We start from the raw sequence: 56,812 nt of genomic DNA, 5'->3' as shown, positions 1-56,812 counted from the left end.
TTTAGCGCGTGTACCTGGGCGATTTTAGGGTTTATCAACAGTGTCTCGGCAGACCGCTCCGGGAACATCCCCAAGTACCTGGCCGAGCTTCATGCCTCAGCCCCGCACTATGTCCTGCCTCATCGGCGAGAGGAGCGTATTTATCCTCGCGCCATCCGGCTCAAATCACCGAAGTATCCGATCAGAAATAAAAATGCCAGTCAGCTTAACTGACTGGCATTAGCCCGAAGGCCGTTTTTTTGTTTACCGCAATGGCTTAACCGCCGAGGTACGCTTCGCGCACTTTCGGGTCGGTCAGCAGGGCTTCACCGGTGCCTTGCATCACCACCCGGCCGTTCTCCAGAACGTAGGCACGGTCAGCGATCTTCAGCGCCTGGTTGGCGTTCTGCTCGACCAGGAACACGGTCACGCCGTCCTTGCGTAGCTGTTCGATGATGTCGAAGATCTGCTGGATGATGATCGGTGCCAGGCCCAGGGACGGCTCGTCGAGCAGCAACAGCTTGGGCTTGCTCATCAGCGCACGGCCGATGGCGAGCATTTGCTGTTCGCCGCCGGACATGGTGCCGCCGCGCTGGGCGAAGCGCTCTTTCAGGCGTGGGAAAAGTCCGAGGACCTTGTCCATCTGTTCCTGATAATCGCCCTTGTCGGTGAAGAAACCACCCATGGAGAGGTTTTCTTCCACGGTCAGGCGGGAAAACACCCGACGACCTTCCGGCACCACGGCAATGCTCTTGCGCATGATCTGCGAGGAGTCCTGGCCGACCAGTTCCTCACCCATGTAGCGGATGCTGCCGCTGTGGGCCTGCGGCGAACCGCAGAGCGTCATCAGCAGGGTCGACTTGCCGGCACCGTTGGCGCCGATCAGGGTCACGATCTCGCCCTGACGGACTTCGACGTTGACGCTGTGCAGGGCCTGGATCTTGCCGTAGAAGGTGGAAACGTTTTCGAACTGCAGCATTTACGCTTCCCCCAGGTAGGCTTTGATCACTTCAGGATTGTCGCGGATCTGTTCCGGCGTGCCGTTGGCCAGGGGCGTGCCCTGGTTGATCACGACGATGTGGTCGGAAATGCTCATGACCAGTTTCATGTCGTGTTCGATCAGCAGCACGGTGACGTTGTGCTCTTCACGCAGCATGCTGATCAGCGCCTTGAGGTCATCGGTTTCCTTCGGGTTCAGGCCGGCGGCCGGTTCGTCGAGCATGAGGATCCGAGGGCGGGTCATCATGCAGCGGGCGATTTCCAGGCGACGTTGCTGACCGTAGGCCAGGGTGCCGGCCGGACGGTTGGCGAACTCCTTGAGGTGAACCTTTTCCAGCCAATACTCGGCGTACTCCATGGCCTCGCGTTCGCTTTTGCGGAACGCCGGGGTCTTGAACAGGCCGGACAGGAAGTTGGTGTTCAAGTGACGGTGCTGGGCGATCAAGAGGTTCTCGACCGCGGTCATGTCCTTGAACAGCCGCACGTTCTGGAAAGTACGCACCACGCCTTTGAGGGCGATCTTGTGGCCGGGCAGGCCCTCGATGGCCTCGCCGTCCAGCAGGATGCTGCCGCCGCTCGGCTTGTAGAAGCCGGTCAGGCAGTTGAACACGGTGGTCTTGCCGGCGCCGTTGGGCCCGATCAGTGCCACGACCTGCTTTTCCTTCACGCTCAGGGCTACGCCGTTGACCGCCAGCAATCCGCCGAAGCGCATGCTCAGATTTTCTACTTTAAGGATCTCGCGGCTCATTTACGCAGCTCCATGTGAGGACGCTGCATGGGCAGCAGACCTTGAGGACGCCAGATCATCATCAGCACCATCAAGGCACCGAACATCAACATGCGGTATTCGCTGAAGTCACGCATCAGCTCGGGCAACAGAATCATTACGACGGCCGCGAGGACCACGCCTAATTGCGAGCCCATGCCGCCCAGCACCACGATGGCGAGGATGGTGGCCGATTCGATGAAGGTGAATGACTCCGGCGTCACCAGACCCTGACGTGCGGCGAAGAAGCTACCGGCAAATCCGGCGAAGCAGGCGCCCAGGGTGAAGGCCGACAGCTTGATCACGGTCGGGTTCAGGCCTAAGGCACGGCAGGCGATTTCGTCCTCACGCAAGGCTTCCCAGGCACGGCCGATCGGCATGCGCAGCAGGCGGTTGATCACGAACAGCGCGAACAGCGCCAGCAACAGAGCCACCAGGTAGAGGAATACCACCTTGCTGACGGGGTTGTAGGTCAGGCCGAAGTACTCGTGGAAGGTCTGCATGCCTTCGGCGGCCGTTCTATCGAAGCTCAGGCCGAACAGCGACGGTTTGGGGATGTTGCTGATGCCGTTCGGTCCGCCCGTGAGGTCCGTCAGGTTACGCAGGAACAGACGGATGATTTCACCGAAGCCCAGGGTCACGATCGCCAGATAGTCACCGCGCAGACGCAGTACCGGAAAGCCCAGCAGGAAGCCGAACGTCGCAGACATCAGTCCGGCGATGGGCAGGCAGATCCAGAAGCTCAGGCCGTAGTAGTGCGACAGCAGCGCATAGCTGTAGGCGCCCACCGCGTAGAAACCGACGTAGCCCAGGTCGAGCAACCCCGCCAGACCGACCACGATGTTCAGGCCCAGACCGAGCAGTACATAGATCAGAATCAGCGTGGCGATATCCACCGCACCGCGCGAGCCGAAGAACGGCCACACCAGAGCGACCACGATCAACCCCATGATGACCCAGCGTTGGGTGCTGGGCAGGGTCATGAAGTGGCTGACCTTCGGCGAAACCAGCGAGCCTTTCGGCGCTGACTTCATCATGGTGCTCCACTGCTTGTCGAACAGCACCCGCAGGAACATCAGCATCGAACTGGCGGTGATGATGAACAGCGTGGAGGTACTGGCACCCAGTACTTCGAGGTTGATGCCGGCGATGGACAGTTTCAGACCGAGTACCGGATAGGCCACGGCCCAGACCAGCAGGGCGCTGAACAGCGCTTGTTTAAGATTCCTAGTCATACTTTCTCAATCTCCGGACGCCCCAACAGGCCGGTTGGCCGGAATAACAACACCAGAACCAGAAGGCCGAAAGCCACCACGTCCTTGTACTGGTCACCGAATATATCGGCACCGAATGCTTCCGCCACCCCCAGCACCAGACCACCGAGCATGGCGCCCGGAATGCTGCCGATGCCACCCAGTACCGCCGCGGTAAAGGCCTTGAGGCCCACCAGGAACCCGGCGTTCGGGTTGATCACGCCATACTGCATGCTGAGCAATACAGCCGCCACGGCCGCCAGGGCGGCACCGATAACGAAGGTCAGGGCGATGATGTTGTTGGTGTTGATGCCCAACAGGTTGGCCATCTTGATGTCTTCGGCACAGGCCCGGCAGGCACGTCCCAAGCGTGAACGCGAGATGAACTGGGTGAGGCAGAGCATCACCACCAGGGTCACCACGAACACCAGGATCTGCATGTAGGAAATCAGCACTTCCTGTGCTCCGCCCGGACCGAAACTGAAGCTGCCCGGAATCAGGTTGGGGATCGATTTGTCCTTGGAGTCCTGCGAGAGCAGTACGGAGTTTTGCAGGAAGATCGACATGCCGATGGCCGAGATCAGCGGGATCAGGCGGTTACTGCCCCGCAGAGGGCGGTAGGCGATCCGTTCGATGCTGTAGCCGTAGGCACTGGTTACAACGATGGTCGCCAGGAATGCGGCGGTCATCAAAAGTGGCAGAGAATGGATACCCAGCATGGCCAGTCCGGCAAGGACGATGAAGGCCACGTAGGAGCCGATCATGTAGACCTCGCCATGGGCGAAGTTGATCATTCCAATAATGCCGTAAACCATTGTGTAGCCAATGGCAATCAGGGCATAGGTGCTGCCAATGGTCAGACCATTAACCAGCTGTTGGAAGAAGTGATAGATCTCAGGCATTACAACGCTCCTAAAAACCTGATACGCATTTCACTGGTGGAGTCATGTTCCGGCCCGGGCTGTGTGGTCTGTAGCCACCTTCGCACGAGCGTTTGCCAGCGAACCGCTGGTGACGGTTTTAAGATTTTCAGGTAAGTCAGCTCCCGGATCGCGGGACTCTGACCCATTAACCTCGTAAAACAAAGCCCACGGCTTGCGCAGTGGGCTCTATTACTCATGGAGCCAGTTTACTGAGGCGAAACTTCGGTCTTTGGTTTACCGAAATGCCACTGATAAACCACGAACTTGAAGTCCTTCAGGTCGCCCTTTTCGTCGAACGACAGGTCGCCGGTCGGAGTCTTGAAGGTGCCTTTGTGAATGGCTTCAGCCACCTTGGCAGTGTCTTCGCTCTTGGCGGTCTTGATGCCTTCGGCGATCACTTCGACGGCCGAGTAGGCCGGGAACACGAACGGGCCGGTCGGGTCCTGTTTCTTGGCGGCGAACGCCTCAACCAGCGCCTTGTTGGACGGGTCCTGGTCGAAAGACTTCGGCAGGGTCACCAACAGGCCTTCGGAAGCGTCCTGGGCGATTTGCGAGATGGAGTCGTTGCCCACACCTTCAGGCCCCATGAACTTGGCGTTCAGGCCCTTTTCCTTGGATTGACGCAGGATCAGGCCCAGTTCCGGGTGGTAGCCGCCGTAGTAGACGAAGTCGACGTTGGCTTGCTTGAGCTTCTGGATGATCGAGGAGAAGTCCTTGTCACCCGCGTTGAGACCTTCGAATACGGCAACCTTGACGCCTTTGCCTTCGAGGGTTTTCTTCACGGAAGTGGCGATGCCTTCACCGTATTGCTGTTTGTCGTGCAGTACAGCAACGATTTTCGGTTTTACGTGGTTGGCGATGTAGTTACCGGCGGCAGGGCCCTGGGCGCTGTCCAGGCCGATGGTGCGGAACACCATTTTGTAACCACGTGCGGTGATGTCCGGGCTGGTGGCAGCCGGGGTGATCATGATCACGCCTTCGTCTTCGTAGATGTCCGAAGCCGGTTGGGTGGAGCTGGAGCACAGGTGACCGACAACGAATTTCACACCATCGTTGACCACTTTGTTGGCGACGGCCACGGCTTGTTTAGGGTCGCACGCGTCGTCGTATTCCTTGGCTTCGAGCATCTTGCCGTCGACACCGCCCTTGGCGTTGATCTGCTCGATGGCCATCTTGGCGCCGATGAACTGCATGTCGCCGTATTGAGTGACCGGGCCGGTTTTAGGGCCGGCGATGCCGATCTTGATGGTGTCAGCTGCGAACGAATGGCTGGCAACCCCGGCCAGAACCATAGCGGCAAACAGTTTGGAAATCTGCTTAGTAGCCTTAGTCATAGTGCTCCACTCTTACTGTTGTAGTTTTTATAGTCCTGGCGCCGAAAGCAGCAGAACCGGGTCAGATATCTGCGACATTCCCCGGAAAAGTCCCTCGGCAACTGTACCGGTACAGTGTAGAGCGCCGATTGTCAGCCTGGGAAGGCGGCGCCGGGGGACAAAACCTGCAAGTGTCGCTTTATTGAAAGTAAAAGACAGAATTGCGGCGGGGTGTTGAGGGGCTTATAGCCGTATTCAGTGCATTCCCTGGCTTTCCTGCGCTTTTCATTTCGGTCACTCAATTGCATCCGGGTTTTTCTGCCAGACCACCGACGTTATCATCTACGTCGATTTCTTTTCCGGACAGTCCCATGAATCAAGAACCTAGCACCCTCTATGCCAAGCTGCTTGGTGAAACCGCATCTATTACCTGGAAAGAGCTGGAGCCGTTCTTCGCCAAGGGTGCCCTATTGTGGGTCGATCCTGGCCTGGATCTGATCGCCGCCGCCGAGGCCGTGGCCCAGGATGAAGGGGAGAAAGTGGCTGCCTGGCTGGCCGCCGACAAGCTCGCCAAGCTGTCTGAAACGCGGGCGCTGGATCTTTTTGAGCGTGATCCGCAGCTGTGGGCCGTGGTTGTTTCGCCGTGGATTCTGGTCCAGGAAAGGGCGCAGGCTTAAAGGTTGCACTTGATTGGTGCGTTCCTTTCAGGGGGAAAAGTGTGTAGCCGAGTAGCGTGATGGCATGTTGCCGTAGAGAAAGGCCACAGCCTCACGGTGACGTAAACGTAACGGGAACAGTTGAGAGGGCAACTGAACGCCTGCTCAATTGTGTCTGGATGTTGATTTGCAGTGAATTCAAGGCCGCCATCGCGAGCAAGCTCGCTTCCACAGTTGACCGCGTTCTCTCTGAAAGAATGCGATCCCTGTGGGAGCGAGCTTGCTCGCGATCGGGGCGACGAGTTTTCCCGTCTTGTTAAGCCGTCTTGCCCGTATGGTTATTCAACGAAATAACCTTGGTCTTGCCGATGCGGTGACGGTAGATCTCGCGCAGGTACTTGATCGATTTTTTCACGCAATCCCGGGACAGGCGGATGTCGTTGATCGAGACAAATTTTTCCTTGTCGTTGATCAGTTCACGGTACTTTTTCTCGTACATCGGCTTGATCGCGTACCAGTTGGTATCGAGGATCTTCGCCGGGTTCTCGAATTCGTTGAGCAACTCGTCGATCCGGTCTTCATCGAAATGTTCGTTGATGATGAAGTCGAGGATCGAGTTGTCCAGGGTCTCGTCGAAGCGGTACGGGTTTTTCGCGAAGCAGCGTTTGATGAAGGCCACGATCAGCGTCAGGAAATCATCCGACAGGCACGGGCTCTTGGCGATCAGGGTGGTCAGCGACAGGTTGGCCGAAGCACCGATCACCAGCGCGTAGCGCTTGAGTGTGGTGTTGGGGAACAGGCTGTTGAGATGAGTCTTCAACCGGTTCAAATCCATGTAGGACAGCTTGTAGTCCTTGGGCAGGGAAACGATCGACACCACCGACGAGCAATTCTTGAAGAAGTGCAGGTCATGCAGGGCCGCCGCGTCGTAGCCCGAGTTCTTGTACTGCTCCAGCGACGCGCGATAGCGCTTGGACTCGATCGGCAACAGGCTGATGCCTTCGATGGCCTGGGTGACCTTGTTGAAGTGCGGCAGGTCGATCGAACGGAAGAACAGATCGTCGATGTTCAGGCGCTGCGGCTCTTTCTCGAACACCTTGAATTTGTCGCTGCTCGGCGGCGGGGTTTCCGGCACCACGGACTCGGCGTAGGCAATCGCCACCGGGCCGGCCAGGCTCATGAACAGGTCGTTGGCGTCCAGGCGGATGGTTTCGCCGATGTCGATGCCGGCGCGACGGAAATAGTTCTGGTCGTAGTCAGTCGTAACCGCCTGCGCCGTCAGAATGTTGAAGATCTGCTGCGAGATGTACTGGTTGGCATGCTTCTCCATGGCATTGACATCAATGTTCTGGATATTGCCGTCATCGTTCTCTTCGGCGTAACGCATGATGTCGTTGGAGATCAGCATCATCGCGTTCCATGGGCGGATGCGGCCCATGACGCTGGCTTCGCTGCTGTCTTCATTGGCGAAGTTGTAGGAAAAGTCCCACTCTTCCGACAGGTATTTGCACAACAGGCGGCCGGCGTTGATGTGCAGCGCCTCGGACATTTCACTGCGGTGATCGGAAATGTTCGGCAGTACGCAGATGCCACTGGTGAAGATCGGTTCGAAGACGAAGGAGTGGCCGCTCTTGCTGTCGTGCTCGTCCATCGGTTTGGTGTCGAACGTCTTGTTCATGTACGAGTGCTGCTGAGCCAGGCCGAACTCCGAGGCCATGCCCGAACCGGTGCCGCCGCCAGCACTGAAGATCGAGAAATACAGGCGCGACTGGTTGGCCTTGATGCCGCAGCTGTCGATCAGGTACGAGTGAATCATTTTCCAGTCGGGGCTGGAGAAACGCTGGGTGTCCTTGTTCAGGATGATCTTGGCCAGGTACTGGCCGAGGATCGGCGCGTTACCGGCGCCACCAGCGTGGACTTCCGACAAGTCCATGATTTTCATCTTGCTGTAATCACGCAGGAAGCCGCTTTTTTCGCCCTTGCGCGAGAAGCGGATGCGGCCGGCGATGTCCTTGTCCAGGTCGCCGAGCATCACCAGCGGCTCGACCAGAAACACCGGCTTGGTGTTTTTGTTGTGGCCCAGGCGCAGGTTGTTGCGGATCCACTGGGCCGGGCTGTAGCCCTTTTCGGCAAAACGCTTGTCAGGCGACAGGCGATCTTCGTTGTTGAATTCGTTGAGGTAGAACTTGCGAGCGTTGTACACCAGCTCCGCCACGTCCAGCGCAATGTTCGAGCCGCAGCGGCCCAGGCCGATCAGGCACACCGACGGGAATTCCTGATCGCTGTGCTGTTCGCTGTCGCCTTCCAGGTGCGGTGCGCGCGGGAACACCATGTCGCGCAGGCCGTCGAGGTTGTCGAGGATGCGGTCGGTGTTGGTTTCTGTGAAGTAGAGGTATTGCTGGGTCGCCAACGGGCGCGATTGAGTCAATGGCTTCGGTGATGACGGGCTGTTGGCCGCGGGGCTCAACGTCAGATCGGTTACCGCAGTGGCCGGGTTGTTTTTAGAAGTCATTGTTCGCCATCTACCTGGGCTGATTGGTTGGCCGACTCGATGTCGTCGAACCGTCACGGAATACAATCGCGTCTTTTTTCAGCGCGTACTTGGACCATGCCTTGGTCGTTAGCCTGAGCATTGCTCGGGGTGAATCCTTTCCTAAGTCATGATGAATCGGCCAATATTCGGTGATCTTTAATCGAGAAGAGGCAAAATGATGTCAACGCTACCTTCGCTAGGGTTTGCCGGGATCGGCCTGATGGGGCTGCCGATGTGCCGGCGCCTGCTGGCCGCGGGTTATCCGCTGGCGGTATGGAATCGCAATCCGGGGAAGTGCAAGCCGCTGGTGGAGGCAGGCGCACGCCAGGTCGCCAGCCCGGCCGAACTGTGCCAACACGCTGACGTGGTAATGCTGTGCCTGGCGGATACGTCGGTCGTACGCGAGGTGGTGTTTGGTCCGGCAGGCGTTGTGGAGGGCGCAAAAAAAGGCCAGCTGCTGGTGGATTTCTCCAGCCTGGAGCCCAACGCCACGCGGGAAATGGCCGCAGAACTCGCCGGCAAAACCGGTATGGACTGGCTCGACACGCCGGTGTCCGGTGGCGTGGTCGGTGCCGAGGCTGGAAGCCTGGCGATCATGGTCGGCGGTGAAGTACAGGATCTGGAGCGGGTCCGGCCTGTCCTGTTGAGCCTGGGGCAGCGTGTGACGCACATGGGCGGCGTCGGGGCAGGGCAGGTGACCAAGGCCTGCAATCAGATGATCGTCGCCTGCAATGCATTGGTGATTGCCGAAGTGGTCGCGTTGGCGGAGCGTTCCGGGGTTGATGCCAGCCTGATCGCCGAAGCGCTGGCCGGCGGCTTTGCCGATTCGAAACCCTTGCAGATCCTGGCCCCGCAGATGGCGGAAAACCGATTCGAACCGGTCAAATGGCACGTGCGCACGTTGCTCAAGGATCTGGATACAGCGGTGAAGTTTTCCCGTGAACAAGGCTCGGCGACACCGATCAGCGGTCTGGCCGCGCAGTTGATGCGCCTGCATGGGAGTCAGGGTTTCCTTGAAAAGGACCCGTCTACATTAGTGCAGATGTACCGTGAGCCAGGCTCAGCGTCGTGACGGTGTAGGTGTCCTTGCGCTGGTTGATTTCGTTCAGCACCGGAAGCAACTCGGTCAGCGGCACCGGCCGGCTCAGCAGATAGCCCTGAACGAAGTCACAGCCGTGGTTTTCCAGGAATTGGTATTGCTCGAAGGTTTCGACCCCTTCGGTGACTACTTGCAGGTGCAGGGTATGGGCCATGACGATGATCGCCTGGACAATTTCCATGTCCTGGGTCGCCTTGGGAATGTCCTGGATGAACGAACGGTCGATTTTCAGCGTGTTGAGCGGCAAGCGCTTGAGGTAGGCCAGGGATGAATAGCCGGTGCCGAAGTCATCGATCGACAGCGAAACGCCGAGGGCGCGTATCTGCCGCAGCAACACCAGGGTGTTGGCGATATTGCCCATCAAGGCGTTTTCGGTGACCTCCAGTTCCAGCCGGTGGGGCTCCACACCGGAGACCCGCAATGCGTATTCGATTTCATCGGCCAGTTCTTCGCGCGCAAGGTTCAGGGGGGAGCAGTTCACGGCGATCTTCAGGTCTTCACAGCCCTGGCGCGACAACTCGCCCAGATCCTCGCAGGCCTTGCGCAGCACCCAGTTGTCCAGCTCGGCGATCAGGCCATTGGCCTCGGCGATGGCGATGAAACGATCCGGTACGAGGATACCGTGGACCGGGTGTTGCCAGCGGATCAAGGCTTCGAGCTTGCTGACCTGACCGGTCTTGAGGTCATAGATCGGCTGGTAATAGAGCATCAAACCGGTGTCTTCACGCAGGGCGTGGCGCAACTCTTCTTCCAGTTGCAGCTCGAGTGTGGCGCGGGTTTTCAGGTTGGCACTGAAAAAATTCAGCCCGTTGCGACCGCTGCCCTTGGACTGATACAGCGCCAGGTCGGCGTTCTTCAACAATTCCTCACAGGTCTTGCCGTCTTCCGGAAACAGGCTGATGCCGATGCTGGTGGTCATGACCATGCGCCTGCCGGCCAGCTCGATGGGCTCCTTCATCTTCAGCATGATTCGTTGGGCCATATGCCGTGCTTCTTCACGATCATGCAGGTCGATGAGCAGGCAGAACTCGTCTCCACCGAAGCGCGCGACCACGTCCTTGTGACTGCGAATCGAGCTCTTGATGTGCCCGGCAAGCACTTTGAGCAATTCGTCACCGGCATCGTGACCAAGGCTGTCGTTGATCCGCTTGAAATGGTCGATGTCCAGGAACAGGACCGCCAGCATCCCGCCTTCGTTGGTTTTCTCGATGAGTTTTTCAGCGAAGATCTGGTTGAACCCGCGGCGGTTGATCAGATTGGTCAGCGCGTCGTAGTGCGCCACCTGTTGCAGCGACATGCGCGCCTGGTCCAGTTGGCTGAGCAGGGAGTTGACCCGTTGCAGGTCGTGGTCCTTGTGTTGCAGCTTTTTGTCCGCCAGTGCCGCGCTGATGCTGCTGCCGATGATCAGCAGGGCCATGACGGTCACGGTCAGTGCCAATTGCAGGTGGCTGTGTTCGCCGGATTGCACCGGCAGGCTGTCGCTGGGCAGCACCAGGTTGAAGGCGGCCATGGCCGTGAGGTGCATACAGAGGATGCCCGCCCCGAGCAACAGGCTGGCGCAGTATTTGAAAAGCTGATGCAGCATGCCGGTGCCGTCGCGCAGATACCATGCCAGCAACAAGGCGGCCAGCGCGGCCCCGATCGCGATCGCGATGGACAAGGCGAACAGGCCCGGATGGTAATAGACCGAGGCATTGGAGTGCATGGCCGTCATGCCCACGTAGTGCATGGTCGTGATGCCCAGGCCGACTCCGATCGATGCCTTGAGGCACCGCTGCAAGCTCAAATCCGGGAGGCTGAGGGTATGCATTGCCAGCCACGCGGCGAGCAGCGCGATGGTCAGCGAGAACAGCGTGACAGGCAGTTGGTAGTGAAGGTCGATGGGCGCCTGGAAGGCCAGCATCCCGACGAAGTGCATGGCCCAGATACCGCCGGCCAGGCATCCGCTGCCCACCCAGCGCCAGAGCGCCTGGGACGCGGATTTCTCAGCGTGAGCAACCCGTTCGGCCATGTCCAGTGTCGCGAAACAGCCGACACAGGCGACCAGATAAGCCAGCAGCACCAGAAAAGGGTCATGTGTGCAATTAAGTATGACCTGCCCGCTCTCTGGTAGCTCGGTAATGAAATGCAAACCAAGCCACTCCATAGCATGCCCCATCGTTATCCCTCAGGCCGGCGCAAGCAGCGACGGCGAATGCCTTGGAGTATAGAGGGCGTAGATGGAGCGCAAGCGGTAGTGGCACATTGGTGCCAATGATTTTGACATTAGACTAATAGCGATTAGTGCTAGTAGTCAGGCGATTTGCTTCTGAGGCGTCTCGAACGCGGGTTGCAGGGCCGGCAAACCGAAAGCGGCGCGGGCCGCATCGCAATCGGGATTGGCCAGGCCATCGACCCAGGAAGCGTCGAACTCCCGACAGGTGCTGGAGCGTTTTTCGTAAATCGAGCACTGCACCGTACTGCCCACGTCTCCGACCAGACTGGTGCAGCGCACGGGTTTGCAGCCGGTGCCGAGCATCGCGACCCGACTGGGGCTGATCTGTTCGACAAGCTCATCGGGTACCGTCCCCCCGGATGAGGCGCATTCACCCCAGAAAAATGACACGCGAAAATGAGAACAGCAGGCACCGCAATTCAGACACGGACTGGCTTCGGACATGGGCGATTATCTAAGGAGGAGTGGAGACACAGGGGGGGAAACAAGGCCGCTATTCTAGGCTTCGCCAACGGCTTGGGAAGGGGGGCTCAAAGGTATTTTTCATCGACCGGACGGGCTGCGAAATACCCGCTCCGCGAAAGCTCCTACAAGTTGCGTCCCATGGGTTGGTATCAGCCTGGCGAATAATGAAAGACAGTCGTGGCCGGCCTGTCTAGATTGCAAAGTCCGGGGGCAGTGACGCCCCAAAAACAATAAAAGAGACGGACCCATGCAGAACTCGACCCAAGCGGCCAATGCCTGGCGCATTCTGTTCCTGTTGTTCCTGGCCAACCTGTTCAATTTTTTCGACCGCACCATCCCGGCCATCATCATCGAGCCCATTCGCATGGAATGGCACCTCAGTGACTTTCAGTTGGGGATCATCGGTACGGCATTCACCATCGTCTACGCCATTGCCGGCTTGCCGCTGGGGCGCATGGCCGATACCGGCTCGCGCAGCAAGCTGATGGGCTGGGGGCTGGCGGTGTGGAGCGGGTTGACGGCCGTCAACGGCATGGTGGGCAGTTTCTGGAGCTTCCTGATCGTGCGCATGGGCATTGGCATCGGCGAGGCCAGTTATGCGCCGGCCGCCAATTCGCTGATCGGCGACTTGTTTCCGGCTCACCGCCGGGCGCGGGCCATGGGGGTCTTCATGCTGGGGCTGCCATTGGGGCTGTTGCTGGCGTTCTTCACCATCGGCGCGATGGTCAAGGCCTTCGATAGCTGGCGTGCGCCATTCTTTATCGCGGCGGTGCCCGGGCTGATCCTGGCGATCTTCATGTTTTTCATCAAGGAACCGAAACGCGGCGCTGCCGAGAGCGTTCAGGTTTCGCAGGAAAAAATCGATCGGCCGATCCGGCGGGTACTGGCTGTGCCAACCTTCCTGTGGCTGGTGATGGCCGGTCTGTGTTTCAACTTCGCCACCTATGCCTGTAACTCCTTTCTGGTGCCAATGCTGCAACGCTATTTCCTCATGCCGTTGCAGGAAGCCGCGGTCGCCACCGGGGTTATTGTCGGCGTGACCGGTTTGGTCGGCCTGACCCTCGGTGGCTGGATCGCCGACAAGATTCACCAGCGTGTCGCCAACGGACGGCTGTTGTTTGCGGCCTTCAGCCTGGTGATTTCGACGGTTTGCACCGCGTGGGCGCTGCATTCCGGGCGAATCGAGATCGGCGTGTTTGTTGCCGTGTTCAGTCTCGGTTGGCTGTTCGCCTACAACTTCTATACCTGCGTGTACACGGCGATTCAGGATGTGGTCGAGCCGCGATTGCGGGCAACGGCGATGGCGCTGTTTTTTGCCGGGCTGTACCTGTTGGGCGGTGGCCTGGGGCCGGTGGTGGTCGGGGCCTTGTCGGATCACTTCGCCCACACGGCGATGCTCGCGGCGGGCGCGGAGCAGATGAGTGAGGCGTTTAAGGCGGTCGGCCTGCATGACGCGATGTACCTGATTCCGGTGGCGCTGTTGTTCACCGTGGTGTTCTTGTTCCTGGCTTCGCGGTGTTTCGTGCGCGATGCCAAGCGGATGAAGGAAGGGCTGGTGGCGGTGGTTGAGCCTGAAGGTTCTGCGGTGACTGCTTAACCGCTATCGCGAGCAGCAGCACTACTGAAATTGAAGTAAATAAAAAGGCCCGCATCACTGCGGGCCTTCTTTTTAAGCAGGGTGGAGCAGGGGATTAACCCGCCACCAACACCCGAATCGCTTCCAGTCGCAGCGCAGCCTTGTCGAGCATGGCCAGGCCTTGCTCGCGTTGTTTGCGCAGGGCCACCAGTTCGCTGTCGCGCACGGTCGGGTTGACCGCTTGCAACGCGGTCAAGCGCGCCAGTTCTTCCTCGGTATCGGCGGCCAGTCGACGCTGCGCCTCGGCGACACGTTCAGTGTGGCGCGGCAGGATCTTCGCTTCACCGGCGTTGATCCGTGGCGTCAGTTGGTCACGCTGGGCCTGGATGAACTTGTTGGCGCTGGCACGCGGCACGCTTTCGAGCTGGTCGTTCAAGGTTTCGAACGACACGCGGGCCGACAGGTCGTTGCCGTTGGTGTCGAGCAGGCAGCGCAGGGCGGCCGGCGGCAGGTAGCGGCCCAGTTGTAGTGAGCGAGGGGCAACCACTTCGCTGACATACAGCAGTTCCAGCAACACGGTGCCCGGCTTGAGTGCCTTGTTCTTGATCAGCGCCACGGCGGTGTTACCCATGGAGCCGGATAGCACCAGATCCATGCCGCCCTGAACCATCGGGTGCTCCCAGGTGATGAACTGCATGTCTTCGCGAGACAGCGCCTGGTTACGGTCGTAAGTGATGGTCACGCCTTCGTCGTCGCCCAGCGGGAAGCTGGCGTCGAGCATTTTTTCGCTCGGCTTGAGGATCAGCGCGTTTTCCGAATGGTCTTCGCTGTCGATGCCGAAGGCGTCGAACAGGGTTTCCATGTAGATCGGCAGCGCGAACTGATCGTCTTGCTCAAGGATATCTTCTACCAGCGCATCGCCTTCGCCCGCGCCACCGGAGTTCAGCTCCAGCAAACGGTCGCGACCAGTGTGCAGCTCGACTTCAAGACGCTCACGTTCGGTGCGGGCTTCGTCGATCAACGCTTGCCACTCGCCATCGTCGGCTTCTTCGAGCAGCGGCAGCAGGCGTGGGCCGAACTGGTGCTGCAAGGCGTTGCCGGTCGGGCAGGTGTTGAGGAATGCGTTCAGCGCTTCGTGGTACCACTGGAACAGACGCTCTTGCGGGCTGGTTTCCAGGTACGGCACGTGCAGTTCGATGATGTGCTTCTGGCCGATCCGGTCCAGACGACCGATGCGCTGTTCCAGCAGGTCCGGGTGGGACGGCAGGTCGAACAGCACCAAGTGATGGGAGAACTGGAAGTTGCGACCCTCACTGCCGATTTCCGAGCAGATCAGCACTTGTGCGCCAAACTCTTCGTCGGCGAAGTAGGCGGCGGCGCGGTCACGCTCGAGGATGTTCATGCCCTCGTGGAACACCGTGGCCGGGATGCCGGAACGCACGCGCAGGGCGTCTTCCAGGTCCATGGCGGTTTCGGCGTGGGCGCAGATCACCAGTACTTTGGTGCGCTTGAGCATCTTCAGTTGATCGATCAGCCACTCGACGCGCGGGTCGAACTTCCACCAGCGTTCTTCTTCGCTGGCGTCCGGTTGGGCCTGGAAGCTGACTTCCGGGTACAACTCGGCGTGATCGCCCAACGGCAGTTCGAGGTATTCGTCCGGGCACGGCAGCGGGTACGGGTGCAGCTTGCGCTCCGGGAAACCCTGAACGGCGGCGCGGGTGTTACGGAACAGCACGCGGCCGGTGCCGTGGCGGTCGAGCAACTCACGCACGAGGCGCGCGCTGGCTTCGGTGTCGCCATCGTTGACGGCAGCCAGCAGGGCTTCGCCTTCGTTGCCGAGGAAACCGTGGATGGTCTTGTGGGCTTGCGGCGACAGGCGCCCCTTGTCCAGCAACTCCTGAACGGCTTCAGCCACCGGGCGATAGTTTTCGCTCTCGGCGCGAAAGGCTTGCAGGTCGTGGAAACGGTTCGGGTCGAGCAGGCGCAGACGAGCGAAGTGGCTGTCCTGGCCCAGTTGTTCCGGGGTGGCGGTCAACAGCAGCACGCCGGGAATGGTCTCGGCAAGTTGCTCGACCAGGGAATACTCAGGGCTGACCTGATCTTCGTGCCACACCAGGTGGTGAGCCTCGTCGACCACCAGCAAGTCCCAGCCCGCCGCGAACAGCGCGTCCTGGGCTTTCTCGTCGTCCACCAGCCACTCAAGCGCGACCAGCGCGAGCTGGGTGTCTTCGAAGGGGTTGCTGGCATCGCTTTCGATGAAGCGTTCTTCGTCGAACAGCGCGACTTGCAGGTTGAAGCGGCGGCGCATCTCGACCAGCCACTGGTGCTGCAGGTTCTCCGGAACCAGGATCAGCACGCGGTTGGCGCGGCCCGAGAGCAATTGGCGATGGATCACCAGACCAGCTTCGATGGTTTTACCCAGGCCCACTTCGTCGGCCAGCAGAACCCGTGGCGCGATACGGTCGGCGACTTCGCGGGCAATGTGCAACTGGTGCGCGATCGGTTGCGCACGCACGCCGCCCAGGCCCCAAAGGGACGACTGCAATTGGCGGCTGGTGTGTTCCAGGGTGTGGTAACGCAGGGAGAACCAGGCCAGCGGGTCGATCTGGCCGGCGAACAGACGGTCGCTGGCCAGGCGGAACTGGATGAAGTTCGACAGTTGGGTTTCCGGCAGGGTGACCACTTCGTTCTGCCCGTTGAGGCCGTGGTAAACCAGCAGGCCATCGACGTCGTCGACTTCGCGAACGGTCAGCTTCCAGCCTTCGAAGTGAGTGATGGAATCACCGGGCGAAAACCGCACACGGGTGAGGGGCGCATTCCTTAGCGCGTACTGGCGAGTGTCGCCAGTGGCCGGATAGAGCACGGTCAACAAGCGGCCGTCCTGTGCCAGAACGGTGCCTAAACCCAGCTCGGCTTCGCTGTCACTGATCCAGCGTTGCCCCGGTTGATACTGCTGCGCCATGCTGCCTGACTCCCACCTGAAAAAGCGGGCTATCTTAACGGAATGAGGGCTTCAGGGCCAAAGGACTCTCAGAAAAACTCACAGTCATACGTTAGCCCACCTGTGCATGACGCGCCGCTCATCGCACTAATGAGTGCCAAATGAGTCACAGTTTGCGACCGATGGCTCAAGTCGCCATCCCCGCAGCCGACAGCCTGCTGACAGGAGACTGAAAACCATGCTGCCACCGATGCTCCCCTTGAGTGCCGTGCCGATCACTTCACAGACCGACCCGATCCGTCAGCGTCCGGATATTCCTCCGGTGGTGCCGGTGCAGGAAAGCTCCAGTGAAAGCACCATCGACCTGCAAAAGCGCAATCCTGAAGAGGACGGGCTGGTGCTGCGCGAGGAGCAGCGCCGCAGGCAGGAGCAGGAGCGGCGGCGTCGCGAGGCTGACGATGACCCCGAGGCTCACCTGGCGATTCCCGGTGATGAACTCAATGCCGACAACACCGTGCCGGTGGCGCCACTGATGGAAGATCAGCCGCGGCAGGGGCTGTGGGTCGATATCGAGATTTGAGCGCAGGCTGGTCAGCACGGCCGTCAGGCCGCATTATTGGCGCAGGGTTGCCGAACGCTACGGCGGCTTAAACTCATTTCAAGCGATGCACTGACCGCCATGAGCCAAGACGACAAACTGATTGACCTCAATGCTGAACGCGCCAAGCGTGTTCATGACCTCAATGACAAGCGGCTCAATGAAGTTCGCCAGGCGTTCGAGCAGGCCATGCCGTTGGGCAAGGCCAAAAAAAAGCCGAAGAACAAACCGAAAAAGCGCTGAAATCCCTCGCACTCATTGATGCGGGTCAAACTTCTCCCTTCCTCTTGCCCAGTCTCGGGCGACATTGATCCCGGTCAATATTCTCTCCTGCCCGTTTGGTTAACTTAGCTCTATCGCAACAGGGCAGGTACAGGAGACGCGTCATGTTTTTCGACAACGTGGTGATCGCCGGAGTGCTGACTGTCAGCCTCATGTTTGTATTTTTCGCAGGGTTCGGACTTTTTATCTGGAAGGATTCGCACAAGCGGAAATAACCGTAGTTCTTTCTGGATGCAATGAGCACGCAAGGCATTTTGGGCAACTTCGGTTGCCCTTTTTTTTGCCTGTAAAACTCTATCGATACACGCAAACCCTGTGGGAGCTAGCTTGCTCCGGGCGGCGTTCCGACGATGAGGCCATAACATTCAGCATCTATATTGGCTGTAAGGCCGCTATCGCGAGCAAGCTCGCCCACATTTGATTTGTTGTGTTTGGAAGTAGCTGGATCGAGTAGGAGGCGGGGTTGCCCCCGCCGTCCTCTCACACCACCGTACGTACGGTTCCGTATACGGCGGTTCCTGCCTACTGACAAACAACGTCAGCGAGCTTGGTTCCGTTGATGTGTCGCCTGCGGTATCTAAGCGCCCAGACCGGCCCTCGGAGCTTCCGGCTCCTACCTCCTAATGGTCTTGACCTCCGCTACGCGGAGTTTCTGCTTTACGCTCCAACAGAGATCACACCCGACTATCCACTCATGGCAGGTTCAGCCCTTCATTACTCCGGTTTCGAGCAACTACTACGGCCTCTGCTGACTTCTGTCACCCATCCCGTCATCTCGCGACGCCGGTAGCACATGGCAGGCTAAACAGATCTCCCAGGGTAATTCGCGCGACCTTCCTGCTTATGCCTGTCGGATCTACGTCGCAGCGTTCCGTGCAAGTATCGGGCTTTGAAGATATTGGCCTTCTTACCCCGCTGCGCCGCCTCTATCCGCTTCCTGTTCGTCAGGCCAGCATTTTGCCTCGGGCTTCCTTCGGATTCGCAGTCACCCGCGACACCCTTGCCTCTGGCTAACACTTCCCCTTGCCGGGTGTGTAGAGGACTTTCACCTCCAAGTCACCAGCGTGGCCACCACAGCCAAGCTGGTTGCGCTTACGCGCAACGCGCCATGCCTGGCGCACCAATAAAAAAGGCGCGTTCCTTGCGGAGCGCGCCTTTTCTTGTTTGGCGGTGTATCAGCTGCCAAGGGCCTTCGAGGCCAGCCAGAACAACCCGGCCGACAGGGCCACGGTGGCTGGCAGGGTCAATACCCAGGCCAGCAGGATGGTTCTGACGGTGCCGCTTTGCAGGCCGCTCTTGTTGGCGACCATGGTGCCCGCCACACCCGAGGACAGCACGTGGGTGGTGGAAACCGGCAGGCTGAAGATGTTCGCCATGCCGATCAGGCTGGCGGTGGTGATCTGCGCGGACATGCCTTGGGAGTAGGTCATGCCTTGCTTGCCGATCTTCTCGCCAATGGTCAGTACCACGCGTTTCCAGCCGACCATGGTGCCCAGGCCCAGGGCCAGTGCAACCGCCAGGATCACCCAGAACGGAGCGTATTCGGTGGTGGTGGTCAGGTCCTTGCGCAGCTTGTCCAGGTCAGCCTTTTCACGGGCCCCGAGAGTCGGCAACTTGCTGACTTTCTTCGCCGTGTCGTCCAGGCAGAGCAGGTAACGACGTACTTCGATGCGGCTTTCCGACGGCAGCGAGTGGTAGTCGGCTACACCCTTGAGGGTGCCGAGCAGGGCGGTGATGGTCGGTTCGGTCTGTTGCGGGTTGCAACGGAACTTCTCCGGCAGATCGCCTTCCACGCTCTTGCCCAGGGCCAGGAACTCGCCCAGGGTTTCAGCATTACGCTGGTAGAACTGGCTCAGGTGCAGCGTGGCGTCGCGAGTCCGCTCGATCTGATAGGTCGTGCTGTTCAGGTCGAGGACGAACTGCGCTGGCACGATACCGATCAGGACCAGCATGATCAGGCCGATACCTTTCTGGCCATCGTTGGAACCGTGCACGAAACTCACGGCCATGGCCGAGATCACCAGTACCAGGCGATTCCAGAACGGCGGGTGTTTCTTGTCGTCGATCTTGCGGCGCTGTTCCGGCGTCTTGTGCATCTTCGACAGCGGACGCCACCATTTAAGACCGATCAGGATCAGCGCTGCGATCAGGAAACCGGCCATTGGCGAGAACACCAGCGAGGCGCCGATATCGATCGCTTTCTGCCAGTTCACACCGTCAGCCAGCGGAATATCGTTGATCAGGGCGTTGGCCAGGCCGACACCGAGGATCGAACCGATCAACGTGTGGGAACTGGACGCGGGAATACCGAAGTACCAGGTGCCCAGGTTCCAGGTAATGGCGGCGGCGAGCAACGAGAACACCATGGCCAGTCCGTGACCGGTGTTCACATTGATCAGCAGTTCTACCGGCAGCAGGTGGACGATGGCATACGCCACGCCGACCCCGCCCAGCAGCACGCCGAGGAAGTTGAACACACCGGAGAAGAACACCGCCAGATGAGGCGGCATGGCTTTGGTGTAGATAACGGTCGCCACCGCGTTAGCGGTGTCATGAAAGCCATTGATGAACTCGAAGGCGAGGACAAAGGCCAGGGCGAGCAAGAGGCTTACAAGCACCCAAGCATTCAGTCCGCTGAATAAATCGATCATGAAGGTTTTCTGACCCGGTCATAAGGGGGCGCGATTATGCCAGAAAAGACTGCTAATCAATGCACTAGCTGCTCATCGGTAACATTCTTCAACGAATTTTTTTGCCGCCGCACCTGAAAACCCACGGTTTTGCTGCGTTTTTTAAGTCATTGATTTAATTGAAAAAATATACTGTCACAAAACCTTCACGGCCCGGTAAGAGGGGCTTGAACAGTTGTGAGAAAAATCTGAGAAATAGGTCAGATACCGGAAATCTACCGGATTCGACGACGGTGATGGCCGCTGCCCGCTCGTAGCGGGCGCGAAAGGCAGCATCAATACATCCCGCTTTTAACGGGTGCAGAGGCAGGCCCTTATAAGGATCAGGCCGAAGCAGTCATGGCTCTTCGGCTTTGAGTTCCTTTTCCATTTTTTGAATTTCCTGCTGGAAAACCTGATCCTGAACGGTGGCGCGTTTACGCCAGGGTTTGCGTTCCGGTTCGGGTTGAGCGGCGTAAGTGGTGACTTCTCCGCCGTAAACTTCCTTGTAACGTTGTTCCTGGCGCTCTAGTTCCGCGCGCAGTTCGTCTTTCGTCACAGTGCTACCTGATTGAGTTGGGATAAATTCTGGTGAAAACGCGCTGCATCAAATCGTTTGATCACGTTTGTCGAATGGGCAATGCCCGTCAAGGCATCGTTTTTGGCAACAACGTGATCAATACTTCCATGTCACAGGCGGCCACGGCACCAGAGATAAACAGCTGACGTAGCTTCAGTTTCCTGTTTCGGCAAGCGCATCGACAAGGCTGTGCAATGCGGATCTGGCGCTTGCAACGGGCAACGGCGATGGAACATCACATTGCCGGGCAACGGGTTCGGCAAGTAAAAAACCGAAGCGCTACTGAATTGTATTATAGCGGCCGATTCGAAGAACACTATCTCCAAAGAGTTAAAAGTTGTTCTTGGTGTGTGACCGTTTTGTTGCTCGCAACTTTACGATTAAGTGGAGCGTCGACTGATAGCAGATCGCTGCGATGTCTTTCTGATGCCATTAAGTCAGGCAAGTTGCGGTAATTGGATTGCCCCATTAAGTCCTGTGTCGAGTCGGCGTAAACATGGGGTCGTGAGTCGGCGAAAAAAACGGGCGTCGGCGGATCCGGTTATTCATATGGTGGATTGCGATTATCGGTCGAGCGTTCGATAATCGCACGGAGTTGACGGGTCGGGCTTGAGCGCCAGGCGCCAGCCCTTTGTAATAGTCGCTGATCCGAATGGGTAAAAGGACCTTGTATGAACGATCAAATGCGTAATTCCTTCGCTTCAGTGGCTCCTCCCATCGTTGCCTCACCAGCCAAACGGATCCAGGCACTGACCGGCGACCCGGATTTCATGACGTCCCTGGCCCGTGGCCTGGCCGTGGTGCAAGCGTTCCAGGAGCGCAAACGGCACCTGACCATCGCCCAGATCAGCCACCGCACGGAAATTCCCCGCGCCGCCGTGCGCCGTTGCCTGCACACCCTGATCAAACTCGGCTACGCCACCACCGACGGCCGCACCTATTCGCTGCTGCCCAAAGTGCTGACCCTCGGCCATGCCTATGTGTCATCGACGCCGCTGGCGGTTTCCGCCCAGCCGTACCTGGACCGCATGAGCGAGCAACTGCACGAGGCCTGCAACATGGCCACGCTGGAGGGTGATGACATTCTGTACATCGCCCGCTCCGCGACCACCCAGCGCCTGATTTCGGTGGACCTGTCGGTGGGCGGGCGCTTGCCGGCCTACTGCACGTCGATGGGGCGGATCCTGCTGGCCGCGCTGGACGACACCTCGCTTGGCGAATACCTCGACCACGCCGAATTGCAAGCCAAGACCAGCCGCACGATCCACACCCCCGAGGCGTTGCTCGAATGCCTGCAAGAAGTACGACTGCAAGGCTGGTGCATCGTCGACCAGGAACTCGAGCAAGGGCTGCGTTCGATTGCCGTCCCGGTGTACGACGCTTCCGGGCAGGTGGTTGCGGCCCTCAATGTCAGCACCCATGCGGGGCGGGTCAGCCGCAATGAACTGGAACAGCGTTTCCTGCCCGGTTTGTTGAGCGCCAGCCGCGACCTCAGCGCGCAGTTGTTTGCCTAAGCTGTTCGATAAACGCACAGAGATGTGTTTATCGAATTGACGCTGTTTCCTCCGGATCATTACTGTCGCGGCTTCGTCAGCATCTGCTGACACCGTTCGACTGCGATCCGTGGAATAAAAATAATGAACCAGCCTCAGTCTGCTGTAGGAAACTGCCTCGACGTGCAGTCCTTCATCAATGCCCAACCCATTTCGCGCTACCAGTGGCGCGTGGTGATCCTGTGTTTCCTGATTGTCTTCCTCGATGGCCTCGACACCGCGGCCATGGGATTCATCGCTCCGGCCCTGTCCCAGGACTGGGGTATCGACCGCGCCAGTCTCGGCCCGGTGATGAGTGCGGCGTTGATCGGCATGGTCTTCGGCGCTCTGGGATCGGGCCCGTTGGCTGACCGCTTCGGGCGAAAAGTCGTGCTGGTCGGTGCGGTGCTGTTGTTCGGCGCCTTCAGCCTGGCCTCGGCCTACAGCAGCAATGTCGATCAATTGCTGGTGTTGCGCTTCCTGACCGGCCTGGGTCTGGGTGCCGGCATGCCGAACGCCACGACCCTGCTGTCGGAGTACACACCGGAGCGCAAGAAATCCCTGCTGGTGACCAGCATGTTCTGCGGTTTCAACCTCGGCATGGCCGGCGGTGGATTCATCTCGGCCAAACTCATTCCGGCCTTTGGCTGGCACAGCCTGCTGCTGATCGGCGGGGTTCTGCCGCTGATCCTCGCCGTCGTTTTGCTGCTCTGGCTGCCGGAGTCGGCGCGTTACCTGGTGGTGCGCAACCGCGGTACGGACAAAGTGCGCAAGGCACTGGCGCCGATCGACCCGACGGTGGTGGCCCAGGCGTCCAGTTTCAGCGTGCCGGAACAGAAAACCGTGAAGGCGCGCAATGTGTTTGCAGTGATCTTCTCTGGCACCTACAGCACCGGCACCTTGCTGTTGTGGCTGACCTACTTCATGGGCCTGGTGATCGTTTACCTGCTGACCAGCTGGCTGCCGACCCTGATGCGTGACAGTGGCGCGAGCATGGAGCAGGCTGCCTTCATCGGCGCGCTGTTCCAGTTTGGTGGCGTGCTGAGTGCGGTGGGCGTGGGCTGGGCAATGGACCGGTTCAATCCGCACAAGGTCATCGGCACTTTCTACCTGTTGGCCGGGGTGTTTGCCTACGCGGTAGGGCAGAGCCTGGGCAACATCACAATCCTGGCGACCCTGGTGCTGGTGGCCGGGATGTGTGTCAACGGTGCGCAATCGGCAATGCCGTCACTGGCGGCGCGGTTCTATCCGACTCAAGGGCGGGCCACCGGCGTGTCGTGGATGCTCGGCATCGGCCGCTTCGGTGCCATCCTCGGTGCGTGGATGGGCGCAACGCTGCTGGGGCTGGGCTGGAACTTCGAGCAAGTGCTGACGGCGCTGGTGATTCCGGCGGCGCTGGCAACGACGGCGGTGGTGATCAAGGGCATGGTCAGTCATGCGGATGCGACCTGAGGCCTGTCCGATTCTTCATTGAGTGTGCAGACCTCTTCGCGAGCAGGCTCGCTCCCACAGGTGATCGCATTCCTCTGTGGGAGCGAGCCTGCTCGCGAAGCTTTTGGGGATCGGTAGCCAAGCAACAATATGTTCGATAATCGAACGCTTAGTCGATTATCGGATTGTTTGGCGTTTTGCACGGGCTTAATCTTCAGTCATTCCGGCGCTGCGCATCGGCGCCTTCTTCCACTGTCGGTTAACAATAAACGGGAGCCTGCCCCAATGGCTGAAATCCTTTCGCTGCACGACGCGGTGAAGCAATTCGTAAACGACGGCGATACGGTCGCGCTCGAAGGCTTTACCCACCTGATCCCGACGGCGGCGGGTCACGAAATCATTCGCCAGGGCAAGAAAGACCTGACCCTGGTGCGAATGACCCCTGACTTGATCTACGACCAGTTGATCGGTGCCGGTTGTGCCCGCAAGCTGATTTTCTCCTGGGGTGGTAACCCTGGCGTAGGTTCGCTGCACCGTCTGCGTGACGCCGTAGAGAAGCAGTGGCCCCACGCGCTGGAAATCGAAGAACACAGCCACGCCGACCTGGCCAATGCCTACGTCGCCGGCGCTTCCGGCCTGCCGTTCGCGGTACTGCGTGCCTACGCCGGTTCCGACCTGCCGAAGGTCAATCCGCTGATCAAATCCGTCACTTGCCCGTTCACCGGCGAAGTGTTGGCCGCCGTGCCTTCGGTGCGCCCGGACATTACCGTGATTCACGCGCAGAAAGCCGACCGCAAGGGCAACGTGCTGCTCTGGGGCATCCTTGGCGTGCAGAAAGAAGCCGCCCTGGCCGCCAAGCGCTGCATCGTCACCGTTGAGGAAATCGTCGACGACCTCAATGCACCGATGAACTCCTGTGTATTGCCAACCTGGGCCTTGAGCGCGGTTTGCCATGTACCTGGCGGTGCGCATCCGTCCTACGCCCATGGTTACAACGAGCGCGACAACCGCTTCTACCAGGCCTGGGACCCGATTGCCCGCGACCGTGAAACCTTCACCGCGTGGATCAACGAATACATCCACGGCAGCGCTGACTTCAGCGAGTTCCAGGCCAAACTGGCCGCCGCTTCGGAGGCGAAGTAATGACTTACACCACCAATGAAATGATGACCGTCGCCGCCGCTCGCCGTCTGAAGAACGGTTCGGTGTGCTTCGTCGGTATCGGCCTGCCGTCGAAAGCAGCCAACCTGGCGCGCCTGACTTCCTCGCCTGATGTCGTCCTGATCTACGAATCGGGTCCGATCGGTGCCAAGCCAAGCGTACTGCCACTGTCGATCGGTGACGGTGAACTGGCGGAAACCGCCGACACCGTAGTTCCTACCGGCGAGATTTTCCGCTACTGGCTGCAGGGCGGGCGCATTGACGTCGGCTTCCTCGGCGCGGCGCAGGTCGACCGTTTCGGCAACATCAACACCACTGTCGTGGGTGATTACCACGCGCCGAAAGTCCGTCTGCCGGGTGCAGGTGGCGCGCCGGAGATTGCCGGTTCCGCCAAGAGTGTGTTGATCATCCTCAAGCAGTCGTCGCGCTCCTTTGTCGACAAACTCGACTTCATTACCTCGGTCGGCCACGGCGAGGGCGGTGATTCGCGCAAGCGTCTCGGCCTGCCAGGCGCCGGTCCGGTGGGGATCATCACCGACCTGTGCATCATGGAGCCGGAAGAGGGCACCCACGAATTCGTGGTCACCGCACTGCACCCGGGCGTGACCCGCGAGCAAGTGGTTGCGGCCACCGGTTGGGCGATTCGCTTTGCCGACCATGTCGAGCAAACCGCCGAGCCGACTGAAGTCGAGCTGACCGCGCTGCGCGACCTCGAAGCTCGTACCGCCGCCGCACACGGCCAAGCCCCCGGAGAAGCGTGATGCGTGACGTTTATATCTGCGACGCGATTCGTACCCCCATCGGCCGTTTCGGCGGTGGCCTGTCGACGGTGCGTGCCGACGACCTGGCTGCCGTGCCAATCAAGGCCTTGATGGAGCGCAACCCGTCGGTGGACTGGAACGCCGTGGACGAGGTGTTCCTCGGCTGCGCCAACCAGGCCGGTGAAGACAACCGCAACGTCGCGCGTATGGCGCTGTTGCTGGCCGGCCTGCCGGAAACCATTCCCGGCGTGACCCTCAACCGCCTCTGCGCTTCGGGCATGGATGCCATCGGCACCGCGTTCCGCGCCATCGCCAGCGGCGAGATGGAGCTGGCGATCGCCGGTGGCGTCGAGTCGATGTCCCGCGCACCGTTCGTGATGGGCAAGGCCGATGCAGCGTTTTCGCGCAACATGAAGCTCGAAGACACCACCATCGGCTGGCGCTTCATCAACCCGTTGATGAAGGCCCAGTACGGCGTGGACGCGATGCCGCAGACCGCTGACAACGTGGCCGACGATTACAAGGTGTCCCGCGCCGATCAGGACGCGTTCGCCCTGCGCAGTCAACAACGCACGGCCGCCGCGCAAGCCGCCGGGTTCTTCGCCGAAGAAATCGTTGAAGTGCGCATCACCCACAAGAAAGGTGAAACCGTGGTCAGCCAGGACGAGCATCCTCGCGCCGACACCACGCTGGAAGCCCTGACCAAACTGAAACCGGTCAACGGCCCCGACAAGACTGTCACCGCCGGCAATGCCTCGGGTGTGAACGACGGTGCTGCCGCGTTGATCCTGGCTTCGGCCGAAGCGGTGAAGAAACACGGCCTGACTGCCCGCGCCAAAGTACTGGGCATGGCCAGCGCCGGTGTTGCCCCGCGAGTGATGGGCATCGGCCCGGTGCCAGCGGTGCGTAAACTGATCGAGCGCCTCGGTGTGGCGGTCAGTGAGTTTGACGTGATCGAACTCAACGAAGCCTTCGCCAGCCAGGGCTTGGCGGTGCTGCGTGAACTGGGGATCGCGGACGACGCGGCCCAGGTCAACCCGAACGGTGGCGCGATTGCCTTGGGTCACCCGTTGGGCATGAGCGGCGCGCGACTGGTGTTGACCGCGTTGCATCAGCTGGAAAAAACCGGTGGCAAGAAAGGTCTGGCGACCATGTGCGTCGGTGTCGGCCAAGGTCTGGCTTTGGCGATCGAGCGCGTCTGACGCGCTCTGAAGACTTATAAGAACTGAGGAATGTTTCATGACTGACAAGCCTGGTTACCGTCGTCCGCAGGAAGGCACTCAACCGCCGTACCTACATCCGACCTACCAATCAACCAACCTGCGCTCGCCGTCGAAACCGTTGGTGTTCCTGCCCCATTCGTTGTCGGAAATTACCGGTCCTACCATTGGCGCCGAGCGCGTCAATGAGAAGGACAATGACCTGACTGCCCAGCATGACGCGGAACCTCAGGGTGAACGCATCATCATCCACGGCCGCGTTCTGGACGAAAACGGTCTGCCAGTACCCGGGATTCTGGTGGAGATCTGGCAGGCCAACGCCGCCGGTCGCTACGCCCATGTCCGCGACCTGCACGACGCACCGCTGGACCCGAATTTCACCGGCACCGGCCGCACCGTGACCGACGCCGATGGCTGGTACCAGTTCCAGACCATCAAGCCTGGTGCGTATCCGTGGGGCAACCACCACAACGCCTGGCGCCCGGCGCACATCCATTTCTCGCTGTTCGGGCCGAGCATCCTGACGCGCCTGGTGACGCAGATGTATTTCCCGGGCGACCCGTTGCTGGCGTACGACCCGATCTACAACTGCGTGCCCGATACCAGCGCCAAAGAGCGCTTGATCGCCGCGTTCGATCTGGAAAAAACCATCCCTTCCTATGCCCTAGGTTATCGCTGGGACATCGTTTTGCGCGGCCGCGACGCCACGCCGATGGAGAAATAAGATGACGCTGACTGCGACCACGTCCCACACCGTCGGGCCGTATTACCACATCGGCCTGACCTGGCTGAACCGCGAAAACCTGACCGTCGAACAAACCCTGGGCGAGCGCGTGGCGATCACCGGGCAAGTGGTCGACGGCAATGGCGACATCGTCAACGACGCGATGCTGGAAGTCTGGCAGGCCAACGCCGCCGGCAAGTACGACCATCCGGAAGACGACCAGGACAAACCCCTGGACCCGAACTTCGAGGGCTTTGGCCGGGTGCCGGTGGATGCCGAAGGGCGTTTCCGTTTCACCACCATCAAGCCGGGTATGGTCGAGGGGCTCAAAGGCACGACCCAGGCACCGCACCTGGTGGTGCTGGTGTTTGCCCGTGGCCTGGTCAAGCACCTGCTGACGCGGATTTACTTTGATGGCGAGGCGGCGAACGTCAACGATCCGTTGCTGGAATGCGTGCCGGCTGAGCGTCGCAATACGCTGCTGGCCAAGCAGGATGCGTCGGGCGTGTACCAGTGGAACGTGATTCTGCAGGGCACCGATGCCGAGACGGTGTTCTTCGATTATTGAGTGAACACATAACTTGTGGCGAGGGAGCTTGCTCCCGCTGGCTTGCGAAGCGAGCCCAAACCCGGCTATCACGGTAAATCAGGCAGACCACATTGGCCGATTTTACGACTGCTTCGCAGCCGAGCGGGAGCAAGCTCCCTCGCCACAAGAGGTTGTGTTGGCTTCAGCTGTTGCATCTGCGGATCGGGATTGTTGCAAAGTGTGTCTAGACTCTCACTGTCCCCATTGAGTGAAAAAACAATGACAACACCCACAGCTCCTATAGCTCTTTATACGGGCGAAGAACGCAACAAGCGGATCTTCGCTATTGTCGGTGCCTCGTCCGGCAACCTGGTCGAATGGTTCGACTTCTACGTCTACGCCTTCTGTGCGATCTATTTCGCACCTGCCTTTTTCCCGTCCGATAACCCTACGGTGCAGTTGGTCAACACCGCTGGCGTGTTTGCCGCCGGGTTCCTGATGCGACCGATTGGTGGCTGGATTTTCGGGCGCTTGGCGGACAAGCACGGGCGCAAGAATTCGATGTTGATCTCGATTCTGATGATGTGCTTCGGCTCGCTGCTGATCGCTTGCCTGCCGACCTACAACAGCATCGGGGTCTGGGCACCTATCCTGCTGCTGTTCGCCCGTTTGCTGCAAGGCTTGTCGGTGGGCGGTGAGTACGGCACGACCGCGACCTACATGAGTGAAGTGGCGCTCAAGGGCCAACGCGGGTTCTTCGCCTCGTTCCAGTACGTGACCCTGATCGGCGGTCAGTTGCTCGCGGTGTCGCTGGTGGTGATCCTGCAACAGTTCCTCACCGAAGATGACCTGCGTGCCTACGGCTGGCGGATACCCTTCGTGGTGGGTGCCATGGCGGCGCTGGTTTCGCTGTATCTGCGTCGTTCGCTGAAAGAAACCACCAGCAAGGAAATGCGCGAAAACAAGGACGCCGGCAGCATCAGCGCGTTGTTTCGCGACCATAAAGCCGCGTTCATCACCGTGCTTGGTTACACCGCTGGTGGCTCGCTGATTTTCTACACCTTCACCACGTACATGCAGAAGTACCTGGTGAACACCGCCGGCATGCCGGCCAAGACCGCCAGCTACATCATGACCGGCGCGCTGTTCCTCTATATGTGCATGCAGCCGATTTTCGGCATGCTCGCCGACAGGATCGGCCGGCGTAACTCGATGCTCTGGTTCGGCGCCCTCGGCACGTTGTTCACCGTACCGATCCTGTTGAGCCTGAAAAGTGTCAGCAGTCCGTTCCTGGCCTTTGTGTTGATTACCCTGGCGCTGGTGATCGTCAGTTTCTACACCTCGATCAGCGGTTTGGTAAAAGCTGAAATGTTCCCGCCGGAAGTGCGTGCGCTAGGTGTCGGCCTGGCGTATGCGGTGGCGAATGCGATCTTCGGTGGTTCGGCGGAATATGTGGCCTTGAGCCTCAAGGCCGTGGGCATGGAAAACTCCTTCTACTGGTACGTCACGGTGATGATGGCGGTGGCATTCCTGTTCAGCCTGCGCCTGCCGAAACAGCCGAAGTATCTGCAGCAAGACCTTTGATCTTCACGCGCGGGTCGTAAAGGCCCGCGCCTTCAGGAACTGTTTATGAACCAGCGACCGGGCAATCAATTGTTCGATGCCTATTTCACTGCCCGCGATATGCGTGAGGTGTTCTGCGATCAGGGCCGTGTCCAGGCCATGCTCGATTTCGAAGCGGCACTTGCCCGGGCCGAAGCGCGGGTCGGGATGATTCCGTCGAGTGCTGTCGCGCCGATTGAAGCGGCTTGTCGTGCCGGGCTTTACGACTTTGCGGCGTTGGGCGAGGCGATTGCCACGGCCGGTAATTCGGCGATTCCGTTGGTCAAGGCGCTGGGTAAACAAATTGCGGCCACCGATGTCGAAGCCGAACGCTATGTGCATCTGGGCGCGACCAGCCAGGACGTGATGGACAGCGGCCTGGTGCTGCAACTACGCCGGGCGCTGGAACTGATCGAAGGAGACTTGGCACAACTGGGGCAGACCCTAGCGTCCCAGGCCCAGCGCTACGCGACCACGCCATTGGCCGGACGCACCTGGCTGCAGCATGCGACGCCGGTCACCCTCGGTATGAAGATCGCCGGCTGGCTGGGGGCGGTGACCCGCAGTCGCCAACGCTTGGCCGAACTCAAACCACGCCTGCTGGTGCTGCAATTCGGCGGTGCGTCCGGAACCCTTGCGGCCCTAGGCGACCAGGCCATGCCGATAGCCCGGTCGCTGGCCGAAGAGCTGCAACTGACCTTGCCCGATCAGCCGTGGCACACCCAGCGCGACCGCGTGGTGGAGTTCGGCGCCGTGCTCGGCCTGATCGCCGGCAGCCTCGGCAAACTCGGTCGCGACATCAGCCTGTTGATGCAAACCGAGGCTGCCGAAGTGTTCGAACCTTCGGCGCCGGGTAAGGGCGGTTCCTCGACCATGCCGCACAAACGCAATCCGGTGGGCGCGGCGGTGTTGATCGGCGCGGCGACTCGCGTACCCGGTTTGCTCTCGACGCTGTTCAGCGCCATGCCCCAGGAACACGAACGCAGCCTGGGCCTGTGGCATGCCGAGTGGGAAACCCTGCCGGAGATTTGCTGCCTGGTGTCGGGCAGCCTGCAGCAAGCGCTGTTGATCGCCCAAGGGCTGGAAGTGGATGCCGAGCGCATGGCGCGCAACCTCGATTTGACCCGGGGCCTGGTGCTCGCCGAAGCAGTGAGCATCGTCCTCGCGCAGCGGGTTGGGCGCGATACCGCGCATCATCTGCTGGAACAATGCTGCAAACGCGCCGTGGCCGAACAACGTCACCTGCGCGCGGTCCTCGGCGACGAACCGCAAGTGACCGCCGAACTGTCGGCGGCTGAACTCGATCATCTGCTGGACCCCGCCCATTATCTCGGTCAGGCCAAAACCTGGGTCGAGCGGGCGGTGGCTGAACATTCTGCATTGACTGCCTGAAGGAGACTTGCTGTGGCTTTTGTACAACTCGCCGAGGGCGAACTGCATTACCAACTCGATGGACCGGTCGATGCGCCGGTGCTGGTGCTGTCCAACTCCCTGGGCACGGACCTGCACATGTGGGACGCGCAGATCCCGGCGTTCACCGAGCATTTTCGCGTGCTGCGTTTCGACACCCGTGGTCACGGCCAATCGCTGGTGACGCCGGGCCCGTACAGCATCGAGCAGCTGGGCCACGACGTGCTGGCGCTCCTGGACGCGTTGCACATTGAACGCGCGCATTTCTGCGGATTGTCCATGGGCGGGCTGATCGGCCAGTGGCTAGGTATCAACGCCGGTGAGCGCCTGAACAAACTGATCGTGTGCAATACCGCAGCGAAAATCGGCGATCCGTCAGTGTGGAACCCGCGCATCGAAACGGTGCTGCGTGATGGTCAGGCGGCCATGGTTGCCCTGCGCGATGCATCGATTGCCCGCTGGTTCACCCCGGACTTCTCCGAAGCCAACCCGGCGGCGGCCAAGCAGATTACCGACATGCTCGCGGCCACTTCCCCACAGGGCTATGCAGCCAACTGTGCAGCCGTGCGCGATGCCGATTTCCGCGATCAATTGTCGTCGATCAAGGCGCCGCTGCTGGTCATCGCTGGCACCGAAGACGCGGTGACGCCACCGTCCGGCGGACACTTCATTCAGGAACATGTGCCGGGCGCCGAGTACGCCGAGTTCTATGCCGCGCATTTGTCCAACGTCCAGGCCGGCAGCGCGTTCAGCGAGCGGGTACTGGCGTTTCTGTCGGCTGATTGAGGGTATTGCTGTGGATGAGAAACAACGTTACGACGCGGGGATGGAAGTCCGTCGCGCGGTCCTCGGCGACGCCCACGTCGACCGCAGCCTGACCACCCTGACCGAGTTCAACTCGGAGTTCCAGGAGATGATCACCCGCCACGCCTGGGGTGACATCTGGACTCGCCCGGGCCTGCCGCGCCACACCCGCAGCCTGATCACCATCGCCATGCTGATCGGCATGAACCGCGAGGGCGAACTCAAACTGCACCTGCGCGCCGCCGCCAACAACGGCGTCAGCCGTGGCGAGATCAAGGAAGTGATCATGCAGAGCGCAATCTACTGCGGGATTCCGGCGGCCAATGCGACGTTCCACCTGGCCGAGTCGGTGTGGGATGAGTTGGGGGTTGAGTCGCGGGAGTAAGCTATATAGCGGTGAACAACCTGTGGGAGCGAGCTTGCTCGCGATGGCGGTGTAACAGTCAATGTAGATGTTGAATGTTACGACCTCATCGCGAGCAAGCTCGCTCCCACATTTGTTTTGTGTTTACAGCAGGCTGATCGGATAGCTGATGATCACGCGGTTCTCATCGAACTCGTTGTTGCTGTAGTCGCGGCGGATGGTCGAGTTGCGCCATTTCAGGTTCAGGTCCTTCAGCGCACCGCTTTGCACGGTGTAGCCCAGTTCACTTTCGCGTCCCCATTCCTTGCCGTCGGTGATAGTGCCGGTGTGCACATTGTCACCGCTGATGTAGCGGTTCATCAGGGTCAGGCCCGGTACGCCCACGGCGGCGAAATTGTAGTCGTGGCGCACTTGCCAGGATTTCTCCTGGGCATTGTCGTAGCTGGAGTTGTAGCTGTCGTTGGCCAGTGTCCCGCCGCTGGTGCCGTTGACCCGCATCCAGGCGTTGTCGCCAGTTAGTTTTTGCAGGCCGACGTAGAACGTGTTGCCGCCGTACTTGGCCGAAAACAGGCCGTACATTGTCTTGTTGTCTAGCTCGCCGGCCCGGGCGCTGCCGTCATCCTTGCCGTAGAAGAAGCCCAGGTTGGCGCCCAGGGTCCAGTCGCCAAGCGGTTGGCTGTGGATCAGATTGATGAATTGCTGGCTGTAGATGTCCTTGAGCTCGGCATTCCACAGGCCGACCTGGGTGCGCTTGTCGTTGAACACGTACTCGCCGCCCTGGAAGTTGAAACGGTCGGAGGTGAACGCGGCTTTGCCGGTCATCGACATGTCGTTCATGCTGCTGTCGTCCCGTGGGCTGTTCTGGCGGAACTGGCCGCCGTAGAGCGTCAGGCCATTGATTTCCTTCGACGTGATCTGGCCGCCCCGGAAGGTTTGCGGCAGCGAACGACCGTCGTCCGAACGCAGGATTGGCAGCACCGGCATCCACTCGCCGACTTTGACTTCGGTCTGCGACAGCTTGGCCTTGAACGCCACGTTGGTGCGGCCAAAGTTGTCTGCCGGGCGACCGTCATGATCCAGCGGCAGCAGTTGCGTACCGCCTGTGCCTTTGCCGCCGTCGAGCTTCACCGAATACAAACCGAGCACATCCATGCCGAACCCGACGGTGCCTTGGGTGAAACCGGACTTGGCGTCGAGGATGAAACTCTGCGTCCATTCTTCTGCCTTGCCCTGGGCCTTGGTCGGGTTGGTGAAGTTGCGGTTGATGTAGAAGTTGCGCAGGTTCAGGTTGACCTTGGCCCCTTCGACAAAACCCGACTCCTCGGCGTAGGCGGGCAGGGCCGCGCTGGCCAGGGCCATGGCGATCAGGCTGGGAACGAAGTACTGCGCGGTGGAAGACGTCATGAGCTCGGGTCTCTCTAATTCTTGGGGATGAAGCGAGGTGATGCCGCAACCCGGGGTTGCAGACGAATATTCGAAATCAGCACAAAACGAAGCGGGTCAGCCGGAGAGGGCGGGGCGCGGGGGCATGGTGTCGAACCTGTTGTTATTTGTTTTGTGGTTCGGATGGTGCGGGGAATGTACTGGATGGTTCAATCGTAAAAAGCGGGTTTTGGGCGATTATCGAACGCAAGATTGGGCGGCATTCAGGAGTGGCTATGCGGGCCTCTTCACGGATAGGCTCGTTCACGAACGTTATCGAGGAAAAATTCAGGAATAATAGTTTGAGTTGATATATAAATTTAATTCGTAAAAATACTCCACTTTAAAGTAACGCTTTTCCATTTGTAACTGGTATTTCTGACAGTTGAGTGCGCCTTTTTCAGGGAGTAGTGTTTCGTCTCGGATGGTTTGGTGAGTGTCCAGTAATAATTCATATTTTTTGGAGAAAATGACATGGCTGGTCAAGGTGCGGAAAAACGTTCATTCACTACTACTGGTGCTGCGCAATCACTGTATGAGAAACCAAGGGTTGCTCAGGGCTTTGTCAAGCTTGAAGTTACAAGAGGTGATGGCGCCCCAGTATCGATGGAAACTAATTGGATTGGTTTCGGTATGGGAGAAACGAGTTTCTCACTCGAAGCTTATTTTGGCGAGGATACCGGCCATCTGGTGGAAACGGTTGGCTTGATGACCATCATTAAAGTTGCGAAGGGAAGTTATGAAATCAGAGATCCATTTGGAGACAAACCATATAAGGTGGCTGCTTTGTTTGGCAAAGGAAGGCCAGATGAAAATCTGCAAGGTGATAATTTTGGGCAAGGCAAGTTGATAGTGTTGGATGTTGTCGATGAGTCAGCGAGAAAATATATTAAAGGTAAATTTGAGTTTTTTTTTCTTGATCGCAATAAGGTAATGGTAAAGGTTGAGGCGAAGGAGTTTTCGGCTGAATATGGTAGTTGATGCTGCATTTGAGTTTGTGGTGAATGAGTTTAAGAATGTTTTGTAGTATAAAAAAGCCCACCAATCGGTGGGCTTCGTGTTTTCACAGCGCTATCAGAAGTACTTCATCTTCGGCGCTTCTTCTTTCAACGGCTCGTTCTTCGCGGTCTGTTCGTTCCAACCACCACCCAGGGCCTTGTACAGGTTGACCTGGCTGACCAGTTGCGCCAGGCGGTCGGTGATCAGCACTTGCTGCGCACTGAACAGCTGACGCTGGGCATCGAGGAAGGTCAGGTTGCTGTCGACACCGATACGGTAACGACGCTCGGCCAGGCGGTAGTACTCCTGGTTGGCACTGACGAAATCTTTCTGTGCCTGCAACTGCTGGACATAGGTCTGGCGGGCGGCCAGGCCGTCGGCGACTTCCTGGAAGGCCGTTTGAATGGACTTCTCGTAGTTCGCCACGCCGATGTCTTTCTGGATTTTCGAGTAATCCAGGCTGGCGCTCAAGGCGCCGGCGTTGAAGATCGGCAGGTTGATCTGCGGCTGGAACAGCCACGTGCCCGAACCACCCTTGAACAGACCGGACAGGTCCGGGCTCAAGGTCCCGGCATTGGCCGTCAGGCTGATGCTCGGGAAGAACGCAGCCCGCGCCGCGCCGATGTTGGCGTTGGCGGCCTTCAGGTTGTACTCGGCCTGAAGGATGTCCGGACGACGATGCAGCAGGTCCGACGGCAGGCCGGGCGGAACGTCGCTCAGCAGGTCGTCGTCAAGCGGTTTGGCCGCTTGCAGGTTGGCCGGGACGCCGGTGCCGAGCAGCAGCACCAGGATGTTCTCGTCCTGGGCGACCTGACGGGTGTACTTGGCCAGTTGCGCACGGGCGTTTTCCACCGAGGTGCGCGACTGTGCCAGGTCCAGGGCCGAGGCGACGCCGACTTCGTTGCTGCGGGCGGTGAGCTTGTAGCTCTCCTCGAAGGCGGCCAGGGTGTCCTGGGTCAGCTTGTACAGTTCCTTGTCGGCCTGCCAGGTCAGGTAGGCATTGGCCACACTGGCCACCAGGCTGATCTGCGTGCTGCGGCGGCCTTCTTCAGTGGCGAAGTACTTCTGCAGCGCCTCTTCGTTCAGGCTGCGAACCCGGCCAAACAGGTCGAGTTCATAGGCGCTGACACCCACCGTTGCCGAGTAGGAACTGGTGATGCCGGCTTGACCGGTCTGCGAAGCGTCAGTCGGAACGCGCTGACGGCTGCCTGTGCCGTTGGCCGAGACGGCCGGGAACAGATCGGCACGGGAGATGCGGTATTGAGCCGCAAATGCGTCGATGTTCAGGGCCGCGACACGCAGGTCACGGTTGTTTTCCAGGGCCACCTGGATCAGCTGTTGCAGCGCCGGGTCATGGAAAAACTGCTTCCAGCCCTGCTCGGCAGCCGCTTGCGCCGGAGCCTGGGCCGGCGAGTACGCCAGGCCCTGCGGGTACTGGCCCGCCACCGGCGCTTCGGGCTGCTGATAATCAGGTATCAGCGAGCAGCCACCGAGCACGAAGGCGGCGACTGCCAGGGAGAGTAGCGACTTGCTCATTAGCCAGCCTCTTTAGGAGTTTCAGTAGCGTCATCCTGGTCGGCGATTTTGCGTTGGCCTATGGACGACACGGTAACGAAGAACAGCGGGACCCAGAAGATCGCCAGCACAGTCGCCGTGATCATACCGCCGATCACGCCGGTACCGATTGCATGCTGGCTACCGGAACCTGCGCCCGTGGATATCGCCAGTGGTACCACACCGAGGACGAAGGCGAGCGAGGTCATGATGATCGGTCGCAGACGCATGCGGCAGGCTTCAATTGCCGCATCGCGCAGGCTACGCCCTTGTTCGTGTAGTTCCTTGGCAAATTCGACAATCAGAATGGCGTTTTTCGCCGCCAGACCGATAGTCGTCAACAAACCTACCTGGAAGTACACGTCGTTGGACAAACCGCGAAGGCTGGTGGCCATCAGTGCACCGATGATCCCCAGCGGCACCACCAACATCACCGCGATCGGAATCGACCAGCTTTCATACAACGCCGCCAGACACAGGAACACCATCAGCAGCGACAGGGCGTACAGCGCCGGCGCTTGCGAACCGGACAGACGTTCCTCATACGACAGGCCGGTCCAGGAAATACCGACACCCGCCGGCAGTTTCTTGGCGATGGCTTCGACTTCGAGCATGGCTTCACCGGTGGAATAGCCTGGCGCCGGGGCACCGAGGATTTCCATCGCTTCCACGCCGTTGTAACGGGCCAGTTTCGGTGAACCGTAAATCCACTCGCCCTTGGCGAACGCCGAGAACGGAACCATGGTGCCGGTGGCGTTGCGCACGTACCACTTCTGCAGGTCTTCAGGGCCCATGCGAGCGCCTGGCTGGCCTTGCACGTATACCTTCTTCACCCGACCACGGTCGATGAAGTCGTTGACGTAGCTACTGCCCAGGGCAATCGACAGGGTGTTGTTGATGTCGGCGATGGTAATGCCCAGGGCACTGGCCTTCTCGTCATCGATTTCCAGCTGGTATTGCGGTTCGTCGTTCAGGCCGTTCGGACGCACCTGGGTCAGAATCTTGCTTTGTGCGGCCATGCCGAGGAACTGGTTGCGCGCTTGCATCAGTTTTTCGTGGCCGATACCGGCGCGGTCCTGCAGGAACACGTCGAAACCGGTGGCGTTACCCAGTTCCAGTACCGCCGGTGGTGCGAAAGCGAACACCATGGCATCGCGGAAGGTGAAGAAGTGCTGCTGGGCACGGGCCGCCACCTTGAACACGTTGTTGTCGGCGTTACGTTCGTCCCACGGACGCAGCATGATGAACGCCATACCCGAGCTCTGGCCACGGCCGGCGAAGTTGAAGCCGGTCACGGTAAACACCGAGTTCACCGCATCGCCTTCGCCGCCATCCTTGCCAGGGCGCAGCAGGAATTCACGCATTTCGTCGACGACCACCTGGGTGCGCTGGGCCGTGGAGCCGGCAGGCGTCTGCACCTGGGCGAACAGTACACCTTGGTCTTCTTCCGGCAGGAACGCCGTTGGAATGCGGGTGAACAGCCAGATCATACCGACGACGATGATCAGGTAGGCCAGCAGGTACGGGGCCTTGTGCGCGAGCATGTTGCCCACGCCGCGCTCGTAGCTGCGTACGCCGCGGTCGAAATTGCGGTTGAACCAGCCAAAGAAACCGCGTTTCGGGGTGCCGTGCTCGCCTTTCCGGATCGGCTTGAGCATGGTGGCGCAGAGCGCCGGGGTGAAGATCAGTGCAACCAGTACCGACAGGGCCATGGCCGAGACGATGGTGATCGAGAACTGCTTGTAGATCACACCGGTGGAACCGCTGAAGAACGCCATGGGCAGCAGCACCGCCGACAACACCAAGGCGATACCCACCAGTGCGCCCTGGATCTGGCCCATGGATTTCTTGGTGGCTTCCTTGGGTGACAGGCCTTCTTCGCTCATCACCCGTTCGACGTTTTCCACCACGACGATGGCATCGTCCACCAGCAAACCGATGGCCAGCACCATGCCGAACATGGTCAGGGTGTTGATGCTGAAACCGGCGGCCGCGAGGATGCCGAACGTACCGAGCAATACCACTGGCACGGTCATCGTGGTGATGATGGTGGCACGGAAGTTCTGCAGGAACAGGAACATCACCAGGAACACCAGCGCGACCGCTTCGACCAGGGTGTGAACCACGCCCCTGATCGACTCCGTTACTACCGGCGTGGTGTCGTACGGGAACACCACTTCCATACCTTGCGGGAAGAAGGGTTTGAGGCTGTCGATGGTGGTGCGCAGGGCCTTGGCGGTATCGAGCGCGTTGGCACCGGTGGCCAGTTTCACCGCCAGGCCGGAAGCCGGGGCGCCGTTGAACTGGGCGTTGATGCTGTAGTTCTCGCCACCCAGACCGACTTCGGCAACATCTTTCAGGCGAACCTGGGAACCGTCCTTGTTGACCTTGAGCAGGATCTTGTCGAATTGCTCCGCGGTCTGCAGGCGGGTCTTGCCGATGATGGTCGCGTTCAGCTGGGTGCCGGGCAGGGCAGGCAGGCCGCCGAGCTGGCCGGACGATATCTGGACGTTTTGCGCGGCGATAGCGGTCTTGACGTCGATCGGGGTCAGGCTGAAGTTGTTCAACTTGGCCGGGTCGAGCCAGATACGCATGGCGTACTGGGAACCGAACACCTGGAAGTCACCGACACCGGCGGTCCGCGAGATCGGGTCCTGCATGTTCGACACGATGTAGTTGGACAGGTCGTCCTTGGTCATGCTGCCGTCACGCGACACCACGCCGATCACCAACAGGAAGTTCTTCACCGCCTTGGTGACGCGGATACCCTGTTGCTGCACTTCTTGCGGCAGCAGCGGGGTGGCCAGGTTCAGCTTGTTCTGGACCTGAACCTGCGCGGTGTCGGAGTTGGTGCCTTGCTCAAAGGTCGCTGTAATGGTCATGGTGCCGTCGGAGTTACTTTCCGACGAGACATAACGCAGGTTGTCGATACCGTTGAGCTGTTGCTCGATCACCTGAACCACAGTGTCCTGGACCGTTTGTGCCGAAGCACCCGGGTAGGCCACGGAGATGGCGATCGCTGGAGGCGCAATGCTCGGGTACTGGTTGATCGGCAACCGGAGGATCGATAGTGCCCCGACCAACATGATCACCAGGGCAATTACCCAAGCGAAAATCGGACGGTCGATAAAAAATTTCGACATGGTTTACTCCCCTTTGCCGCCAGAGGCTTTATCAGCTGCCTGGGCGGGGGCCGGGTTCGTTACGGCTACGTTGGTCGCTTCACTGGCCTTGACTTCGACGCCAGGTTTGACGAATTGCAGACCTTCGGTGATCAGGCGATCGCCAGCCTTCAGGCCGTCTTCGATCAGCCATTGATTGCCGACGGTGCGGTTGGCCTTGAGTTGACGCAGTTCGACCTTGTTGTCCGGGCCGACAACCAGTGCGGTTGGCGTCCCCTTGAGGTCGCGGGTCACGCCTTGCTGCGGGGCCAGGATCGCCGCGCTGTTCACACCGGCCAGCAACTTGGCGTGCACGAACATGCCTGGCAGAAGGGTGTGGTCAGGGTTCGGGAATATGGCACGCAGGGTGACGGAACCGGTGGTCTGGTCAACCGAGATTTCGGAGAATTCCAGCTTGCCGTCCAGCTTGTACTCGCTGCCGTCTTCGAGGGTCAGCTTGACCGAGGCGGCGTTATCGCCAGCCTTTTGCAGGCGACCGCTTTCCAGCTCACGGCGCAGTTGCAACAGCTCGACCGAGGACTGCGTCACGTCGACGTAGATCGGGTCGATTTGCTGAATCACCGCCATCGCGTCGACCTGAGCATTGCTCACCAGCGCGCCTTCGGTCACCGAGGAGCGGCCGATGCGGCCGGTCAGCGGGGCATAGACCTTGGTGTAGCGCACGTTGATCTGTGCGGTTTGCAGCGAGGCTTCCGATTGCAGGCGGTTGGCCACGGCGGTGTCGTATTCCTGACGGCTCACAGCCTGCTCATCGACCAGTTGCTTGTAGCGGTCGGAAATCGACTTGGTCGAACGCAGGTTGGCTTCGGCGCTGGCGAGCGTTGCTTCATAGATCGACGGGTCGATCTGATAGAGCTGTTGGCCGGCCTTGACGTCGCTGCCTTCCTTGAACAGGCGCTTGAGAATGATGCCGTTGACCTGCGGGCGGACTTCGGCAATGCGGAACGCACTGGTACGGCCGGGCAGATCGGATGTCAGGGTGAAAGCTTGCGGTTGCAGAGTCACGACGCCGACCTGAGGCGGTGGGGCGGCCGGTGCTGCCTCTTCCTTTTTGCATCCGCTGAGTAGCGATGCCAGGGCGACGGCGGCGACCAGAGCGGTAACAGCTGGCTTGAATTGCATGAAAATCCTCGGGTCAGGCGCGCAAGGTGCGCACTAGAAAGGTGGAAGGTTGAAAAATGTTTGCCGAGTAGATAAGTAGCTTACTAAGGAATATACTTACGTACATGGCTGTTTGTAAATACCCAGGCTGTGTACTCACGCCGTTACACAAGCCGTTGAAAGGTTGGAATTGTAGGCCGGGGACGAACCCCCAGAACGTTCGCCCCACTTTTATTCAGCCGATGTTCAGGCATCGCTGAAGCACCCTGATTGAGGTTGTACTGCCATGGTCCGTCGTACCAAAGAGGAAGCTCAGGAAACCCGCGCGCAAATTCTCGTGGCGGCCGAAAAGGCCTTTTTCGAGCGAGGCGTGGCGCGCACGACCCTGGCGGACATCGCGACCCTGGCCGGCGTCACTCGAGGGGCCATCTACTGGCATTTCAGCAACAAGGCGGATCTGGTGCAGGCCATGCTCGACACCCTGCATGAGCCCCTGGAAGAAATGGCCAAGGCCAGCGAGAGCGAAGACGAACTCGATCCCCTGGGCTGCATGCGCAAGCTGTTGATTCATTTGTTTCATCAAATTGCGCTGGACCCGAAAACCCGACGCATCAATGAGATTCTTTTTCATAAGTGCGAATTCACCGATGAAATGTGCGACCTGCGCCAACAACGGGTATCAGCCAGCCTCGAATGCAATGTGCGGATCGGCCTGGCCCTGAGTAATGCCGTGAATCGTGGCCAGTTGCCGGAAAATCTCGACACTGCCCGCGCCGCGATCAGCCTGCATGCTTATATTGATGGCATCCTGTATCAGTGGTTGCTGGCCCCCGCCAGTTTTGAATTGCACACCGAAGCCGAGCGTTGGGTCGATACCGGGCTGGATCTGTTGCGCTTCAGCCCCAGCCTGCGCAAATAAAGCAAAATGCGTAATCGACGTCTTCTGTGTCAACCGTTGAAGCCGAAGATGAACAGTTCTTCACGCGCCCTTCGACAATGGGGTGCTTTTATATACTTACACTCGGCACGTTGACAGGTAGCAAGCTCAGTAATTTGTAGGGAATTTGTGTCGAGACTGTGAGCGAATGGTAGTCGCCCGTTTTTTTCACCGTGCGGACATCAGTTTGTGAACTGATACCGGGGTGGAGGGCGGTCGGAGGGCGTGGCGCAGAGGCCGGGACGTTCCCCTCCGATTTATTACGATGTCTATTTACTGATACTAAAGTTAACCGTGTAGCTGAAGGGTGGCCTTGTCATCTTTTTTGAGATTGTCGCGTTGCATTTGTACTGGCCATTTCCTGATGGTTCGACTGTTGCCTTCCAGTCAGGTTTGTAGTCAGGCTCTAAAACGCCGTAACCAACTGGAGCCGCCATCCGGGTTTTCAGTCGGCATCGATAACCGTGCACTTCATATACCAGGTCGAGACTGACAGGTTCAACTTTTTGCCTGCGAGGTTGCCAGCCTGTTTTGTCGAGTGTAAAAGGTCTGGAATAGGGTATGTCGAGGATTTCTTTGGTGCCTGGCCCGACATTAAACGTTATCAAGGGACCATTCAGCGGAACTTCCAAGCCCGAAATGCTCTTCAGTTTTAACGTGCCGAAAGTGTTGTTCGACAGTTTGAGGGTGATGACGGTGTCGGTCATGCTGTTTGCATTGATTGAGTAAAATAAAAGCATTGCAAGTATTGACAACTTGTAAGTGTGCATTTTGGTTGCTCGTAGATGGGAGGTGCGGGGGGTTATTCCATGGTGAACTCAATGCTCATACTATTTGGGTAACTGTTTTGCACTTCGAGAATTTCAGTTGAACAGTCAGCCGCTTCAGTTCCCGTTGATTTGCCATTGCCCGACCAGTGGGGCACTCGTTCGGCGTCGTCTCCTTGTTTTTCCAGTCTGACTTCAATGGACGCCGTGTATAGGCATTCCTTGTTTCCCGAAACGTAGGCAAATGTTTCTGTCAGCTCGGTCGCTTTGCCGAAAGCAATAGAACTGAAGAAATTCGGAAAGTCAGCTGCATACTCATATCGGCCCTTGGCGGGGACATCGAACTCACTGATGGGGTAGGAGGAGTTGCTTTGTTTTTTTGTAGGCTTTGAAAGCTTCATTGTGCTGTTTGTGAGGTTTTTAAAGTGGTAGTGAATAGTCGTTGTGTCCGGGTCTTTGGATTGAATGAGTGGCTTTTGCTTTTCATTTGAAGCAAAGCTGGAGCTGCTTGTTATGAGGGCGAGTGTTAGCCCGGTTAGAGTAGGCTTTATGTGTTTTGCGAGTGAAGGCATTGGCTTAATTCCATTTAAGTAGTGCTTGGGTGTCAATGGGTTTAAGTCATTGTTGTTCGTGAGGGGCGGTTATTCAATAAGCGGACTGAAGTGAGTTGTTAACTTATCTTGCTTGATGTGGGCAGAGTGCTTGATGGAGGGGCGCGGTGGGGTGGGTTTTTTAGTAGAAATTGTATTGTTTGATTTTTACGGAAAAAAAAGGCCTCGGCGCAAGAGCGCGGAGGCCTTTGAAACAAGCAGGTGTTAATTACAGCGTCGGGTAGTCGATGTAACCGACCGGGCCCTTGGCGTAGAACAGTTCCGGACGCGCTTCGTTCAGCGGCGCGTCAGCCTGCAAACGTGCCGGCAGGTCAGGGTTGGCAATGAAAGGTACGCCGAAGGCGACTGCATCGGCCTTGCCACTGGCGAGCAACGCGTTGGCGCTGTCCTTGGTGAAGCGCTCGTTGGCAATGTAGGGGCCGCCGAAGGCTTCCTTGAGTTGTGGACCGAGGCTGTCGGCACCTTCTTTCTCGCGCGAGCAGATGAAGGCGATGCCACGCTTGCCCAGTTCGCGAGCGACGTAGGTGAAGGTTTCGGTCAGGTTGTCGTCACCCATGTCATGCAAGTCGGCGCGTGGCGACAGGTGCACGCCGACACGGCCGGCACCCCAGATTTCGATGGCCGCGTCAGTCACTTCCAGCAGCAGGCGGGCACGGTTTTCCAGGGAGCCGCCGTAGTTGTCGGTGCGCTGGTTGGTGCTGCTTTGCAGGAACTGGTCGAGCAGGTAACCGTTGGCGGCATGGATTTCCACGCCGTCGAAACCGGCAGCCTTCGCGTTCTCGGCACCGACGCGGTAAGCGTCGACGATGTCGGCGATTTCAGCGGTTTCCAGGGCGCGCGGCACCGGGAAGTCGGCCAGCGGACGCACCAGGCTGACGTGGCCCTTGGGCTGGATGGCGCTTGGGGCGACCGGGGCTTCATCGTTCAGGTACAAACCGTGGGAAATGCGACCCACATGCCACAGTTGCAGGAAGATCTTGCCGCCCGCGCCATGGATAGCCTTGGTCACATTGGACCAGCCACGCACCTGATCGTTGGACCAGATGCCCGGGGTGTCCGGGTAGCCGACGCCCATCGGCGTGACCGAAGTGGCTTCGCTGAGGATCAGGCCGGCGGAGGCGCGCTGCACGTAGTACTCGGCCATCAGCGCGTTGGGCACGCGACCTTCGTCGGCGCGGCAGCGGGTCAGCGGCGCCATGATGATGCGGTTGGCCAACTCGAGGTCGCCCAGTTTGATCGGATCGAAAATAGTCGTCATTTAACGCAACCCTCGTGAGGTAATGGTTGATCAGTTGGTAGCAGGGGCCAGATCGGGATTGCCGCTCTGACGGAAGGTAATCAGGGTCACCAGCAGGGCGAGTACCGCCAGTACGGCTGCCGCGAGGGGCACGCTGGTCAAGCCGAAGCCGTGGGCAATCACGCTGCCGCCAACCCAGGCACCCAAGGCGTTGCCGATGTTGAAAGCGCCGATGTTCAGGGTCGACACCAGGTTCGGTGCGGCCTTGCCGAAGGTCACCACGTTCACTTGCAACGCAGGCACGGCGGCGAAGCACGCGGTGGCCCAGAGGAACAGGGTGATTTCGGTCGGGATCAGCGCGACGCTGGTCCAGGTCAGCACGGTGGACGCCACGGCCATGGTGATGAACACGCCGATCAGCGTCGCTGCCATGCCTTTGTCGGCCAGCTTGCCGCCGATGATGTTGCCGACGGTCAGGCCCAGGCCGATGAGCATCAATGTCCAGGTCACGCCACGGGGCGAGACGCCGGTGACTTCGCCGAGCAGCGGCGCGACGTAGGTGAACAGGGTGAACACCGAGGCGGCGAACAGCGCGGTCATGCTCAGGGACAGCCAGATGCCGCCGCCCTTGAGTGCGGCCAGTTCGGCGCGCATGTCGAGTTTTTCTTCATCGCGCTTGGCCGGCAGGAAGCGGATCAGACCGATCAGTGCGATCACACCGATCACGGTCACGGCCCAGAATGTCGAACGCCAGCCGGCCTCCTGGCCGAGGGCGGTGCCCAGCGGTACGCCGAGGACGTTGGCCAGGGTCAGGCCGGTGAACATCAGGGCCACGGCCGAAGCGCGTTTGTTCGCAGGCACCAGGCCGGCGGCTACCACTGAACCGATACCGAAGAAGGCGCCATGGCACAGGGCGGTGACCACACGGGCGAACATCAGCACGTTGTAGTCGCCGGCCACTGCGCAAAGCAGGTTGCCGACAATGAAAATGCCCATCAACGCCACCAGGGCTGCCTTGCGCGGCAGTTTGGCGGTGGCCAGCGCCATGAACGGCGCGCCGATGGCCACGCCCAGGGCGTAACCGGTCACCAGCCAGCCGGCACCGGGAATCGATACACCGAGGTCAGCTGCCACGTTGGGCAGCAGGCCCATGATGACGAACTCGGTGGTGCCGATGGCGAAGGCGCTCAAGGCCAGGATGAGTAGCGAGAGGGGCATTGTTTAATTCCTTGTTGGCTGGCTGACGTGGGGGGCGTTCTCATTTGGTTTTCCCGGCGCTGTGTGAAAACCAATTGAGAACGCCCCCACAGGGTCAGAGCTCTTTACTGAAGGTTTTGAGGAACTCCTGAATGGTTTCCTCGTTGCGTTTGAAAAAATGCCACTGGCCGACTTTGCGGCTGCTGATCAGGCCGGCGCGTTGCAGGGTCGCCAGGTGTGCGGACACCGTGGACTGCGACAGGCCGCAGCGTTGATCGATCTGCCCGGCGCAAACGCCGTGCTCGTTACTGTGGGACTGGTCGGGAAATTCGACGGTCGGGTCCTTGAGCCAGTGCAGGATTTCTCGCCGTACTGGGTGTGCCAGGGCTTTTATTATTTCGTCGAGATTGATGGTCATGATGTGGGCTCGTGATGTTTAAAACGCTATATCGCGATGAGGCGAACTTTAAATCGGTATTTCGCGATATACAAATATGATTTGGCTCTGACCAGCTCATATTTCGGTATATCGAGTTATAACGATATGGTGAGTGTAACAAAACAAGGGGGCAGTGCTAAGCTGCGCCCATGAACTATCTCGCACATCTTCACCTCGGTGGCCAGCGTCCCGGCCAGTTGCTCGGCAGTCTGTACGGCGATTTCGTCAAGGGACGGCTGCAAGGGCAGTTCGCTCCGGAAATCGAGAGGGCTATCCAGTTGCACCGCAGCATCGACGTGTTCACCGATCGCCATCCGCTGGTGGACGTCGCGCTGTCACGTTTCTCCCTGACCCGTCGTCGCTACGCGGGGATCGTGCTCGACGTGTTTTTCGACCATTGCCTGGCTCGTGACTGGACGCTGTACGCCGACCGGCCGCTGGAGTTGTTCACTTCAGACGTGTACCGCGTGCTGTCCAGCGAGCGACAACTGCCGGAGCGGCTGGCGAAGATTGCGCCGCACATGGTGGCCAATGACTGGTTGGGGTCGTATCAGGAATTCGAGGTGTTGGAGCAAGTGTTGCGCGGGATCTCGCGGCGCCTGAGCAGGCCGGAAGAGCTGGCGGCGGCGATGCAGGAGTTGCGGCGCTTGTATGAACCGTTGAGCGAGGACTTTCGGTTGTTCTATCCGCAGCTGCAGGATTTTGCCCGGAACTATCCAACACCATAAAACCTCTGTGGGAGCGAGCAAGCCCGCTCCCACAGGTTCGTCTTCAGTCTGAAATTGAATCAAGCCGCAATGGCAGGGCGCATCGGTGCGCGCTGAGGTTCAACAACAGTCCCGAACAACACCTTCTGCACCGCCTGCTGTGCCTCGAACGCCAGCGCCGCACGTTCCCGACCTTCGCACTCGATTGGCTTGAGCAGGTGAATCTCCACGCCGCCACGGTCATTGGCGAACAGACGCATCAAGTGCGAGAGCAGATCATCGTCGCCAATGAACGGCGCCAGCGCACAAGGCTGGCCGTCACGCAGATAACGAATCGCCACCGGCTGCATTGCCACTTCGGAATCGATGGCGGCGGACAGCAGGCGGCCGTGGAAGGTGCGCAGCGAGCGGCCATCGGTGGTGGTGCCTTCCGGGAACATCAGCAGAGGGTGTGCCTGTTCCAGGTGACGGGTCATCTGCTTGCGGATCAACTGGCTGTCACCCGAGCCACGGCGGATAAACAGGCTGCCGGCCTTGGCCGCCAACCAGCCGGCCACCGGCCAGGTGCGCACTTCGGCCTTGGACAAAAACGACAGCGGCGTGAGCATCCCCAGCAGCGGGATGTCGGTCCAGGACACGTGGTTGCTGACCCAGAGCATCGGGGTCTTCGGCAGCTCACCGTGGACGGTCACGTCGAAGGGCAGGGCGTTGCTCAGGCGGGCCATGAAAAACCGCGACCAGCGCTGACGACGCGCCATCGAATGGGCCATGCCCAGGCGCTCGAACACCCCGAACACGCTGGCCATGCCCAGGCCCAGCGTCACTACCAACAGCACTCGCGCGATTCGCGCGTACACCCGCAACCGGCTCATTACACAGCCGCCTTGAAGTGTTTGGCGTAGCGCGGGCAGAGTTCGTCGCGCTTGAGCAGGATGAACACGTCGGCAACCTGGAAGTCTTCGTCCCAGCATGGTTCGCCGCAGATCTTCGCGCCCAGACGCATGTAGGCCTTGAGCAGCGGTGGCATTTCGGCGATCACGTTCGACGGGATGGCCAGGCTCGGCAGCGGGTTTTTCGGCTCGGCGCGCAGGTGTTCGGTGCACAGGTAGCGTTCGCGCAGACGCTGCATGATCGCGTGGGCCTGCACGCCGCCATCCTGCATCGGAATGCTCGCGCAACCCATCAGGTAGCTGTAGCCGCCCTGGTTCAGGACTTCGGCCAATTCGCCCCAGAGCACGGCGATGGTGCCGCCATTGCGGTAGGCCGGGTCGACGCAGGTGCGACCGATTTCCAGGATCGGGCCTTGCAGGTGCACAAGGCCGTGGAGGCTGAATTCTTCTTCGCTGTAGAATTTGCCCAGGCTGCTGGCAGCCGTGTGGTCGAGCAAACGGGTGGTCGCCACCAGACGGCCGGTATTCAAGTCACGCACGCCGATGTGGGCGCAGTGAACGTCGTAGTCATCCATGTCCAGACCCAGTTCCGCGCCTTTCAGCTTGGCGTTGAACTCACCGCTGAACACGTTGAAGCGCAAGGCCTGGGCCTCCTGCAATGCCTCGGCGCCCACCAGGCGTTCGGCTTGCAGGCGGCGTTCGTTGCCGGTATCGCTGATGCGGGCGATCTGAGTCATGGTGAATCTCCGTGCGGGCTGCTCACCCGTCTTTGGGCTACAGCGAATCGACTTTCTTTGTCTAGCCGTGTTGTGCAAAGTCAGGCTATGTAGCCCCGGTGTCATCGCCATTAAGCTTTGGTGATGCTTATATGACAGCCCTCGAGGAGCCTCTTATGCCCTGGCAAACCCTGTTGAACCGCCGTGATCGCTTGCCCGCCAATCCGGATCTGGCCGAAGGTTTCGCGACCTTGTTGCAGCAGTTGGGCACGGTCACGCCGTTTGAATTGGCGGTGCTTGGCGGGCGGTTGATGGCGACGCCGGGGCTGGCGTTTCTGGTGGGGTATCAGGCGGCCTTGCGCATGCTCTGGCCGAGCGCGCCCCTGAGTCTGGGCGCGCTGTGCGCCACCGAACAGCGCAGCCTGCGCCCGGCCGACATGCAAACCCGACTGAGCGGTTTGCGCTTGAGCGGACGCAAGGATTTCGTCACCGCCGGTAATGCCGCCGACTGGCTGCTGGTGGCTGCGCGCAGCGAGGAGCCCGGCGTCGATCCACGCTTGAGCCTGGCGGTGATCTATCGCGATGAACCGGGTGTGCAGGTGGAAAAGCTGGCGCCGATCCCGTTGATGCCGGACATCAGCCATGGCAGCTTGTTTCTGGATAACGCGCTGTGCGAGTTGCTCGCAGGGGATGGTTGGGATGCGTACGTCAAACCGTTCCGCACGCTGGAAGACATCTATGTGCTGAGTGCGATGACGGCGTGGTTGTATGGCGTCGGCCAGGAATGCGATTGGCCACAAGGCTTGCAATTGCGGTTGCTGGGGTTACTGGCGGGGTGCGCGGAAACCAGCCGCCAGCCACCGACCCATCCGGCCGGGCATGTGTTGCTTGGCGGGTTGTTTGCGCAGTTCGAAGGGCTCAAGGCTGAGGTGAATGAAGCACTCGCCGAGGGGCCATCGGAGTGGGCGGCGATGTGGCAGCGGGATCAGGTGGTGATGGATTTGGCGGCTGGGGCTCGGGGCAAGCGGTTGGCCAAGGCAATGGCGGAATCTTCGCTGCACTGACTGGCCTCTTCGCGAGCAGGCTCGCTCCCACAGGGATCTCGCTCACACCAAAGATCCATTGTGGGAGCGAGCTTGCTCGCGATGGCGGCCTGTTTGGCAACATGAACTTCTGAATTGTCATCAACCTCGACTAGGCTCAGCAGGTTCAATCTCCGAGCCCCCGTCATGCCCAAAGGCTTGTCCCTGATTTTCCTGTTGTTGCTCAGCCTCACGGCCCAGGCTGAAAACTGGCCCGCCGAGCAATGGCCAACCGCCCCGACGCCAACCGGCCCGGCGCTTCAAGCCCTGGAGGCCTACGCCTTCCCATCCCGCGATGACACCACTCGCCAGGGCATTCGCACCGACGCCTTGCTGGTGATCCGCGACGGCCAGTTGATCTACGAACGTTACGCCGGCCCGACGACGGCCGAGACGCCGCACCTGACCTGGTCGATCAGCAAGAGCCTGATGGCCACGGTCCTCGGTGTGGCTTACGGTGAAGGCTTGTTCAAGCTCGGCGACCCTGTGGCAAAGCTTTATCCGCCCCTGCAAAAATACCCCGACATGACCATGGCTGACCTGCTGCACTGGGCCTCGGGCCTGGACTGGCAGGAAGACTACGAATACGCACCGCTGAAGTCTTCGGTGGTGGCCATGCTCTACACCCGCGGTCACCACGACATGGCCGCGTTCACCGCATCCCATGATTCATACGCGGCGCCGGGCCAGGCGTTTCGCTACTCCAGCGGTGACAGCAACCTGTTGTCCGCCGCATTGAAAACCATCGTCGGCCCCGGCCGCTATCCGGACTATCCGTGGACTGCACTGTTCGAACCGCTGGGCATTCGTCATGCCGTGTGGGAAACCGATGGCACAGGCACTTTCGTTGCTTCGTCCTATGCCTACCTCACGGCACGGGACCTGGCGCGAGTTGGTCTGTTGATGGCCCGCGAGGGGCGCTGGGCAGACAAGCAACTGCTACCCAAGGACTGGGTGGCGTTCAACCGCGAGCCGTTCGCTCACTATCACGCCCATCAAGACGATGCCGTCCCCGGCGGCCAGTGGTGGCTCAATCGAGCCGTTGAGGGCGCGGCACGACCCTGGCCCGATGCCCCCGCCGACACCTTCGCCGCGTTGGGCCATTGGGGCCAGGCAATGTACGTGATCCCCAGTGAGCAGCTGGTGATCGTCCGTTACGGCGATGACCGTGACGGCAGTTACCGGCACAACCAATTGCTCCAGCTCGCGCTCAAGGCCTTTGCCGGGAAGGTGCAGCCATGAGCGGTTTCATACGCCGTCGAGCGGTCAGTTCCCTGTTGCTGATCCTGCTGATTGCCTTGCTTGGCTGGATCTGGCACGAGCGGGTGGCGCTGTGGGCGTTCCCCGACATCATCAGCGCCTACACCGCCAAGGAATACTGTTCGTGCCGCTACGTGATGAACAACGACGCCGAGTACTGCCACGGTTATGTGAAACAGTGGCTGCCCGCCAGCGGCTTTGCCGATGACCCGGCCGGCAAACGTGTCACGGTCAGCGGCATGGGCTGCAGCAACAGCGCGGTGTGGATCGGCGAGCGCCAGGGCTGTCGCTTGCAGCCTTGAACACGAATAGATTCGTGGGTGAGGACAAGGCTTTTGTGGCGAGGGGGCTTGCCCCCGTTGGGTCGCGAAGCGGCCCCCCAAAACCATGCAACAGGTTCCATCAGGCAAACCGCAATGACAGGTTTTGCGACTGCTACGCAGTCGAACGGGGGCAAGCCCCCTCGCCACAAAGGCAGGTTTGGAGTAATAGACGGCTTGCAATGCGCTGAAGGCCAGTTAAGGTTCAGCACAGGTTTCTCTGCCTTACGAGTCTCTATGTTCAAGCGCTCCGCCCTCCGATTCCTCGTTTTTCTGCTGCTGACGGGTGCCGCATTGTCGGCCCGCGCCGACTGGTACCTCGACGGCGAGTCTTCGCGCCTGTCGTTTGTCAGCTCCAAGAATGCCAATGTCTGCGAAGTGCAACGCTTCCTGGTGCTGCACGGCAAGGTCGACCCCGAGGGGCTGGCGCAGGTGGAAATCGAGCTGGAGTCGATCAACAGCGGAATACCGTTGCGCGATGAGCGCATGCGCAAGGAACTGTTCCAGATCGACCGGTTTTCCGACGCCTTGATCACCACGAAAATCGATCTGCGCCCGATCAACGACCTTGCTCCCGGCGCGCAGCTGGAGTTGCGCCTGCCGCTGACGGTCGACTTGCACGGCAAACAACACCAGTACCAGGCCGAACTGCTGGCGACCCGGCTCGATGACCGGCGCTTTCAGGTGGTGACCCTCGAACCGCTGGTGATCAATGCAGAGGATTTCGATTTGGCTCCAGGGTTGGAGGCGTTGCGCAAACTGGCCGGTCTGTCGGCGATCAGTCTTTCGGTGCCGGTGAGTGCGGTACTGATATTCACGGCACGCTGACATGGCCGGAGCGATTTTTCCCTGGCGTGAAGGCAACCATTACGAACTGCTGGTCGACGGTCCGCAGTTTTTCCCGCGCATGCTGGTGGCGATTGCCCGGGCTGAAGAACAGGTCGAACTGGAGCTGTATCTGGTGGAGGCGGGTGCCTGCGCCGAAGCCATGGTCCAGGCCTTGGTGCAGGCCGCCGAGCGCGGTGTGCGAGTGCGCTGCCTGTTCGATGATTACGGCAGCCTCGCTTTCACCCTGACCTTGCGTCAGCGGCTGATGTCCGCCGGCGTGGAACTGCGTTTTTACAATCGCCTGAGCTGGCGCCGTTGGGTCGGCAACTTCTACCGCGATCACCGCAAGCTGTTACTGGTGGACCAGAGCCTGGCCGTGGTCGGCGGCACCGGTGTCACTGATGAATTCTGGACCCCGGGGGAAGACGTCAGCGAATGGCACGAAGTGATGGTGGAAATCACCGGTCCGCTGGTGCTCGACTGGCAACTGCTGTTCGATCGTCAGTGGATTGCCAACCGCCATCGACGGGCCTGGCGACCGGCCTCGCATTTCGGTCTGCCGCGCCTGCCACGGGTGCCGTCGATAGGCGAGGGCATGGGCCGGGTGGCCTATGCCGACGCCCGTCAACACCGGGACATTCTGCAATCGCTGGTGCGTGCCCTGAACAGCGGTCAGCGACGGATCTGGCTGGCCACGCCGTACTTTCTGCCGACCTGGAAAGTCCGCCGGTCTCTGCGTCGGGCGGCTGCCCGGGGCGTCGATGTGCGGTTGCTGTTGACCGGGCCCCGTACCGATCACCCATCCGTGCGCTATGCCGGGCATCGCTATTACCCTCGACTGCTCAAAGCCGGGGTGAAGATTTTCGAGTACCAGCCGTGTTTCCTGCACCTGAAAATGGTCCTGGTCGATGACTGGGTGAGCATCGGCTCGTGCAATTTCGATCACTGGAACCTGCGCTTCAACCTGGAAGCCAACCTGGAAGCCCTGGACCCCGGATTGACCCGGTCGGTGGCGGCGAGTTTCGAACGGGACTTCGGGTTGAGTGAGCAAGTCAGTCTGGAGGAATGGCAGCGTCGACCGCTGTGGAAACGGGTCAAGCAACGGGTGTGGGGATGGGTGGATCGGGTGGTGGTGAATCTGCTGGATCGACGGGGTTGAGCCCAAGCTTTCAAACACCCTGAAACCACTGTAGGAGCGAGCCTGCTCGCGATGGCGGCCTGACAGTCAACAATGATGTTGAATGTTATGCCCTCATCGCGAGCAGGCTCGCTCCTACAGGTTATTGCGGTGTAACGGGATTACAGCAACTCAAAACTCTGCTGCGTCACGTCCTCTGAATCCAGGCCAATCTGCACGTTGAACTTGCCCGGTTCCGCCGCGTACTTGAGCTGGGTGTTGTAGAACTTCAGGTCGTCCTCGGTGATGGTGAAGTGCACGACTTTCTGCTCGCCAGCCTTGACCATTACTTTCTGGAAGTTCTTCAGTTCCTTGATCGGGCGGATCATCGAGCCGGCCACGTCCTGGATGTACATCTGCACCACGGTTTCGCCGTCGCGCTTGCCGGTGTTTTTCACCGTGACGCTGGCGTCGAGCTTGCCGGTCTTGTTCAGCGTGGTCGACGACAGGGCCATGTCGCTCAGGCTGAAGTCGGTGTAGCTCAGGCCGTAACCGAACGGGTACAAGGGACCGGTGGTGTCATCGAAGTACTGCGAGGTGTAGTTGCCCGGTTTGCCCGGGGTGAACGGCCGGCCAATGGTCAGGTGGTTGTAGTAGGTCGGAATCTGGCCTACCGAACGCGGGATGCTGATCGGCAGTTTGCCCGACGGGTTGTAGTCGCCGAACAGCACGTCGGCGATAGCGTTGCCGCCCTCGGTGCCGGTGAACCAGGTTTCCAGGATCGCGTCGGCCTGTTCCTTCTCTTCGAGGATCGTCAGTGGACGGCCGTTCATCAACACCAGTACCAGCGGTTTGCCGGTGGCTTTCAGGGCACGGATCAGCTCGCGCTGGTTTTCCGGGATGTTCAGATCGGTGCGGCTCGACGATTCGTGGGACATGCCACGGGATTCGCCGACGGCGGCAACCACCACATCAGCATCCTTGGCTGCTTTCACCGCTTCGTCGATCAGCACGTTCGCCGGGCGCGGGTCATCCACCACTTCCGGGGCGTCGAAGTTGAGGAAGTTCAGGTAACCGAGGATTTTCGGGTCGCTGGTGATGTTGGCGCCACGGGCGTAGATCAGTGTCGATTTGTCGCTCAGGGCGTTGGTCATGCCTTCGAACAGGGTCACCGATTGCGCTGGCTTACCGGCGGCAGCCCAACTGCCCATCATGTCGATGGGGGCCTTGGCCAGTGGACCGACCAGGGCGATTTTCGCGGTTTTCTTCAGGGGCAGGGTTTCGTTGCGGTTTTTCAGCAGCACCTGGCCGCGGCGTGCCACATCACGGGCCTCGGCGCGGTGCAGGCGGCTGTCGGCGTAGGTGTCGACCGGATCATCCTCGGCCTTGCCGATGCGCAGGTACGGGTCCTTGAACAGGCCCATGTCGTACTTGGCGCCCAGCACCGCACGCACGGCGTTGTCGATGTCGCTCTGCTGGATCTCGCCGGACTTCAGCAGCCCTGGCAGTTCTTTGCCGTACAGGGTGTCGTTCATGCTCATGTGGATGCCGGCCTTGATCGCCAGCTTCGCCGCTTCGCGACCGTCGGCGGCAACACCGTGCTTGATCAGTTCGAAAATCGCCCCGTGGTCGCTGACCGCCAGGCCCTTGAAGCCCCATTCCTTGCGCAACAGGTCGTTCATCAGCCAGGTGTTGGCGGTGGCCGGCACGCCGTTGATCGAGTTCAGCGCGACCATGACCCCGCCCGCGCCGGCATCGATGGCGGCCCGGTACGGCGGCAGGTAGTCCTGGTACATCTTGACGGGGCTCATGTCGACCACGTTGTAGTCGCGGCCACCCTCGACCGCGCCGTACAGGGCAAAGTGCTTGACGCTGGCCATGATGCTGTCGGCCGCGTTCGCGCCCGTGCCCTGGAACGCCTTGACCATCACGCCGGCAATGCGCGACACCAGGTAGGTGTCTTCGCCGAAGCCTTCGGAAGTACGGCCCCAGCGCGGATCGCGGGAGATGTCGACCATCGGCGCGAAGGTGATGTCGAGGCTGTCAGCCGCGGCTTCCTTGGCGGCAATGCGCCCGGACAGGCCGATGGCGTCCATGTCCCAGCTCGAGGCCAGGGCCAGCGGGATCGGGAAAATGGTGCGGTGGCCGTGGATCACGTCGTAGGCGAAGAACATCGGGATCTTCAGGCGGCTGCGCATCGCCGCGTCCTGCATCGGCCGGTTTTCCGGGCGGGTGATCGAGTTGAACGTACCGCCGATGTTGCCGGCCGCGATTTCCTTGCGGATCATTTCGCGTGGCATTTCCGGGCCGATGCTGATCAGGCGCAACTGGCCGATTTTTTCATCGAGGGTCATTTGCTTCATCAGGTTGCTGACGAAGGCTTCCTTGTTCTCCAGGGGTGCGGGTGTCGTGGCGGCCAATACGTTATGACTGGCCAGGCTGACGAACAGGCCCAGCAAACACAGCTTCTTCATGAATAGTTTTCTCAAGGGCCCAAACGGCGATGTACACGCCGGCCAGCCAAAATTTAGGGAGCGTCTATTGTTGTTCGGGTGCCGGCTCAAAAGACCAGAGCCAAAAAACCACAGCCAGATGGCGGATGCGTTTTCGCGCAGGGCCTCTTTTTAGCCCATCGGCCCGTTGCAATCCAGAGGCGCGGGCGATTATGCCCCAAGAGCCGGCCCAGAAGGTTTCACGGTCGGTTTTTTCATGAAATGTACAAGGGAGCGTTATCCTGATGAATGTAAGTCCAACCTACCGCTCGCGTTTGCAGGTCGTCACGCTGCTGATGCTGGCCACGTTGCTGACCGCCTGCGGCATCAACAACATCCCCACCCTCGACGAACAGGCCAAGGCCGCCTGGGGCCAGGTGCAGAACCAGTATCAGCGGCGCGCCGACCTGATTCCCAACCTGGTGGAAACCGTCAAGGGCTATGCCAAACATGAAGAAGAGACACTGACGGCGGTCATCGAGGCCCGGGCCAAGGCCACTTCGATCCAGGTGGATGCCTCGACCCTCGACAACCCGGAAAAGCTCAAACAGTACCAACAAGCCCAGGACCAGCTCAGCGGCGCCTTGAGCCGTTTGATGGTGGTCTCCGAGCGTTATCCGGACCTCAAGGCCAACCAGAACTTCCTCGCCTTGCAGTCGCAGCTTGAAGGCACCGAGAACCGCATCAGCGTGGCCCGGCGCGATTTCATCCTCGCGGTGCAGAAGTACAATACCGAGATCCGCACGTTCCCCGGTCGCCTGTGGCACACCGTGATGTACAGCGACCTTCCGATGCGCGAGACCTTCGAAGCCACGCCGGGTTCGGAAAAGGCTCCCGAGGTCAAATTCTGAACAGCGGTAATCGGTGTCACCACGCAAGAGGTTGCCCATGCGCGTCCTGAAAACAGGCCTGTTGCTGTTGTTGTGGGTGGTGGCGATCGCTACCCGGGCCGAGCTGAGCTTCCCGGCGCTGACCGGGCGGGTGGTCGACAATGCGCAGATGATCGAGCCATCGGTGCGCCAGCAGCTCAGCCAACAACTTCAGGCCCATGAACAAGCCACGGGCGAGCAGCTTGTGGTCGTGACTTTGCCGGATTTGCAAGGCACCGACATCGCCGACTTCGGTTACCAACTCGGCCGCCATTGGGGCATCGGGCAGAAGGACAAGAACAATGGTGCCTTGCTGATCATCGCCCGGGACGAGCGCCGGCTGCGTATCGAAGTCGGTTACGGTCTGGAGGATCGCCTGACCGACGCCCAGAGTTCGGTGATCATCAACCAGGTCATCACCCCGTCATTCAAGACCGGCAATTTCAGTAAAGGCATCAGTGACGGCGTGGCGGCGATGCTGGTGGTGCTGGGCGGAAACCCCCTGGACGAACCCTCCACTGCGTATGAATCCAGAGGTGATCCGGGGGACGATTTCATCGCGCGACATCCCGGTTTGTTCGTGTTTTTGGTGATGTTGTTCATCCTGACTGTTTTTGTGTGCCAGATGCTCGGTATCCTTCCCGCTGGCCGGGGCGGCTCCGGTGGACCCGGGGGCGGCTTTGGCGGTGGTGGGTTTGGC

The 56,812-nt window shown here is 59.8% G+C and carries 50 protein-coding genes and 1 pseudogene; 28 read left to right on the top strand and 23 right to left on the bottom strand.

The genetic code is table 11. The annotated features are described in order from the left end of the window. Positions 1 to 213, top strand: a pseudogene (locus tag KGA96_RS25460) (IS4 family transposase); the annotation flags it as partial. A gap of 43 nt (positions 214 to 256) precedes the next feature. On the opposite strand, the gene KGA96_RS25455 reads toward KGA96_RS25460, so the two are convergent. The 5 genes from KGA96_RS25455 to KGA96_RS25435 form a co-directional block, all read right to left on the bottom strand. Further along, positions 257 to 958: an ABC transporter ATP-binding protein gene (locus KGA96_RS25455; protein ID WP_046043979.1), complete on the bottom strand. Its 702-nt coding sequence runs from the start codon at positions 956 to 958 to the stop codon at positions 257 to 259. Further along, the gene (livG, locus tag KGA96_RS25450) at positions 959 to 1,726 is read right to left on the bottom strand and encodes a high-affinity branched-chain amino acid ABC transporter ATP-binding protein LivG (protein WP_046043980.1); all 768 of its coding nucleotides are present in this window, start codon (positions 1,724 to 1,726) and stop codon (positions 959 to 961) included. It lies immediately after the preceding gene. Beyond that, a complete protein-coding gene (locus KGA96_RS25445) occupies positions 1,723 to 2,979 on the bottom strand; it encodes a high-affinity branched-chain amino acid ABC transporter permease LivM (protein ID WP_223515317.1) in 1,257 nt (418 codons plus the stop codon). Before KGA96_RS25445 ends, livG begins: the two co-directional genes overlap by 4 nt. After that, positions 2,976 to 3,899: a high-affinity branched-chain amino acid ABC transporter permease LivH gene (gene livH, locus KGA96_RS25440; RefSeq protein WP_046043982.1), complete on the bottom strand. Its 924-nt coding sequence runs from the start codon at positions 3,897 to 3,899 to the stop codon at positions 2,976 to 2,978. Before livH ends, KGA96_RS25445 begins: the two co-directional genes overlap by 4 nt. A gap of 227 nt (positions 3,900 to 4,126) precedes the next feature. After that, positions 4,127 to 5,254, bottom strand: a complete 1,128-nt coding sequence (locus KGA96_RS25435; RefSeq protein ID WP_046043983.1) for a branched-chain amino acid ABC transporter substrate-binding protein — start codon at positions 5,252 to 5,254, stop codon at positions 4,127 to 4,129. 350 nt (positions 5,255 to 5,604) lie between these two features. Here KGA96_RS25435 and KGA96_RS25430 point away from each other — a divergent pair, with 350 nt between their 5' ends. Then, a complete protein-coding gene (locus KGA96_RS25430) occupies positions 5,605 to 5,910 on the top strand; it encodes a DUF2288 domain-containing protein (protein ID WP_046043985.1) in 306 nt (101 codons plus the stop codon). Positions 5,911 to 6,205: 295 nt separating this feature from the next. Here KGA96_RS25430 and KGA96_RS25425 read toward each other — a convergent pair whose 3' ends face one another. Beyond that, on the bottom strand, positions 6,206 to 8,401 hold the full coding sequence (locus tag KGA96_RS25425) for a hypothetical protein (RefSeq protein ID WP_046043987.1): 2,196 nt from the start codon (positions 8,399 to 8,401) through the stop codon (positions 6,206 to 6,208). A gap of 196 nt (positions 8,402 to 8,597) precedes the next feature. Here KGA96_RS25425 and KGA96_RS25420 point away from each other — a divergent pair, with 196 nt between their 5' ends. Continuing rightward, complete coding sequence (locus tag KGA96_RS25420) at positions 8,598 to 9,494, top strand: NAD(P)-dependent oxidoreductase (protein ID WP_046043989.1); 897 nt, start codon at positions 8,598 to 8,600, stop codon at positions 9,492 to 9,494. Here the strand turns inward: KGA96_RS25420 and KGA96_RS25415 are convergent. Then, complete coding sequence (locus KGA96_RS25415) at positions 9,451 to 11,667, bottom strand: putative bifunctional diguanylate cyclase/phosphodiesterase (RefSeq protein ID WP_311132827.1); 2,217 nt, start codon at positions 11,665 to 11,667, stop codon at positions 9,451 to 9,453. The genes KGA96_RS25420 and KGA96_RS25415 overlap by 44 nt on opposite strands. 147 nt (positions 11,668 to 11,814) lie before the next feature. Further along, positions 11,815 to 12,180, bottom strand: a complete 366-nt coding sequence (locus tag KGA96_RS25410) for a YkgJ family cysteine cluster protein (RefSeq protein WP_046043993.1) — start codon at positions 12,178 to 12,180, stop codon at positions 11,815 to 11,817. Between the two features lie 268 nt (positions 12,181 to 12,448). Here KGA96_RS25410 and KGA96_RS25405 point away from each other — a divergent pair, with 268 nt between their 5' ends. Then, positions 12,449 to 13,798: a spinster family MFS transporter gene (locus KGA96_RS25405; RefSeq protein ID WP_046043994.1), complete on the top strand. Its 1,350-nt coding sequence runs from the start codon at positions 12,449 to 12,451 to the stop codon at positions 13,796 to 13,798. A gap of 94 nt (positions 13,799 to 13,892) precedes the next feature. Here KGA96_RS25405 and rapA read toward each other — a convergent pair whose 3' ends face one another. Next, positions 13,893 to 16,739, bottom strand: coding sequence for an RNA polymerase-associated protein RapA (gene rapA / locus KGA96_RS25400; protein WP_046043996.1), 2,847 nt, complete (start codon positions 16,737 to 16,739; stop codon positions 13,893 to 13,895). Between the two features lie 217 nt (positions 16,740 to 16,956). On the opposite strand from rapA, the gene KGA96_RS25395 reads away from it, so the two are divergent. From KGA96_RS25395 to ccoM, 3 genes are all read left to right on the top strand, one after another. Continuing rightward, complete coding sequence (locus tag KGA96_RS25395) at positions 16,957 to 17,298, top strand: hypothetical protein (RefSeq protein WP_046043998.1); 342 nt, start codon at positions 16,957 to 16,959, stop codon at positions 17,296 to 17,298. 99 nt (positions 17,299 to 17,397) lie between these two features. Further along, a complete protein-coding gene (locus tag KGA96_RS25390) occupies positions 17,398 to 17,559 on the top strand; it encodes a hypothetical protein (RefSeq protein WP_008016476.1) in 162 nt (53 codons plus the stop codon). Positions 17,560 to 17,702: 143 nt separating this feature from the next. Further along, positions 17,703 to 17,813: a cytochrome c oxidase subunit CcoM gene (ccoM, locus tag KGA96_RS29785; RefSeq protein ID WP_007976669.1), complete on the top strand. Its 111-nt coding sequence runs from the start codon at positions 17,703 to 17,705 to the stop codon at positions 17,811 to 17,813. Between the two features lie 960 nt (positions 17,814 to 18,773). Here ccoM and KGA96_RS25385 read toward each other — a convergent pair. Then, positions 18,774 to 20,249, bottom strand: coding sequence for an inorganic phosphate transporter (locus tag KGA96_RS25385; protein WP_046041436.1), 1,476 nt, complete (start codon positions 20,247 to 20,249; stop codon positions 18,774 to 18,776). A 376-nt stretch (positions 20,250 to 20,625) separates the two neighbouring features. After that, positions 20,626 to 20,826, bottom strand: coding sequence for a hypothetical protein (locus tag KGA96_RS25380; protein ID WP_008054177.1), 201 nt, complete (start codon positions 20,824 to 20,826; stop codon positions 20,626 to 20,628). 692 nt (positions 20,827 to 21,518) lie between these two features. Between KGA96_RS25380 and pcaR the strand changes: the two genes are divergently transcribed. The 11 genes from pcaR (at position 21,519) to pcaC (ending at position 32,406) form a co-directional block, all read left to right on the top strand. Beyond that, positions 21,519 to 22,361, top strand: a complete 843-nt coding sequence (gene pcaR, locus KGA96_RS25375) for a pca regulon transcriptional regulator PcaR (protein WP_008054175.1) — start codon at positions 21,519 to 21,521, stop codon at positions 22,359 to 22,361. Between the two features lie 123 nt (positions 22,362 to 22,484). Further along, complete coding sequence (locus KGA96_RS25370) at positions 22,485 to 23,831, top strand: MFS transporter (protein WP_046041439.1); 1,347 nt, start codon at positions 22,485 to 22,487, stop codon at positions 23,829 to 23,831. A 264-nt stretch (positions 23,832 to 24,095) separates the two neighbouring features. Continuing rightward, positions 24,096 to 24,953 (top strand): CoA transferase subunit A, encoded by an 858-nt coding sequence (locus KGA96_RS25365; protein ID WP_008054173.1) that lies wholly within the window; start codon positions 24,096 to 24,098, stop codon positions 24,951 to 24,953. Beyond that, positions 24,953 to 25,732 carry a CoA-transferase subunit beta gene (locus KGA96_RS25360; RefSeq protein WP_008054172.1) on the top strand — a complete coding sequence of 260 codons (780 nt, stop codon included), beginning with the start codon at positions 24,953 to 24,955 and terminating at the stop codon, positions 25,730 to 25,732. The genes KGA96_RS25365 and KGA96_RS25360 overlap by 1 nt, the downstream gene beginning before the upstream one ends. Further along, positions 25,729 to 26,934: a 3-oxoadipyl-CoA thiolase gene (pcaF, locus tag KGA96_RS25355; RefSeq protein ID WP_191630530.1), complete on the top strand. Its 1,206-nt coding sequence runs from the start codon at positions 25,729 to 25,731 to the stop codon at positions 26,932 to 26,934. Before KGA96_RS25360 ends, pcaF begins: the two co-directional genes overlap by 4 nt. Positions 26,935 to 26,971: 37 nt before the next feature. Further along, positions 26,972 to 27,676, top strand: coding sequence for a protocatechuate 3,4-dioxygenase subunit beta (gene pcaH / locus KGA96_RS25350; protein WP_046041442.1), 705 nt, complete (start codon positions 26,972 to 26,974; stop codon positions 27,674 to 27,676). 1 nt (position 27,677) lies between these two features. Continuing rightward, a complete protein-coding gene (gene pcaG / locus KGA96_RS25345) occupies positions 27,678 to 28,244 on the top strand; it encodes a protocatechuate 3,4-dioxygenase subunit alpha (RefSeq protein WP_046041444.1) in 567 nt (188 codons plus the stop codon). Positions 28,245 to 28,484: 240 nt separating this feature from the next. Beyond that, on the top strand, positions 28,485 to 29,789 hold the full coding sequence (locus KGA96_RS25340) for an MFS family transporter (protein ID WP_046041446.1): 1,305 nt from the start codon (positions 28,485 to 28,487) through the stop codon (positions 29,787 to 29,789). A 45-nt stretch (positions 29,790 to 29,834) separates the two neighbouring features. Beyond that, on the top strand, positions 29,835 to 31,199 hold the full coding sequence (locus KGA96_RS25335; protein ID WP_046041447.1) for a 3-carboxy-cis,cis-muconate cycloisomerase: 1,365 nt from the start codon (positions 29,835 to 29,837) through the stop codon (positions 31,197 to 31,199). 12 nt (positions 31,200 to 31,211) lie between these two features. Continuing rightward, on the top strand, positions 31,212 to 32,003 hold the full coding sequence (gene pcaD / locus KGA96_RS25330) for a 3-oxoadipate enol-lactonase (RefSeq protein ID WP_046041449.1): 792 nt from the start codon (positions 31,212 to 31,214) through the stop codon (positions 32,001 to 32,003). A 10-nt stretch (positions 32,004 to 32,013) separates the two neighbouring features. Further along, entirely contained in the window at positions 32,014 to 32,406 is a 393-nt protein-coding gene (gene pcaC / locus KGA96_RS25325; protein WP_046041451.1) for a 4-carboxymuconolactone decarboxylase, read from the top strand. A gap of 123 nt (positions 32,407 to 32,529) precedes the next feature. Here the strand turns inward: pcaC and KGA96_RS25320 are convergent, their stop codons facing one another. Beyond that, on the bottom strand, positions 32,530 to 33,789 hold the full coding sequence (locus KGA96_RS25320; RefSeq protein WP_223515313.1) for an OprD family porin: 1,260 nt from the start codon (positions 33,787 to 33,789) through the stop codon (positions 32,530 to 32,532). A gap of 492 nt (positions 33,790 to 34,281) precedes the next feature. On the opposite strand from KGA96_RS25320, the gene KGA96_RS25315 reads away from it, so the two are divergent. Further along, the gene (locus KGA96_RS25315; RefSeq protein WP_223515310.1) at positions 34,282 to 34,788 is read left to right on the top strand and encodes a hypothetical protein; all 507 of its coding nucleotides are present in this window, start codon (positions 34,282 to 34,284) and stop codon (positions 34,786 to 34,788) included. A gap of 93 nt (positions 34,789 to 34,881) precedes the next feature. Here the strand turns inward: KGA96_RS25315 and emhC are convergent, their stop codons facing one another. The 3 genes from emhC to KGA96_RS25300 are packed head-to-tail and all read right to left on the bottom strand — an operon-like array spanning position 34,882 to position 40,664. Then, entirely contained in the window at positions 34,882 to 36,342 is a 1,461-nt protein-coding gene (emhC, locus tag KGA96_RS25310; protein WP_046041458.1) for an efflux RND transporter outer membrane subunit EmhC, read from the bottom strand. Beyond that, the gene (emhB, locus tag KGA96_RS25305) at positions 36,342 to 39,503 is read right to left on the bottom strand and encodes an efflux RND transporter permease subunit EmhB (RefSeq protein WP_046041460.1); all 3,162 of its coding nucleotides are present in this window, start codon (positions 39,501 to 39,503) and stop codon (positions 36,342 to 36,344) included. The genes emhC and emhB overlap by 1 nt, the downstream gene beginning before the upstream one ends. 3 nt (positions 39,504 to 39,506) lie before the next feature. Beyond that, on the bottom strand, positions 39,507 to 40,664 hold the full coding sequence (locus KGA96_RS25300) for an efflux RND transporter periplasmic adaptor subunit (protein WP_046041461.1): 1,158 nt from the start codon (positions 40,662 to 40,664) through the stop codon (positions 39,507 to 39,509). Between the two features lie 265 nt (positions 40,665 to 40,929). Here KGA96_RS25300 and emhR point away from each other — a divergent pair, with 265 nt between their 5' ends. Beyond that, positions 40,930 to 41,562: an efflux system transcriptional repressor EmhR gene (emhR, locus tag KGA96_RS25295; RefSeq protein ID WP_046041463.1), complete on the top strand. Its 633-nt coding sequence runs from the start codon at positions 40,930 to 40,932 to the stop codon at positions 41,560 to 41,562. A 287-nt stretch (positions 41,563 to 41,849) separates the two neighbouring features. Here the strand turns inward: emhR and KGA96_RS25290 are convergent, their stop codons facing one another. The 5 genes from KGA96_RS25290 to KGA96_RS25270 form a co-directional block, all read right to left on the bottom strand. Further along, positions 41,850 to 42,287: a hypothetical protein gene (locus KGA96_RS25290; protein ID WP_221174490.1), complete on the bottom strand. Its 438-nt coding sequence runs from the start codon at positions 42,285 to 42,287 to the stop codon at positions 41,850 to 41,852. Positions 42,288 to 42,382: 95 nt separating this feature from the next. Then, a complete protein-coding gene (locus tag KGA96_RS25285) occupies positions 42,383 to 42,919 on the bottom strand; it encodes a hypothetical protein (protein WP_046041465.1) in 537 nt (178 codons plus the stop codon). 247 nt (positions 42,920 to 43,166) lie between these two features. Next, positions 43,167 to 44,216, bottom strand: a complete 1,050-nt coding sequence (locus KGA96_RS25280) for an alkene reductase (protein ID WP_223515307.1) — start codon at positions 44,214 to 44,216, stop codon at positions 43,167 to 43,169. Between the two features lie 30 nt (positions 44,217 to 44,246). Continuing rightward, positions 44,247 to 45,413, bottom strand: coding sequence for an MFS transporter (locus KGA96_RS25275; protein ID WP_223515304.1), 1,167 nt, complete (start codon positions 45,411 to 45,413; stop codon positions 44,247 to 44,249). Between the two features lie 94 nt (positions 45,414 to 45,507). Then, complete coding sequence (locus KGA96_RS25270; RefSeq protein ID WP_007983055.1) at positions 45,508 to 45,810, bottom strand: ArsR/SmtB family transcription factor; 303 nt, start codon at positions 45,808 to 45,810, stop codon at positions 45,508 to 45,510. 170 nt (positions 45,811 to 45,980) lie between these two features. Here KGA96_RS25270 and KGA96_RS25265 point away from each other — a divergent pair, with 170 nt between their 5' ends. Further along, positions 45,981 to 46,559, top strand: a complete 579-nt coding sequence (locus KGA96_RS25265; RefSeq protein ID WP_046041472.1) for an ACP phosphodiesterase — start codon at positions 45,981 to 45,983, stop codon at positions 46,557 to 46,559. A gap of 59 nt (positions 46,560 to 46,618) precedes the next feature. Here KGA96_RS25265 and KGA96_RS25260 read toward each other — a convergent pair whose 3' ends face one another. Beyond that, positions 46,619 to 47,410: a lysophospholipid acyltransferase family protein gene (locus KGA96_RS25260; protein WP_046041474.1), complete on the bottom strand. Its 792-nt coding sequence runs from the start codon at positions 47,408 to 47,410 to the stop codon at positions 46,619 to 46,621. Beyond that, a complete protein-coding gene (olsB, locus tag KGA96_RS25255; RefSeq protein ID WP_046041475.1) occupies positions 47,410 to 48,165 on the bottom strand; it encodes an L-ornithine N(alpha)-acyltransferase in 756 nt (251 codons plus the stop codon). Before olsB ends, KGA96_RS25260 begins: the two co-directional genes overlap by 1 nt. Positions 48,166 to 48,320: 155 nt before the next feature. Here olsB and KGA96_RS25250 point away from each other — a divergent pair, with 155 nt between their 5' ends. The 5 genes from KGA96_RS25250 (at position 48,321) to KGA96_RS25230 (ending at position 52,793) form a co-directional block, all read left to right on the top strand. Continuing rightward, positions 48,321 to 49,208 carry an acyl-CoA dehydrogenase family protein gene (locus KGA96_RS25250; protein ID WP_046041476.1) on the top strand — a complete coding sequence of 296 codons (888 nt, stop codon included), beginning with the start codon at positions 48,321 to 48,323 and terminating at the stop codon, positions 49,206 to 49,208. 165 nt (positions 49,209 to 49,373) lie between these two features. Then, positions 49,374 to 50,468: a serine hydrolase domain-containing protein gene (locus KGA96_RS25245; RefSeq protein WP_223515301.1), complete on the top strand. Its 1,095-nt coding sequence runs from the start codon at positions 49,374 to 49,376 to the stop codon at positions 50,466 to 50,468. After that, complete coding sequence (locus tag KGA96_RS25240; RefSeq protein WP_223515298.1) at positions 50,465 to 50,788, top strand: amidase; 324 nt, start codon at positions 50,465 to 50,467, stop codon at positions 50,786 to 50,788. Before KGA96_RS25245 ends, KGA96_RS25240 begins: the two co-directional genes overlap by 4 nt. Before the next feature lie 255 nt (positions 50,789 to 51,043). Continuing rightward, on the top strand, positions 51,044 to 51,634 hold the full coding sequence (locus KGA96_RS25235) for a YceI family protein (RefSeq protein WP_223515295.1): 591 nt from the start codon (positions 51,044 to 51,046) through the stop codon (positions 51,632 to 51,634). Position 51,635: 1 nt separating this feature from the next. Continuing rightward, complete coding sequence (locus KGA96_RS25230; RefSeq protein ID WP_046041482.1) at positions 51,636 to 52,793, top strand: phospholipase D-like domain-containing protein; 1,158 nt, start codon at positions 51,636 to 51,638, stop codon at positions 52,791 to 52,793. A 140-nt stretch (positions 52,794 to 52,933) separates the two neighbouring features. On the opposite strand, the gene bglX is transcribed toward KGA96_RS25230, so the two are convergent. Next, positions 52,934 to 55,225 (bottom strand): beta-glucosidase BglX, encoded by a 2,292-nt coding sequence (gene bglX / locus KGA96_RS25225; RefSeq protein WP_223465574.1) that lies wholly within the window; start codon positions 55,223 to 55,225, stop codon positions 52,934 to 52,936. A gap of 263 nt (positions 55,226 to 55,488) precedes the next feature. Here bglX and KGA96_RS25220 point away from each other — a divergent pair, with 263 nt between their 5' ends. Beyond that, positions 55,489 to 56,094 carry a LemA family protein gene (locus KGA96_RS25220; RefSeq protein ID WP_046041485.1) on the top strand — a complete coding sequence of 202 codons (606 nt, stop codon included), beginning with the start codon at positions 55,489 to 55,491 and terminating at the stop codon, positions 56,092 to 56,094. A 37-nt stretch (positions 56,095 to 56,131) separates the two neighbouring features. Further along, positions 56,132 to 56,812 (top strand): TPM domain-containing protein (locus KGA96_RS25215; protein WP_223515293.1); only part of this gene is annotated, 681 nt, incomplete at its 3' end.

Source organism: Pseudomonas sp. GL-R-26 (genome assembly GCF_019947365.1).
In the GTDB taxonomy this organism is placed as follows: domain Bacteria; phylum Pseudomonadota; class Gammaproteobacteria; order Pseudomonadales; family Pseudomonadaceae; genus Aquipseudomonas.
The sequence above is the reverse complement of the archived record's forward strand: the minus strand, read 5'-3'. Positions and strand labels throughout refer to the sequence as shown.

Coding starts and splice junctions, on each gene's coding strand:
- KGA96_RS25250 (WP_046041476.1), top strand. CDS start 48,321: ATGCCCTGGCAAACCCTGTTGAACCGCCGTGATCGCTTGCCCGCCAAT.
- KGA96_RS25230 (WP_046041482.1), top strand. CDS start 51,636: ATGGCCGGAGCGATTTTTCCCTGGCGTGAAGGCAACCATTACGAACTG.
- KGA96_RS25430 (WP_046043985.1), top strand. CDS start 5,605: ATGAATCAAGAACCTAGCACCCTCTATGCCAAGCTGCTTGGTGAAACC.
- bglX (WP_223465574.1), bottom strand. CDS start 55,225: ATGAAGAAGCTGTGTTTGCTGGGCCTGTTCGTCAGCCTGGCCAGTCAT.
- KGA96_RS25415 (WP_311132827.1), bottom strand. CDS start 11,667: ATGGAGTGGCTTGGTTTGCATTTCATTACCGAGCTACCAGAGAGCGGG.
- KGA96_RS25260 (WP_046041474.1), bottom strand. CDS start 47,410: ATGAGCCGGTTGCGGGTGTACGCGCGAATCGCGCGAGTGCTGTTGGTA.
- livH (WP_046043982.1), bottom strand. CDS start 3,899: ATGCCTGAGATCTATCACTTCTTCCAACAGCTGGTTAATGGTCTGACC.
- emhC (WP_046041458.1), bottom strand. CDS start 36,342: ATGAGCAAGTCGCTACTCTCCCTGGCAGTCGCCGCCTTCGTGCTCGGT.
- KGA96_RS25335 (WP_046041447.1), top strand. CDS start 29,835: ATGAACCAGCGACCGGGCAATCAATTGTTCGATGCCTATTTCACTGCC.
- KGA96_RS25315 (WP_223515310.1), top strand. CDS start 34,282: ATGGCTGGTCAAGGTGCGGAAAAACGTTCATTCACTACTACTGGTGCT.
- pcaR (WP_008054175.1), top strand. CDS start 21,519: ATGAACGATCAAATGCGTAATTCCTTCGCTTCAGTGGCTCCTCCCATC.
- rapA (WP_046043996.1), bottom strand. CDS start 16,739: ATGGCGCAGCAGTATCAACCGGGGCAACGCTGGATCAGTGACAGCGAA.
- KGA96_RS25435 (WP_046043983.1), bottom strand. CDS start 5,254: ATGACTAAGGCTACTAAGCAGATTTCCAAACTGTTTGCCGCTATGGTT.
- KGA96_RS25340 (WP_046041446.1), top strand. CDS start 28,485: ATGACAACACCCACAGCTCCTATAGCTCTTTATACGGGCGAAGAACGC.
- KGA96_RS25275 (WP_223515304.1), bottom strand. CDS start 45,413: ATGCCCCTCTCGCTACTCATCCTGGCCTTGAGCGCCTTCGCCATCGGC.
- livG (WP_046043980.1), bottom strand. CDS start 1,726: ATGAGCCGCGAGATCCTTAAAGTAGAAAATCTGAGCATGCGCTTCGGC.
- KGA96_RS25235 (WP_223515295.1), top strand. CDS start 51,044: ATGTTCAAGCGCTCCGCCCTCCGATTCCTCGTTTTTCTGCTGCTGACG.
- KGA96_RS25420 (WP_046043989.1), top strand. CDS start 8,598: ATGATGTCAACGCTACCTTCGCTAGGGTTTGCCGGGATCGGCCTGATG.
- KGA96_RS25425 (WP_046043987.1), bottom strand. CDS start 8,401: ATGACTTCTAAAAACAACCCGGCCACTGCGGTAACCGATCTGACGTTG.
- ccoM (WP_007976669.1), top strand. CDS start 17,703: ATGTTTTTCGACAACGTGGTGATCGCCGGAGTGCTGACTGTCAGCCTC.
- KGA96_RS25445 (WP_223515317.1), bottom strand. CDS start 2,979: ATGACTAGGAATCTTAAACAAGCGCTGTTCAGCGCCCTGCTGGTCTGG.
- KGA96_RS25240 (WP_223515298.1), top strand. CDS start 50,465: ATGAGCGGTTTCATACGCCGTCGAGCGGTCAGTTCCCTGTTGCTGATC.
- KGA96_RS25360 (WP_008054172.1), top strand. CDS start 24,953: ATGACTTACACCACCAATGAAATGATGACCGTCGCCGCCGCTCGCCGT.
- KGA96_RS25405 (WP_046043994.1), top strand. CDS start 12,449: ATGCAGAACTCGACCCAAGCGGCCAATGCCTGGCGCATTCTGTTCCTG.
- KGA96_RS25365 (WP_008054173.1), top strand. CDS start 24,096: ATGGCTGAAATCCTTTCGCTGCACGACGCGGTGAAGCAATTCGTAAAC.
- emhB (WP_046041460.1), bottom strand. CDS start 39,503: ATGTCGAAATTTTTTATCGACCGTCCGATTTTCGCTTGGGTAATTGCC.
- KGA96_RS25280 (WP_223515307.1), bottom strand. CDS start 44,216: ATGACGACTATTTTCGATCCGATCAAACTGGGCGACCTCGAGTTGGCC.
- KGA96_RS25370 (WP_046041439.1), top strand. CDS start 22,485: ATGAACCAGCCTCAGTCTGCTGTAGGAAACTGCCTCGACGTGCAGTCC.
- KGA96_RS25220 (WP_046041485.1), top strand. CDS start 55,489: ATGAATGTAAGTCCAACCTACCGCTCGCGTTTGCAGGTCGTCACGCTG.
- KGA96_RS25395 (WP_046043998.1), top strand. CDS start 16,957: ATGCTGCCACCGATGCTCCCCTTGAGTGCCGTGCCGATCACTTCACAG.
- KGA96_RS25410 (WP_046043993.1), bottom strand. CDS start 12,180: ATGTCCGAAGCCAGTCCGTGTCTGAATTGCGGTGCCTGCTGTTCTCAT.
- KGA96_RS25320 (WP_223515313.1), bottom strand. CDS start 33,789: ATGACGTCTTCCACCGCGCAGTACTTCGTTCCCAGCCTGATCGCCATG.
- KGA96_RS25290 (WP_221174490.1), bottom strand. CDS start 42,287: ATGACCGACACCGTCATCACCCTCAAACTGTCGAACAACACTTTCGGC.
- pcaH (WP_046041442.1), top strand. CDS start 26,972: ATGACTGACAAGCCTGGTTACCGTCGTCCGCAGGAAGGCACTCAACCG.
- KGA96_RS25455 (WP_046043979.1), bottom strand. CDS start 958: ATGCTGCAGTTCGAAAACGTTTCCACCTTCTACGGCAAGATCCAGGCC.
- KGA96_RS25270 (WP_007983055.1), bottom strand. CDS start 45,810: ATGACCATCAATCTCGACGAAATAATAAAAGCCCTGGCACACCCAGTA.
- KGA96_RS25390 (WP_008016476.1), top strand. CDS start 17,398: ATGAGCCAAGACGACAAACTGATTGACCTCAATGCTGAACGCGCCAAG.
- KGA96_RS25245 (WP_223515301.1), top strand. CDS start 49,374: ATGCCCAAAGGCTTGTCCCTGATTTTCCTGTTGTTGCTCAGCCTCACG.
- KGA96_RS25385 (WP_046041436.1), bottom strand. CDS start 20,249: ATGATCGATTTATTCAGCGGACTGAATGCTTGGGTGCTTGTAAGCCTC.
- KGA96_RS25300 (WP_046041461.1), bottom strand. CDS start 40,664: ATGCAATTCAAGCCAGCTGTTACCGCTCTGGTCGCCGCCGTCGCCCTG.
- KGA96_RS25265 (WP_046041472.1), top strand. CDS start 45,981: ATGAACTATCTCGCACATCTTCACCTCGGTGGCCAGCGTCCCGGCCAG.
- pcaG (WP_046041444.1), top strand. CDS start 27,678: ATGACGCTGACTGCGACCACGTCCCACACCGTCGGGCCGTATTACCAC.
- olsB (WP_046041475.1), bottom strand. CDS start 48,165: ATGACTCAGATCGCCCGCATCAGCGATACCGGCAACGAACGCCGCCTG.
- KGA96_RS25285 (WP_046041465.1), bottom strand. CDS start 42,919: ATGCCTTCACTCGCAAAACACATAAAGCCTACTCTAACCGGGCTAACA.
- emhR (WP_046041463.1), top strand. CDS start 40,930: ATGGTCCGTCGTACCAAAGAGGAAGCTCAGGAAACCCGCGCGCAAATT.